Here is a 55,135-nt window from a genome sequence, read left to right as displayed (position 1 = left end):
CTCGATCCGCCAGTTCGTGCATGTAGAGGATGTCGTCGTGGGCCAGCAACGGCGCGTCCGGTTGCGAGACGATCGAGTGCGCGGCCATGTCGCGGTCGACGCCGGGGTACAGCAGCACCTGCCCGAAGATGTCCGGGCCGCCGGCATCGCGCGCCACCAACGCCACTGCGGCCGCCAGCCCGCCGCCGGCGCTGTCGCCGGCGACCACCAGCCGCGAGCGGTCCCAACCGAAGCTGTCGGACTCGGCGGCAACCCAATTGGTGACCGCCCAGGCGTCCTCGAACTGTGCCGGTGGCGGATGCTCGGGGGCCAAGCGATAGCCCACCGCCACCACCACGGCGCCGCTGGCGGCCGCCAACGCCCGTGCCATCGGTTCGAACGACCGCAGCGAGCCCATCACCAGGCCCCCACCGTGCAGATGCACGACGACCGGCGGCGGGCCGTCCGCGTCTGGCCCCGGGCGGTAGATCCGCACGGGGACCGAGGATTTCGGGCCACGCACCGTGGTTTCGAGGATCTCGGCCATGGCGGGCATGTCGGCCGGGGGTGGGGCGGATTCGAGCGTCTCCCGCACCGCGGCCAGACCGCGTTCGCGCATCGGTGCCGGTGTGCCGAAGCTCGCGATGCGAGCCGCGGCGTCGGGGTCCAGTTCGGGTCGGTGGGTGGGCGTCATCAGTGCTTCGTCGCGTCGAAGCGCGGTTTGGTCCGTAGCTGCGGCGGCACGCGGGTGGTCAGCACCTGGGCGCGCTCGACCATCGCGGAGCCCACATAGTCGGGCTGCGTCAGCAGATAGAACTCACCCCGGGCGGACTGATCGAAGACCACCTCGGCGGCCTCCACCGGGTCCATGGCGCCGGCCTTGATGTCGAGCATCGCGGCGCGTTGGGACTCGGCGGCCTCGACATCAGTTCCGGCCCGGGTGTTCTCGACCCCGCCGGCGGCCTCGAAGATGTTGGACTTCACCGCCCCGGGCAGCACGGCCTGCACCTGGATGTGGTCATGCCCGGCCAATTGCACTTCCAGGCGCAGACATTCGGTCAGCGCCAGCACCGCGTGCTTGCTGATGATGTACGGCGCCTGCAGCGGGACTGCGGCCACCCCACCGATCGACGACAGGTTCCAGACCCACGCCGGGTCCGGCTGCGCGATCATCCGGGGCAAAAACGCGCGCACGCCGTGGAACACACCGCTGACGTTGATGTCCATCACCCGGTTCCAGTTGGCCACCGGGGTGTCCCACAGATAACCGAACTGTTCGATACCGGCGTTGTTGACCAGCAGGCGAACCGGGCCCACGTCGCGGTACGTGCGTTCGGCGAGCTCCGCGACGGCGTCGGGGTCCCGAACGTCGCACACCACGTCGACCGCGGAGCCGCCGTCGGCGACCAACTGCTCGCGCAGCGTCGCGATGGCCGCGGCGTCGACGTCGGCCAGCACCAGCGACATACCCAGCCGATGCGCGTGGCGCGCCAGGCCCGCGCCGATCCCGGCACCCGCGCCGGTGATGACCGCGACGCCGCCGCCAAAGGTCTCGCGCGCGTTCACGTCAGGCGCTGGTTGCGGTCGACTTGGCGCGGTGCTCGGCGAACGGGATCGAGTCCTCCGCGTCGAGCACCACGGTCATCGAGGTCAGCACCAGCCGGTCGCCGTCGCGGCGGATGTCGACGTCGACCACACCGGAGGACACGTCGAAGGGCACGTTGTTGGTGACCTGGTTGACGTACAGGTAGAAGCGGGCGCTGGTGAGGTCACCGTCGCCCCCGGTGCGGAAGATGTTGGTGGCGTGATGGCGCAGCGGGTAGGGGTTCTCGTCGCGGTGCTGGCTCAGCCACGCCAACGTCGCGGGGCCGCCGTGCAACTCGGCGGCCAGCAGTTCCTCGAACGGGCAGTTGCCGGAGTCCGATCGGCTCAGGTACTGCATCTCGTCGGCGACGTAGGTGGCGAGCACATCGAACTGGCCTTGGTCGTAGTGGTACCAGAACCTGGCGATGAACTCCTGGATCTCGGGCAGCGTGATCGCGGTGGTCATGCTGACCGAGTCAACCGGCGATCGGCGCCCGCGGACATGACGATTACCGGTCAGTGGGAGCGATTTCGGTGCGCGTGGTTGCGATGGCCGCAACCACGCGCACCGAAATCACTGGAAACGGTCGCGCAGGACGCGCTTGAGCAGCTTGCCGCTGGGATTCTTGGGCAGTGCGTCCACGAAGAACAACTGCTTGGGGGTCTTGAACCCGGCGAGGTGCTCCCGGCAGTGGCTCAGCAGGGCGTCCTCGGTGATCTCGCATCCCTCGCGGACCACCACGACGGCCGCGACCGCTTCCACCCACACCGGGTGCGGCAACCCGAACACCGCGACTTCCTCGACGGCCGGGTGCCGGTAGAGGACTTCCTCGACCTCGCGGCTCGCGACGTTCTCGCCGCCGGTCTTGATCATGTCCTTCTTGCGGTCCACCACGTGCAGCAACCCGTGCTCGTCGTAGTAGCCGAGGTCGCCGGAGTGGAACCAGCCGCCGCGGAACGCCTCGGCGGTCTTGGCTTCGTCATCGAGGTAGCCGAGCAGCAAATGCGGGCTGCGATGGGCGATCTCGCCGACCACGCCGGCGTCGACCTCCACGTTGTCCTCGTCGAGGATCGCGGTCTGGACGTTGACCACCGGCCGGCCCGCCGCGCCCGGGTGCGAGTCCTGCTCGTCGGGGCCCAGCACCGAGGCCAGGGGCGCCATCTCGGTCTGGCCGTAGAAGTTCCACAGCCGCAGGTTGGGCAGGCGTTGGCGCATTTCGGCCAGGATCTCCACCGGCATCGCCGAGGCGCCGTAGTACCCCTTGCGCAGGCTGGACAGGTCGACCTCGTCGAACACCGGCGAACGCAGCAGCGAGATCCACACGGTCGGCGGCGCGAAATAGTTGGTGACGCTGTACTTTTCGATGGTCCGCAGCACCAACTCGGGGTCCGGGCGCGCCACGATGATGCTGGTCGCGCCGAGGTAGATGTCGGTGATCAGGAAGTTGTCGAGTTGCGCGCAGTGGTACAGCGGCAGCGAGTGGACCTCGACATCGGTGGCTTCCATGGACCCGCCGATGATGGTGCTGATGTAGTTGCCCATCAGGCTGCGGCTGGAGTGCATGGCGCCCTTGGGATGCGATTCGGTGCCGCTGGTGTACATCAGTCGGATCAACTGATCGTCGGCGACGGGCGGCGCGGGCGCCGCGGACGTGGTCTGCAACCAGTCCGCGAAGTCCGCCCAGCCCGGCGGCAGCGACTGCCCGGACAGCACGATGGCGGCCCGCTCGGTGACCACCCCGCCCAGCGTCATCGCCTTCTCGGCCGTGGCGGTCAGGTCCGCTTCGACCAGGAAGCCGCGGACCTTGCTGTGGTCGAGGATGAAGGCGATCTCCTCGGCGGTGAGCATGAAGTTGATCGGCACCAGCACGACAGCGGCGCGTGCGGTCGCGAAGGCCAGCACCGCGTACTGCCAACAGTTGTGGGCCAATAGCGCGACGCGATCGCCGGGACCCAATCCGTTGTCCTGCAACGCCGCGGCGGCACGGTCGACCAACCGGTCGAACTCCGCGAAGGTCAACGTGACCTCGCCGTCGATGATCGCCACCTTGTCGGGCTGCCGGCGCGCCGACCGGCGTGGGATCTCGCCGAGTGCGTGACTGCGCGCCGAACCGAGCAGGGCATCCAGGTCACTCATGACTGGGACTGTAGGCGGCGGGCGCCGGCCCCACTGACGCCGCGTCCCGCTGAGTAGACCGAGGCCCGCCGCGGCGCCCCGACGCGACCCATACTCGGCGCTGCGAGCAAGGAGATTCGATGACCACCGATGCGACCGTGGCCATGAACGGCACCGGCCTGGACCCCGACGAACTGCGCGCCAACCTGCGCCTGGCCGATGCCGGCGTGCTGGTGGCGGTGCTGGCCCAGATCACCGGGGACCCGGGCGTGCCCGACCGGTTCGAGGACCGCATCACCTTCGAGCCCAATCCGCCGGAACAGGTCGGCGTCACCGATCCCGCGACCCTCGAGACATTGGTCGACGCGGTGGTCGAGGCGCTGCAGCGGCGGCGCCCCGAGGACGGTGTGGCGTTCGACGACCCCGCCCTGTTCGCCCGGATCGCCCCGCTGGCCCTGGGGTCGGCGGTGGGGTCCGAGTACATCGGTCTGCTGCTGGAGCAGGGCGGGTTCCATCCGTCGCAGCCGGTGTTGCCCCGCGACGCGAAGCTGCCCGACGGCTTCAAGGTCGTCATCGTCGGCGCGGGCATGGCCGGCATGGCCGCCGCCCTGGAATGCGCGGCCGCAGGTATCGACTACGAGATCATCGACCGCAACGACGACGTGGGCGGTACCTGGTACACCACGGTCTACCCCGGCATCGGCGTGGACACCCCGTCGGCCTACTACTCGCTGTCGCGCGACATCAACGGCGGCTGGTCGAGCTACTACCCGCAGGGCGATGAGTACCAGAAGTATCTGCAGGCGGTGGCGGACAAGAACAATCTGCGTGCGCGCACCCGGTTCGGCACCGAGGTCGAGGCGCTGTGGTGGGACGACGAGCGCAGCCAGTGGCAGGTGCACACCGTCACCGGCGAGTCGCGCGAGATCAGCTACGCCAACGTGGTGATTCCGGCGGCCGGGTACCTCAACCGCCCGCGGTGGCCGGATCTGCCGGGCCGGGAGGACTTCGCCGGGGTCAGCGTCCACTCCGCCGAGTGGGACCCGAACCTGGACCTGCGCGGTAAGAAGGTGGCGATCATCGGGGCCGGGTGCACGGCCGTGCAGATCGTCGACGCCTGTGTCGACGACGTCGAACACCTGACGGTGTTCCAGCGCCAACCGCACTGGGTCGCCCCGCGGCGACGGCTGACCGACGAGGTCCCCGACCACCGCCGCTGGCTCAACACGCACGTCCCGTTCTACGCGAACTGGACGCGGCTGAAATCGTTCTGGGGCACCGCGGACAACAACTATCCGGTGATCGTCCGGGACCCGGAATGGGCCGCCGAGCACCTGTCGATCTCGCCCGCCAACGACGTGTTGCTGCAGATGTGCCTGGAGTACATCGACCGGGTCTTCGGGGCGGGTTCGGAACTGGCGCGCAAGGTCACCCCGGACTTCGCGCCCTACGGCAAGCGGATCATCCGCGATCCCGGCGGCTACTACGCGGCCCTGGCCAAACCGCATGTCGACGTCGAGGCCGACGAGCCGGCCCGGGTCAACGAGCGCGGCATCGTCACCCGCGACGGCCGGCAGATCGACCTGGACGTCATCGTCTACGCCACCGGCTACCACCTGGACTTCCTGGCGACGGTGGATATCCGGGGCCGAGATGGACTGCGGCTCAGCGACTTCTGGGGCGACAGCCCCAGCGCCTACCGGGGCGGCCTGGTACCGGGATTTCCGAACATGTTCATCTCCTCGGCCCCCAACTACAGCCCGGGCCACGGTGGCGGCCACAACTTCGGCGTCGAGGTGATGGTGCACTACGTGATGGAGTGCTTGGCGCTGATGGCCCAACGCGAGGCGACCACCCTCGAGGTCCGCCCGGCGGCCTTCGAACAGTACGTCCGTCACATCGACGAGACCATGGCGAACACCGTGTGGTGCCACACGCCCACCGCGCACACCTACTACCGCTCGGGCGGCGGCCGGATCGTCACCGCGTTCCCGTTCCGGATGATCGACGTCTGGCAGAGCCACCGCGCCCCGATCGAGGGAGATCTGAGTCTCCGATGAGCGGATTACTCACCGGCAAAACGGCATTGGTCACCGGCAGCAGCCGCGGCATCGGGCGGGCCGTCGCCCAACGCCTGGCCGCCGAGGGGGCCACCGTGGTGGTCACCGCGCGGTCGTACCAGCCGTCCGTGTCCTTGCGGGCCGGACGGGCCGAGGCGCTGCCGGGCACCATCGGGGAGACCATCAAGTTGATCGAGGCCGCGGGCGGCACGGCGATCGGCCTGGCGGCCGACCTCGAGGACGCCGAGCAGCGGTCCGCTCTGATCGCCAAGGTGGTCGAGCAAACCGGCCGCCTCGACATTCTCGTCAACAACGCCGGTTACGCCGACTACTCGGTGATCGAGGACATGTCCCCGGAGACCTTCGAACGCACCGTCGAGCACTACGTGCGCACACCATTTGTCCTGACCCAGAACGCCATTCCGCACATGCGCAGCCAGGGCGCCGGCTGGATCGTCAACATCGGCTCGGTGACGGGGCTGGCCCCGGCGCGGCCCTACCGGGAGTACAACAAGACCTCGGGCGACGTGATCTACGCCGCGATGAAGGCGGCGCTGCACAGGTTCACCCAGGGCATCGCCGCCGAACTGGTGGATTCCAACATCGCGGTCAACGTGGTCGGCCCGTCCAGCGCCGTGCGTACCCCCGGGGCGGCGAGCCTGATCCCGGATGCCTTTCCCACCGAACCGGTGGAGTACCTGGCGGAGACGGTGCTCGCGATGTGTCACCGGCCGGCCGCCGAGCGCACCGGGCTGGTGGCGTTCAGCCTGCACTATCCCTGGTCTCAGCAATTGCCGGTACACAGCCTCGACGGCGCCACGGTATTGCCGCCGCTGGAACCGCCGGCCACCGCGAACCCGAACATCCTGCCGGCCGGCCTCTAGCCCTCAGGACAGTACGGGGCGGTCCATCGCGCAGAAGCTGTGGCACACCCGATCCCGGATGATCACGTCGGTGGTTTCCGGATCGAACCAGCGGTCGACCACGGCCCAGTGGATCGGATGCATCAGGTACGGCCCCATCAGCCCCGCGGTGTCGGTGAACTCCTGCTCGAAGACGTGGGTCCAGTCCGACGTGCCGATGGCGTGCTCGACGCGACTCAGCTGCCAGGACCCAATGGTGTTGACGTACCGCGGCATTGACCGCAGTTCGGCCTCGAACCGGGCCAGCTGCTCCGCCGGCGTGTCGGGTGGTACCCGCAGCAGCAGCGTGCGGTACACCGTGGCGGGCCCGTCGGCTCGGGTCGGTTCCCCACGGTAGGTCGCCCCGTTGATCCGGGTGATCGCCGGATCCGAGAGCGTCGCGGCGATCTCCGATTCGGCCGTGCGCCAGTCGGATTGCTCGGCGAAGCGCAGGTGGAGCAGGATGTCCCCGCCGTTGCGCGACCCGGGGTCGGTGAGCTCGGCCAGCCGGCGTTGCGCGCCGCTGCGGGCGGCGGCCGCCCGCACGCTGCCCAGCACCCGCTCGCGGTCGGTCGCATCGACGTCGAGGAGGCGGGTCACGCTAAACATCTGACTCCACAGCGCAGAGGGCGTCGACGTCGGCGGCCGCCGACGCCACGGTGCGGGACCGTTCGAGGACCAGCGCGTCGACGTCCGACCACCACTGTCCGAGCGCGGGATCCGGGCGGCCCTGCCAGGTCATCTGCCACCACGCCAACGGGTTCGGCAGAGACCAGGTGATGGTGACCGTGTTCGACTGGTCCTCGAACCAGATCGGCGGGCTGACCAGGACGTTCTGCAACGTCATCCCGCGCTCGGTGGCCCCTGGGGCGTACTCGGCGAGGTAGCGGTCGACGAACGCCCGGGCCTGCCCGGGTTTGGTCAGCACCCGGTCCAGGACGAACACTTCTGCCATTCGGCGAGGTTAGGCAGCGGGCCCTCGGCGAGGTGACTGCGCTCCCGACCATCGGGAGACCGACGTTGACGGGGAACCGTGCCCGGTGAACGGTGGGGCGATGACCGATGGCAGCCCCGATCCGTTCGCGCCCGCCCAGCTCGGGCCCGTCCGGCTACGGAACCGGATCATCAAGGCCGCCACCTCCGAGGGGCGCTCCCCGCACGGGTTGGTCACCGATGACCTGATCGATTTCCATCGCAGCTTCGCCGCGGGCGGGGTCGGGATGACCACGGTCGCGTACTGCTGCGTGTCACCCGAAGGGGCCAGCGCGCCCGGCCAGATCGTGATGAACGCCGAGGCGCTGCCGGGCCTGCGTCGACTCACCGACGCGGTCCACGAGCACGGGGCGGCGATCTCCGCACAGCTGGGCCACGCCGGGGTGGTGGCCCAGAAGAAGTTGACCGGGGTCACCGCGGTCGCGCCGAGCAGGTTCGTCAATCCCACCTCGTTCGCGTACTGCCGGGAGATCCGGCGCGACGAGATCCGGGCCGTCATCGATCAGTTCGGCGCCGCGGCCCAGGTGGCCGTCGACGCCGGATTCGACGCCGTGGAACTGCATTTCGGCCATCTGTATCTGCCGAGTTCGTTCCTGAGTCCGCTGATCAACCGCCGCCGCGACGAGTACGGCGGCGACATCGACAACCGGTCGCGCTTCGTCCGCGAGATCGCGCAGCGGGTCCGCGAGGTGGTCGGCGACCGCATCGCCGTCATCGCCAAGCTGGACATGGACGACGGCCTGCCCGGCAGCATCTGGATCGACGAGGCACTGCGCACCGCGCAACTCCTTGACGCCGACGCGACCCTGGACGCTCTCGAACTGACCCAGGGGTCCTCGGTCTACAAACCGATGTACCTGTTCCGCGGCGACGTGCCGGTCCGCGAGTTTGCCAAGGTGATGCCGCCGGCGCTGCGCCCGGCGGTCCGCCTGGCGGGCAAGCGGGCGATGGGGAGCTACCCGTACGAGGATCTCTACATGCTCTCGGCGGCACGCCAATTCGTGCCGCTGATGCACAACACCGAGCTCATCCTGCTGGGTGGCATCACGAACCGCGACCACCTGGAGACGGGGATGCGGGAGGGCTTCGCCTTCGCGGCGATGGGCCGGGCCCTGCTGCGCGAGCCGGATCTGGTCAACCGGATGCTGGCCGATCCCGGCGCGCGCAGCCGCTGCAACCACAACAACAAGTGCATGGTCACGGTGTTCGGCCGCACGCACTGCGTGCTCGACCCCGACCAGCGCTACGGCGCCGCGGCGGCCATCACCGCCGCGCCGGCTACGTCGTGATGGCCTTGTCCAGGATCTCGTTCACCGCGGCGCACGCCTGAGCCCGGGCCCGCTGGCAGATGTCGAAGGCGGGCATGGTCATGAAACCGTGCACGCCGCCCTCGAAATAGTGCTGGACGGTGGGGATCCCGGCGCGCTGCAGCGCCGCCACGTAGGCGAGGCCCTCGTCGCGCAGCGGGTCGTGCCCGGCCACGATCGCGACGGTGGATGGCAGACCGGAGAGGTCCTCGGCGTGCAGGGGCGAGGCGTAGGGATGGGTCCGGTCGGCGACGTCGGGCACGTACTGATCCCAGTACCACTGCAGCGCCGGTCGCGGGTTGTAGTACCCGCGGCCGAACGCGCGGTAGGACTCCGTGTCGAAGTCGGCGCCGAGCACCGGGTACAGCAGCAGTTGGCCGGCCAGGGCGGGCCCGCCGCGGTCGCGCGCCATCAGGGCCGTGACGGCGGCCAGGTTGCCGCCGGCGCTGTCCCCGCCGACCAGCAGCGTCTCGGGATCCCCGCCGAGTTCGGTGCTGTGATCGGCCGCCCAGGAGGCGGCGGCGAACATGTCCTCGGCCGCCGCGGGCCACTGCCCCTCGTCGGGTGCGCGCCGGTAATGGACCGAAACCACCACGGCGGGAATGCGATTGGCGAAGTCCCGGCACAGGCCGTCGTGGCTGTCGAGGTCGCAGAACACCCAACCGCCGCCGTGGGCGTAGACCAGGGTCGGCACCGATCGCTCGTCGGCGGCGCTCGGGCGGTAGATGCGGACCTCGATCGGACCGTCGGGGCCGGGCACCGTGCGCCGCTGGACCTGCGTCACGAGCTCGGGGTCGGCCGGTGCGACGAACCGGGACCGGATGGCGGCCCGCGCCTGTTCACCGGTCATGGTGTGCACCGGCGGGAACCCGGCGTCGAGTGTTTCGATGATGCTAGCGATCTGCGGGTCGAGGCTCATGCGAGCTTGCGGGGGGTCGCGTGCGCGGGCCGGATGCCCGGGTGGACCGCGGGGCCGCCGCGCAAGGGCCGCATCTGCTGCAGCGTGGGCGTCACCCGCACCGGGCCGCCCTCCACGGCGCGCCAGATGTTCATCGCGGCCATCCGGACCGGTGCGACCAGCCGCTGGTCGAACATCATCCGGTTCATGGGCCCGCAGACCGAGACCGCGGCCACCGCTTCACCCGGGTCGCCGATGGCTGCGGCCACGCAACCGAAGCCCGGCAGCGACTCCTCGCGGTCGAAAGCGATCCCGTGCGAGCGGACCTTTAGCAGTTCGGCGCGCAGCTGGACGTGGGTGGAGATGGAGTACTTCGTCAGCCGGGGGATGAAGTCGGACCCCAGCACGTCGACGTCGTCCTCGTCGGCGAGGGCCAGCATGGCCTTGCCCACCGCCGTACAGTGCGCGAGCTGGCGGCCACCGACGCGGGTGGGGATGGCCGCGGCCATCCGGTTGCCGACCTTTTCCATGTAGACGACGTCGGTGCCGTCCAGCACGGCCAGGTGGACCACCAGTCCGGTGGCGGCGTGCAATTCGTGCAGCTTGGGGATGGCCGCCCGGTGCAGCCGGTCCTGATGCACGGCCAGTGACCCCAGTTCCACCAGCCGCATACCGAGTTCGTAGTCGCGTCCGTCGCGGCGCAGCCAGCGCAGCTGCACCAGCCGCTCGAGCATCCGGTGCGCCGACGAGCGCGGCAGCCCGGTGCGGCGGACCACCTGAGCCAGGGTGAGCCGGCCGGGGCCGTCGAAAGCGTCGAGGACCAGCGAGATGCGGTCGATCACCGCGCTGGGTGTCTCGGTGGCAGGTTTGTTGGCGCTGGTCACAGGCTTATCGATGGTCACGGTCATGGGGTCCTCCATGGACTGCGGGTAGTTCCTAGTCGAAATATGACTATTAGGAATATGACTATCACAAATATGTGTCGGATGCCACAACGGGCCGTGACGGTGCCGGCGGACGCACCAAAAAACCGCGCCCGTGGAGTCCACGGGCGCGGCTTCTGGAGTTGATCGATATTGCGTCAGGGGCGGGAAAATCTGCTCGCGGACCGCCGCCTGTGCAATCTCGGGGGATCAGGGGCGCATGGCCGCGAGGGATCAGGGGCGCATGGCCTCGGGGGATCAGGGGCGCATGGCCGCGGGCAGATCATCGACCCACTGATGGCCCCAGTAGCTGTCGGCGGTGATCTCCTCCGCGGTGTAGAAGCTCTCGTCCACCCGCATGCCGTCGGTGCCGAACTCGATGTCCCAGTCCCCGGGGGCGCGGACGTAGAACGACACCATCTTGTCGTTGGTGTGTCGGCCCAGGGTGGACGACAGCTGGAAACCGTCCGCGGCGACCCGGTCGAGGGCCTGGCCCACCGCATCCAGCGAATCCACCTCCACCATCAGGTGCACCAGGCCGGGATCGCGCAGCGTCGAGGCCGGACATACCGCCAGGCTGTGGTGGCGCTCGTTGATGCCGAGGAACCGCACCCGCAGCGGCCCGAACTCCGGCGGCACCGGCACCCGGAAGGCGCCGCGGGACCTGAAACCCAGCACCTCGGTGTAGAACTCGAACATCGCGTTCACGTCCAGGGCCGGCAGCACCACATGCCCCAAACCCTGGGCGCCGGTGACGAACCGCGCGCCGAACGGGGTGACGACGGGACTGTGGTCGAGCACCGCGCCGTGGAACACCTCCAGCGCGGTCCCGGCGGGATCCTCGAACGCGATGACCTCCTCGACGCGACGGGTATCGGCCTCGGCCAACGACAGTTCCTTGAACGCCACGCCGGCGCCGTCGAGGGCGCGCTTGACCTCGGCCAGGGCCGCGCGGTCGCGCACCTCCCAGCCGACGGTGACGATCTTGTCGGTCTCGCCGGGCGTGACGATGATGCGGGCGGCGCGCTCGTCCATGCGCAGGTAGAGCGCATCGGGATCGGGCCCGCTGCCCTCGGCGAAGCCGAGCACGCCGAAGGCGAACCGGCGCCAACGTTCGATGTCGGCGGTCTGAACCGAGACGTAGCCGAGGCTGCTGAACAACGGTGTCATGGCGTGCCTTTCAGATCATCGCCCGCAGCGGGCCCTGCGGGTCCACACCGAGGGAACTCAATGCCGATGCGTGGTACACGGTGCCGGGCACGTGAATCGCGTGCGCCTGGCCCACGTGCGCATCGCGCCAATAACGTTGCAGCGGCTTGTCCATCCGCGCCGCGTTGCCGCCACACCGGGCGAAGATCTCGTCGACGGCGGAGACCGCGCGCCACACCGCCCGGATCTGGGTGCGCCGGCCCGCCGCCCGGTCCTCGAAGGACACCTCCTTGCCGGCGCTGACCAGATCGAAGATGCGATCGGCGTTGGCCAGCAGTTCCTGGCGCGCCGCGTTGATGTCGGCGGCGGCCTCGCCGATGGCGTACATGACGTACGGGTCGTCCTTGATCGCCACGCCGCTGGAGTTGACCCGTTGGCGCTGGTAGTCGAGCGCGGCGGCCAGCGCCCCCTCGGCGATGCCGATGGTCGCCGAGCTGATGCCCAGCGGGAACATCGTCGACCACGGCATCAGATAGAGCGGCTCGGTCATGCCGGCCTCGCGTTGGGCGGTGCCGTCCATGACCTTCATCCCGTCCATGGTGCGGTAGTCGGGAACGAAGGCGCCGTTGACAATGACGTCCTTGGACCCGGTCCCGCGCAGGCCGACCACATCCCAGGAGTCCTCGACAATCTCGTAGTCCTTGCGGGGCAGGATCATGTGCAGCATCTGCGGCGGCATCAGCGGGGTGCCCTCGGCCCCGGGTTCGTTGCTGCCGACCATGGCGCCCAGGATGATCCAGTCGCAGTGGTCGGTGCCCGAGCTGAATTGCCAGCGCCCGGTGAAGATGTAGCCGCCGTCGGTGGGGACGGCCACCCCCTGCGGTGCGTATGGGGAGGCCACCCAGGTGTCGACGTCGTCGGCCCAGATCTCCTGTGCAACCCGCGGATCGGCGTACGCCAGCTGGTAGGGGTGCACGCCCACAACCCCGTTGATCCACCCCGCCGACGGATCCAACGCCGCGGTGGCCATGACGGTTTCGGCGAACTCGCGGGGGTGGACCTCGAGGCCGCCGTGTGCCTTGGGTTGCAGCAGCCGGATGTGGCCGAGGTGCTTCATGGCCTTGACCGTGTTGTCGGTCAGCTTGCCGATCTTCTCGGCCTCCTCGGCCTGCTCGCGGAACTGGTCGGCGCGTTCGGCGAGGCTGTCGATCACCCGTTTCGTCATGTCAATGATGGTGGCCGCACGGCGCCGGGTTCCGGGAGTCCTATCCCGTTGAGCGGACTGGCGTCAGAACTCCACCTGCAGCTGGTCGGAGCGCGGGCAGGCCTGGCAGGCCAGAAACAGCCCCTCGGCGATGTCGTCGGGCTCGAGAATGGCGGCGTTGCCCAGGTCGACCTCGCCGTCGACGACGGTGGCCGCGCACGAACCGCAGTTGCCTTCCCGACAGGAGAACGGGACGTCGATGCCGGCGGCCAGCATCACGTCCACCAGGTTGTTGTTCCGGGGCCAGCGCAGGTGGTGCACGGCGCCGTCCAGGCTGATCTGGACCTCGGCGGCATCGGCGTCGTCGGAATCCTCGACGACGACCTCGCCGAACGGGTCGCCGGTCAGGGATAGGAAGACCTCGAGATGGATGTTGTCCCGCGGGGTGCCGGCCTCGGTGAGTGCCTCCTTGACCACGGCCATGAACGGCTCGGGTCCGCAGACGAAAGACTGGTAGCCGGTGAACATGCGGGCGAAGCCGCCCAGTTGCGCGCGGGTGGGCAGGCCCTGGATGGATTCGAGCCAGTGCAACACGGTCAGGCGACCGGCGTAGCGGGCCGCCAGCGCGCGCAGTTCGGCGGCGAAGATGACCGAGTGCTCATCGCGGTTCGCGTAGCAGAGCACCACGCGTCCGGTCCCGCCGGCCAGCACGGACTTGAGGATCGACATCACCGGCGTGACCCCGCTGCCGGCCGCCCACAACAGGAAGTCCGCATCGAGGTCGGCCGGGGTGAACAACCCAGACGGCGGCAGCACCTCGATGATGCTGCCCGCGGCGACGTTGTCGCACAACCAGTTCGAGCCGTACCCACCGTCGGTGCGTTTCACGGTGACCTTCGGCGCGTCGTCGGTGTGCGGCGAACTGGCCAGCGAGTAGCAGCGCGCCACTGATCCGGTGCGCTCGCTGGGGATGCGCAGCGTGAGGAACTGGCCCGGGCGGTAGTCGAAACGTCCCCGATGCTCGTCGGGAATGGTGAACACCAGGGACTTGGCGTCGGGGCTCTCGTCGACGACGGCGGACACGGTCAAGGGCACCGTGCGCGAGGAGCCGGATGCGGCGTCGGTCATGGGCCGCATTGTGGTTGCGCGGGCGCCGCGCGACGAGGGGGCCTCACCGGTGGCCGGGAGGAATATCGCGCTGCCCGTTGACCGGGAAGCGAGCTGCCGGCGTCGTGGTGGGCGGCCTAGCCTGCTGCCGTGAGTACCGCGACCAAGAGCCATGTCGATGTCGTTGTGGTGGGAGCCGGATTCGGCGGGTTGTACGCCCTGCACAGGTTCCGCGAGCAGGGGCTGGACGTGCGGGTGTTCGAGGCGGCCCCCGAGGTCGGCGGGACCTGGTACTTCAACCGGTATCCCGGGGCGCGCTGCGACGTGGAAAGCCTCGACTACTGTTACTCGTTCTCCGATGAGCTGCAGCAGGAATGGACCTGGTCGGAGAAGTACGCCACCCAGTCGGAGATCCTCGAGTACATCAACTGGGTCGCCGACAAGCTGACGTTGCGCGACGGCATCACGTTCAACACGCGGGTCACCGCGGCCGTCCTGGACGAGGACACCCTGCGCTGGTCGGTCACCACCGACAGCGGCGAGGAGGTCACCGCACGATTCGTAGTGATGGCCACGGGGCCGCTCTCGTCGGCGCTGACGCCGGACATCCCGGGACTGGAGAGCTTCGGCGGCGAGGTGTACCACACCGCGCACTGGCCGCACGAGGGCGTGGACTTCACCGGCAAGCGGGTCGCCGTCATCGGAACCGGGTCCTCGGGGATCCAGTCCACCCCCATCATCGCCGAGCAGGCCGAGCAGCTCTACGTGTTCCAGCGGACCCCGAATTACAGTGTCCCCGCCGGTAATCGGGTGCTCACCGACGACGAGGTCGCCCAGGCCAAGGCCACCTACGACGAGCGCCGGCGGATGTCGTGGCGCAGCGGCGGCGGCTCCCCGCACGTGGCGCACCCGAAGCTGACCATGGAGGTCACGCCCGAGGAACGTCGCCAGGCCTTCGAGAAGCGGTGGGAACTCGGCGGTGTGCTGTTCTCCAAGACGTTCTCCGACCAGATGATCAACCTCGAAGCCAACGAGGAAGCCCGGAAGTTCTACGAAGAGAAGATCCGCGCCGTCATCGACGACCCCGAGGTCGCCGATCTGCTGATCCCGGATGATCATCCGATCGGCACCAAGCGAATCTGCACCGACACCAACTACTTCCAGACGTTCAACCGGCCCAACGTGAAGCTGATCAGTGTCCGCAAGACCCCGATCCAGACGATCGACGCCACCGGCATCGTGACCTCCGATGCCCGCTACGACATCGATGCCCTGGTGCTGGCCACCGGATTCGACGCGATGACGGGAACCCTGGCCAAGATCGACATCGTGGGCCGGGGCGGCCGGCGACTCGTCGACGACTGGGCCGACGGGCCCCGCACCTACCTGGGCCTGGGTGTCGACGGGTTTCCGAACCTGTTCCTGGTCTCCGGTCCGGGGGCGCCGGCGGTGCTAGCCAACATGGTGTTGCACGCCGAGGCGCACGTGAACTGGATCGCCGATGCCATCGCCCACCTCGACCAGCACGGCTACGCCGCCCTCGAGGCGACCCCGGACGCGGTCGACAACTGGATCGCCGAGTGCAACCGGCGGGCCGACGCCACGCTCTTCCCGAAGGCCAACTCCTGGTACATGGGCGCCAACGTGCCCGGAAAGCCGCGGGTGTTCATGCTTTTCATCGGCGGGTTCGCCGCCTACCTCGACATCTGCGCGGAAGTGGCCGGCGCCGGTTACAAGGGATTCAGCCTGCTGGAGCCCATCGCTGCGGAACGCTAGCCGGGCCGTCTCCGAACGGCCCCTCGATCAAAAGTCGTCACCTCCGGGTGACGGATATCCACAGGCTGACTGCCGCGGGGCTCAGGCTGTGGATGACCGTCAACGCACGGTGACGGGTTACAGCCGAGGGGCCGCGTGGACAGGAGCGAACTTCCAAAGAACGATCCCGCCATCCGGGCTCAGATACCGAGCACCTCACGCGCACGGTCGATTTCGTCGGGGTCGGCGGTGGTCGGGATGAGTCGTAACTCGTCCAGTCCCGCTTCGCGCGCACCGTTCACGGCGGCGAGCAGCCCGGCGGCCCCGCAGTTCAACGTCCCCGCGTCCGGGGCGGTCACGTAGGACGACTCCGGTCCGGCGGCGACGGCATCCTGGTCCCAGAAGTCGATGACGTGCTCGCGCAACTGCTTCTCCGGGTCCGGACCGAGTGCGAACCAGACGGGGGCGGAGAAGTGCGGGCGGTCGGTCCGTCCTGCGGCCTGCCATGCCTCGACGACGCGTTCGCGCTGAGTAGCCAACGCCTCGACGTTGAAATGCAGCGAGTGCGCCGGGTCGCTGACCCCGTGCGCCCATTGCGCGGCCCGCGCGAGCGCCTTGGGGCCGACGACCCCGGCGACCAGGGGGATGCCGTCGGCCTGCACAGGCGCGGGGCCGACGGGATGGTGTCCTTCGACGGGCGGCTCCTGGGCCCACACCGCGCGCATCGTCGCGACGGCCTGGTCCATCCGCTGCCGCTTCCGCTCGAGGGGGCTGCCGACCGCCAGGTAGTCCTCGTCCCAGGCGCCGATGCCGACCCCGAGTGTCAGCCGGCCGCCGGACAGAACATCCACGGTGGCAAGGTCTTTCGCGAACAAGACCGGGTTCCGCATCGGGAGCGCAACGATGTCGGTCCAGAGCCGCACGCGTTCGGTCACCGCGGCCGCGGCGGCGAGCTGCGGGATCACGGCCCAGCTGTCGGGGTAGAGCACCCGTTCATAGGTCGTGAGGCCGTCCCACGGCCCCTCGTCGATCTTGCGATACCACGAGAACTCGGTCTCCCGTCCGTGCGGGAAGAGCGTCGGTAGTCCCATGTTGATGTGCATGCGGGAACAGGAATCCCTTCTAGCTATCGGACAGGAACGACAGGACAGTCCGTTCGAAGGCGGCCTTGGCCTCGATCATCACCCAGTGCCCGCAGTTGGGGAACACGTGAAACTCGGCGTTGGGAATCGTGCGCATCGGGATCAGCGCCATATCCAGCGGACTCACCCGGTCGTCGCGGCCCCACGTCAGCAGGGTCGGCGCGGCGACCTTGTGCATGACCGCCCACGGCATCGGGAAGTCGGCCTTGCGCATCATGTCCATCATCGCCGTGAAGGCGGCCTTGCCGTACAGCCGCCGCGCGGACGCCAACGTCTCGGGCTCGGTGGCCAGCGCCCAGCGCTCCTCGATGAGTTCCTCGGTCACCAGGGCCGGGTCGTAGACCATCGAATGCAGCCAATCGACGAGCCGCTCCCGGGTGGGATTCTCGGTGAATTCCTGCAGCAACCGGATGCCCTCGCTGGGGCCCGGGCTGAACAGGTTGGTGCCGATCCCACCGATGGTCACCAGCTTGCCCACCCGATCGGGGTGGTGAATGGCGAAGTTGACGCCGACGCCGCCGCCCATCGAGTTGCCGATGATGTGCGCGCGCTCCAAGCCGAGGGCGTCGGTGAACTGCACCAGGGCCGTCTGGGCGTCGATCACGGGATGCCCGCCGAAGTCGTCGCTGACGCCGTAACCCGGGAACTCCAACACCAGGCAGCGGAAGTCCTCGGCGAAGACGTCGAGATTCCCGCGGAAGTTGCGCCAACCGGTCACGCCCGGACCGGAGCCGTGCAGCAACAGCAGCGGCGGTCCGTCGCCGGCCTCGTGATAGCGCAGCACCCCGCCGGGGGTGGTGACCTCGCGCAGCGTGTCGTGGTAGTCGAGTGACGTCATTGTCCCGACTCTAGGGCAGCCGTCTGCGCGGCATGGGCGCCGGCGCGGCGACCGCTGAACACGCAGTCCGAGATCGACAGCCCGCTGACGTAACTGTTGGAGCAGATGCCGACCGCGTTGCGCCCGGCCGCGTACAACCCCGGGATGGCGCCGCCGTCGCGGTGAGTCACCGCACCGGACGTCTCGTCGACGACGAGGCCGCCGAGGGTCAGTCCGGGGATCGGGTAGAACATCGACGAGTCGGCCGAGATGTTGATCGAATAGAACGGACCGTCGGTCATAGGCGGGCACAGTTCGGGCGTCTTGTGCCCGGGATCGCCTGCACCACTGGCGATCCCGGTGTTGTATGCGGCGACGGTGGCGCGCAGTCCGGCCGGGTCGATGCCGTTCTTGCGGGCGATCCCGTCGATCGTGCGGGCCTTCTTGTGGCCGAGCGTGAACAGATACAGCAGTTGCAGGCGCTGGAACACCTGGGTCTGTTCGTTGATCTGTCGGCGCACCTTCTGCCAGGTCGCCGCGTCGTAGATCGCCCACCCGGTGCCGTTGAACTCGCGCATCATGGCGTTGCCGTGTGTCGCCCCGTAGAGGTCCTCGTTGGCGATGCGGCGGCCGTCGGCGCCCACGGTCAGGCCTTCGAGGAATGCGCTCGGCGGGGCCAGGAACCGCCACGCGGTGACGTTGTCCATCTTGTCGGTTATGCCGCCGGCGGCCAGGCCCAGTGCGATGCCGGCGCCGTCGTCGCCGGGGGTGCCCAGCGGGGAGATCTTCATGAACTGCGGTGCGAACTGCTGCATCCAGTCCCGGTTGTAGATGAAGCCGCCGGCGGCGAGGATCACGGTCGGAGCGTGTGCGCTGGCTTCGGTCGCGGCCTCGGACCACAGCCGTTCGGTTCGCGCGACCGCACCGCGGACCACACCCGGCAGCCAGGTCCCCACCTTGCCGGTGACCCGGGTGAGCAGCGAATGCTGGCGCGCGTTGCGGTGTTCGAGATCCATTGCGCGATAACGGACCCCGGTGACATGCCCGTCGTCGTCCTGGATCAGGGCGTGCACGCGCGCCAGCGGGATGAACTCGATGCCCTTGGACTGCGCGGAACGGCGCAGGTGCTCGAACATCACCTTGCCGGAGCTCATCCCCGGGGCCAGCACGCGGTGGCCGCGGGGCGCCGGCCGCGCATGCCGGCTGTACGGGTGAGCCTTCTCGTTGCCGGAGTAGTAGAGGTAGAAGTCGTCGGTGGGATAGGAGGTCTTGTACGACGACACCGTCCCGCCCCGGAATTCGACGCCCTGCGCCTTGAGCCACTCGATCATCGCGGGGCTCTGCTCGCAGAACCGCGCGAGGGTCTCCTCGCTCACGGCGTCGCCGACTTCCGCCCGGAGGTAGGCGAGCATGTCGTCGACGGTGTCCTCGTAACCGCCGAGGCGTTGTTCGGGTGTGCCCGCCCCGGCGTAGACGATCCCGCCCGATAACGCGGTGGCCCCGCCGCCATGGCCGCGGTCCAGCACGAGCACCCGGGCGCCGCGGTCGGCGGCCTCGATGGCGGCGGCCGCACCGGCCGCGCCGAACCCCACGACGATGACGTCGTACTCCCCGGTCGATCCCATGGCCACTCCCTCGGTGCGCAGGCACTACTGGGGGTCCATGGTGGTCTTGGGACCGCTACCGGGCCAGGGCAGTTCCCGCTGACCGGGTGGCGAGGCTACTCCTCGACGATGACCGGATCACCGATCTTGACGTGGTCGAAATACCATTCGGCGGCGGCCGGAATCAGGCCGATACAGCCATGACTGGTGTTCTCGATGCCCATCGAGCGCACCGCCCACGGGGCCGAATGCACATAGATCCCGCGCCAGGTGATGCGGACGGCGTAATCGACGTCCATCAGGTAACCCGAGGAGTCCGTGATGGGCACGCCCACGCTGCTGGAGTCCATCAGCACCGTGCGGTCCTTCTCCAGCACCGTGTACTTGCCCGGGGGTGTCGGATACTTCTCGCGGCCCGCCGAGGCCAGTAGCACGCCCTCCTCACCCGCGTGGGGCAGGTGGTGCGGCGCGGGCAATCGCACCGGGGGCCCCGCCGGGTCCCCGTCGATGGTCACGGTGAACGTGTGCTTGGAAAGACTCGCGACACCGATGACCGCGGGCCCCGTGCTGAACTGGGCGCGCTTGGCCCCCACCGACAGCATCACCGTGCTGTTGGACGGCCAGTAGTGGTCGGGAACCCATTGCACGACATTGCTTTCCAGCCACTCGTACGTGCCGGTCATCTCCGGGTTCGAGGAGATGTTCAGGGCGCGCTCGGCGCTGCTGCGGTCGAAGATCGGTCCGGCGAAGGTCACCATCACCGGGTGCGCCACGCCGACGGGTTCGTCGCCGGTCGGCAGGATCGACTCGATCGCGGAGTCCAGCGGAAGAACCAGCGCCGTGGTTTGGACCTCAGCCGTCGGCGCGGCTATGACGGCGGCGACCACGACCGCCGCGAGAACAGAACGAATGACTGCTCGCATTGACCCGACCTCTTGAAAGGAACAGCATTAACGCAGGAACTTCGAAGGAACCGCTGGGCGGCAGGCGAAGGGGTTCGACTGCCGCGCAGCGGATTCCGTCAACAACCAGTGGGGTCAGCCCTCACCCGGCAGGGTGGGAACACCGGACTGCGGACCCTTGGTGGTCTGCGGATTGGTCGGCACCCCCTTGCCCGAGGCGGCGCCGCTCATGGTCGTGAGCGGGGCGCCGGCCGCAATGGGTGCGGCGACGGGCGGGACGACGGGAACCGGTGGCGGCGGCGCAACCGGGGGCACCGGCGGCACCAACGGGGGTGGCGGTGGCAGCGGCGGCACCAGCGGCGGCACCGGGGGCGGTGCGACCGGCGGGATCGGCGGAACCAGCGGCGGGCCGGGCGGCGGGCCGGCGACGGGCGCGGCCAGTCCGGAGGCCTCGAGCGACACGGCGGCACACGGCGCTGCGGTGCCCGACATCTTCTCGACGCAGTCCGCGCCACCCGTGATCAGCGGGGCGGCCGCAGCCTGCCCGCTCAATACCGCTGCCGCAGCAGACAATCCAACGCTGGCGACCCCCACGCAAAGGAATCGATATAGAGAAAGCCGCACGTCGACTCCTTCTGTTAGTCCTGACGAATTACAGGAGAGAAATTACGCAACTGAAATATAAGAGCTTCGTGGCGGTAAATCCGGATCGGTTGCCTGACCGAGACGCAAATGAGCCCGGACGTGACCGCACCGCTCCCATTCGGTGACCTTCGCTGGGGACCCTGCGTCCTACGCTCAGAACACCGAGGCACGATCCCTTTCAGGAAGGTTCCCGAACCATGCCCACGATCACGACCGCCGACGGTGTCGAAATCTTCTACAAGGATTGGGGATCGGGGCAGCCCATCGTGTTCAGCCACGGCTGGCCCCTGTCCTCGGACGACTGGGACACCCAGCTGTTGTACTTCCTGTCCCACGGCTATCGGGTGGTCGCGCACGATCGACGCGGACATGGCCGGTCGAGCCAGGTCTTCGACGGTCACGACATGGATCACTACGCCGACGACCTCAAGGCGGTCGTCGATCACCTGGACCTGCGCGACGCGATCCACGTCGGGCATTCGACCGGCGGGGGAGAGGTGGTCCACTACCTCGCGCGCCACGGCGAAGCAAGGGCGGCCAAGGCGGCGCTGCTGTGCGCGGTGCCACCCCTGATGGTGCAGGCCGACTCCAATCCCGAGGGCCTGCCGAAGAGCGTCTTCGACGACCTGCAGGCCCAGTTGGCGGCCAACCGTTCGGAGTTCTACCGCGCGTTGCCGTCCGGCCCCTTCTACGGCTACAACCGCGAGGGGGTGGAGCCGTCGGAGGCGGTGATCGAAAACTGGTGGCGGCAGGGCATGATGGGCGGCGCCAAGGCGCACTACGACGGCATCGTGGCATTCTCGCAGACCGACTTCACCGAGGACCTGAAGCAGATCAGCCTGCCGGTGTTGGTGGTGCACAGTGAGGACGACCAGATCGTCCCCTACGGCGCCGCCGGCCCGAAGTCCGCGGAGCTGCTGCCCAACGGCACACTGAAGACGTATAGCGATCTACCGCACGGACTGCCGACGACGCATGCCGAGGTCCTGAACCCCGAACTGCTGGCGTTCTTCCAGTCCTGACGGCGGGGCGCCGGGGCGAGTTTCGGTGATCCCTCCCCGGGCCGGTGGCAAGCCGATACCGTCCGATCATGATCGACTTCCAAAACGGCCTCTTCGTCAAGCTTGGACCAGCCGATCCGAAGCCCATCGCCGGCGAACTGGCGCCGATCCTCATCGACGACGAGCACGTCCACCTGAGCTTCAAGGGGATGCGCGACTCGGTGGTCTTCACCAACAAGCGCCTCATCGTGATCAACGTGCAGGGCTTCAGCGGCAAGAAGCGCGACTACTCCTCGTTGCCGTACAGCAAGATTCAGGCCTGGAGCATCGAGACCGCGGGCCGCTTCGACCTCGACGCGGAGCTCGAACTGTGGTTCTCCGGCCTCGGCAAGGTACGGCTGGACTTCAAGGGCCACGTCGACATCCGCACCATCGGGAAGCTGATCGGGGAGTACGTGCTCTGACGCACCCGTGCGGGGTGGGCTGCTGATCGCGGGCTACCGTACTGGGCGGATCCCAACGGTCCCGTCAGCGCGAGGAGGAAGCGGTGAGCCAACCCGCACCGGTCACCGACGACTTCACGGGTGCGCTGCGCGGCAGCGGCACCAAGTTGGAGACGGACACGCTGGCCGCGCTCGACAGCATCGAGGGCGCGCTGCGGCTCGAACCCACCGGACCGGACCGCTTCCGGGCCACCAACGAGCCCAGCCGCTTCGGCCACATCTTCGGCGGCCAACTGCTGGCCCTGGCGGTGCGCGCCGCGGGGACCACCGTCGAGGGGCAGCCGCTGAACTCGCTGCACGCCTACTTCACTCGGCCCGGCATCGTCGGCGAACCCGTCGATATCGTGGTGCACCGCACCCGCGACGGACGCGCGCTCTCGACGCGGCACGTCGAGATCCTACAGGGCCGCGGCGCCGTGTTCACCGCGGTGGCCTCCTTCCACGACAACCCGGCCACCCCGGAACCGGTGCCGGAGCCGCCGCAGGCCCCGGCACCGCTGGACCTGCCGCTGCTGCAGCATTGGGCGGCCGCCGCGCCGGTGGAGATGCAGACGATGGGACAGACCTGGATCGACGTGCCGCCGCCGCTGGAGATGCGCATTCCCGAGGCGCCGACGTTCTTCGGTGGCGCGCAGGCCCCCGGCCCGCGCGCACACTGGATGCGCCTGCCGCGCGGTATCGGCGACGATCCGGGGATGCACCACGCGATGGTCGCCTACGCCAGCGATTACCTGTTGCTGGACATGGCGTTTCGGGATCATCCGGAGCCCGTCAACTATGCGACCACCGCCGGGGTGAGCCTGGATCACGCCATCTGGCTGCACCGGCCGGCGCGCTTCGACCAGTGGCATCTCTACATCCAGGAGCCGGTGTCGATGCGCGGGCAGCGCGCGCTGGTCCGGGGCACCATCGTCGACGCCGAGGGAGCGCTGGTGGCCAGCACCGCCCAGGAGGTTCTGGTCCGGCCCAGGCCGCAGCGATGACCCTCCCGCTGTTCGAACAGCCTTGGCCCGACGGGGATTACCGCTTCGTCCAACTGGGATTCGTCGTCGACGACCTGCCGGCGGCGGCGCGGCGTTGGGCGGCGGTGTTCGGGGTCGGCCCCTTCCACATCCTGCCGCGGACCCGGAGCACCTGCCGGTACCGGGGCGCCGAGGCCGTCGTCGACCTCCAGGTCGGCGTCGCCCAGGCCGGGCCGGTACAAATCGAACTCATCGAGGACCACAGCCCCGGCCCCAGCGTGTACGCCGACATGGCGAAAGCCGCCGGGCCCAGCGGCTTCCACCAGATCGCGACGGTGACCTCCGACTACGACGGCAAGGTCGCCCAGTTGACGAGCCAGGGTTACGAACTGGCCTGCGAGCTCACCGCGGGCCGGCAGCGCATCGCGTTCGTCGACACGGTCGCGGATTTTGGATTCTTCACCGAGGTGGTGGAGGAGACGCCCACTTTCCTGGCGCACCTGACCAAGATCGCGGCCACGTGCGCGGACTGGGACGGCGTCGACCCGCTGCGCGTCCTCGGGTGATTTGGGTGCGCCCGGTTGCGCTCACCGCAACCGGGCGCACCCGAATCACGTGCCGCAGAACGTCTGATACGGGCCGAAGGAGTCCGGGGCCGGTTCGGCGTAGCGCTCCAGGCCGGGGCGCTCGACGTAGGGATCGGTGACGGCCGACAGCAGTTGCTCGACCGGCCCGAGGTCGCCGCCCGTGGCCGCGGTCAGCGCCTGCTCCACCAGGTGGTTGCGGGGGATGTAGACCGGGTTGGTCCGATCCATCAGTGCCGCATCGGGATTGAGCGCCAGCCAGCGCTGCAGCCACGCGTCGAACGCCGCGAGGTCCAGGAACAACCCGCGTGACGGTTCACGGTCGCCGCTCACCGCGCGGGCCAGCTGGCGGAAGAACGAGGTGAAGTCGACCTGGCTCTGGGCCAGCTGCGTCAGCAGATCCTCGACCAGTGCGGCGTCCGAAGAACCGGCGAGGCCCAGCTTGGCGCCCATGCCGGTCAGCCACGCCGCCTCGTACTGAGCCCGGAACCCGTCGAGGGCCTGCGTCGCGACGGCGATCGCCCGGTCGGTGTCCTCGTCGAACAGCGGCAGCAGCGTCTCGGCGAACCGCGCCAGGTTCCACATCGCGATCCCGGGCTGATTGCCGTAGGCGTAGCGGCCCCCGGAGTCGATCGAGCTGAAGACGGTGCCGGGGTGGTAGCCGTCCATGAAGGCGCAGGGCCCGTAGTCGATGGTCTCCCCGGAGATCGTCATGTTGTCGGTGTTCATCACGCCGTGGATGAACCCGACGAGCATCCACCGCGCGATCAGGTCGGCCTGGACGGCGACCGTCGCCTCGAACAGCGCCACGTACGGGTTGTCGGCCTGCGCCGCCGCGGGCGCGTGCCGGGCGATCGCATGATCGGCCAGCCGGCGCAGCAGGGCGGCGTCCCCGGTGGCCGCGGCGAACTGGAAGCTGCCGACCCGCAGGTGGCTGCTGGCCACCCGGGCCAGCACGGCACCTGGCAGCGCGGTGTCCCGGTGCACCGGCCGCCCGGTGGCCACCACCGCCAGCGAGCGGGTGGTCGGAATGCCGAGGGCGTGCATCGCCTCGCTGATGAGGTATTCGCGCAGCATCGGCCCGACGGCAGCCAGACCGTCGCCGCCGCGGGCGAACGGGGTGCGCCCGGACCCCTTCAGGTGCAGGTCACGCAGCCGGCCCTCAGTGTCGGTGAGCTCGCCGAGCAGCAGGGCTCGCCCGTCGCCGAGCCGCGGCACGAAGCCGCCGAACTGGTGCCCGGAGTAGGCCTGCGCGACGGGGGCGGCGCCGTCGCGCACCACCGTCCCGGTCAGCAGGCCGACGCCGTCGGGACCCCGCAACCAGTCGGGGTCCAGGCCGAGGTCGGCGGCCAACGGCTCGTTGAGGATCAGCAGTTTCGGATCGGGCGCGGGCTCGGCCTGCCACGTGACGGCCATGTCGGCCAGGTCGCGCGCAAACCAGCTCCCCAGGACGACGGGCTTCGCCGGTGCGGCACTCATGCCCCCACCCTACGGAGCAGGACTACTCGACCAGGTCCTCGTAGCGGTACTCGGTGTCGATGCCGGCGCCGCGCTGATGCGCCTCGTCCTCGCGCTGGCGCAGTTCCACCCGGCGGATCTTGCCGGAGATGGTCTTGGGCAGCTCGAAGAACTCCACCCGGCGCACCTTCAGATACGGGGCCAGGTTGTCCCGGGCGTACTCCATGATCGCCCGCGCCGTGTCCGCGTCGGCGCCCCAGCCGTCGGCCAGCGCCACGTAGGCCTTGGGCACGCACAGCCGGGTGTCGTCGGGTTGCGGGACGACGGCGGCCTCGACCACCGCGGGATGCTCGACGAGGACGCTCTCGAGCTCGAACGGCGACACCTTGTAGTCCGAGGACTTGAACACATCGTCGGTGCGCCCGATGTAGGTGATGTAGCCGTCGGCGTCGCGGCTGGCGACGTCGCCGGTGTGGTAGAAACCGCCGGCGGTCACGGCCGCGTTGCGTTCCGGATCGTCGAGGTAGCCGGTCATCAGGTTCAGCGGCGACCGGCCCAGGTCCAGGCAGATCTCGCCTTCGGTGTCCGAGGGCTGCCCGGTCACCGGGTCGACGAGGACCACCGGCACCCCGGGCATCGGCCGGCCCATCGACCCGGCCTTGACGGGTTGGCCGGGGGGGTTGCCCACCTGCAGGGTGGTCTCGGTCTGGCCGAACCCGTCGCGAATGGTCAGGCCCCACGCGTTCTCGACCTGGGCGATGACGTCGGGGTTGAGCGGCTCCCCGGCGCCCAGCACCTCGCGCAGGCCCTCGGGGCGGGCGCCGAGGTCGGCCTGAATCAGCATGCGCCACACCGTCGGTGGCGCGCAGAACGTGTTGACCTGCGCGCGGCGGAGTTGGTGTAGCAGGGCCGCGGCGTCGAAGCGCGGGTAGTCGTAGACGAAGATCGTCGCCTCGGCGATCCACGGCGCGAAGAAACAACTCCACGCATGTTTGGCCCATCCCGGGGAGCTGATCGCCAAATGCACGTCGCCGGGGCGCACCCCGATCCAGGACATCGTCGTGAGGTGTCCGACCGGGTAGGAGACCTGCGAATGCTCGACGAGTTTGGGCCGGCTGGTGGTGCCGGAGGTGAAGTAGATGAGCATCGGATCGGTCACGTCGGTGCACGCGGGGAACGGCCCGGCCGTGGGCACGGCGTAGGCGTCGGCGTAGCGGTGCCAGCCCTCGACGGCGTAGCCGACCGCGATGCGGCCGTAGTCGCCGGCCACGTCGGCGAACTTCGCCGTGTCGGCCGCATTGGCGACGACGTACCGCGCACCGCCGCGGGTGATCCGGTCGACCAGATCGGCCGGGCCCAGCGCCGCGGTGGTCGGCATGATGACCGCGCCCAGCTTGGCGACGCCGAGCATGGTCTCCCACAGTTCGACCTGGTTGCCGAGCATGAGGATGACGCGGTCGCCCTTGTTCACCCCGAGTTGCTGCAGCCAGGTCGCGACCAGGTCGGAGCGCCGCGCCATCTCGGCGAAGGTGACCTGCTGCTCGCTGCCGTCGTGCTCGACGATCCACAGCGCCGGCCGGTCGGCGGTGGACGGGTCCCGGGCGATGGCGTCGAACCAGTCGGTGGCCCAGTTGAACTTGCCCTCGAGCTGAGGCCAGGCGAAGGTCTCGACGGCCTTGTCGTAGTCGTCGATGGCGGCCACCAGCTGGTCGCGCGCGCTGCGATACAGATCGGCGTTGGTCGTCATGCCAGCTAGGATCTATGTCACACTCGTCCGCCCGCTACCCCCGAAAGAGGGGATTGTCCGATGTCCACCGGTTCGGCGGTGCTGCGTCCCCGCGACACCGACGTCTTGCGGGCCGAGTTGCGCCAACTCGCCACCCGCGGCGGCATCCCGGTGCTGTTCGGCGGCGAGGTGCACGGCGACGGCCTGGTGCTCAGCGAGTTCGTCGGGACCCGGACGGGGTTGTTGCGCGGGGTGGTGGTGCGCCCGAGTTCGGGTCTGGGCGGGGCCAGCATGGTCGCCGGCCGCCCGCTGTCGGTGGCCGACTACCGCAACGCCTCGACCATCACCCACGACTACGACGTCCCCGTCCTGAGCGAGGGCATCGGATCGGTGCTGGCCGTGCCCGTGGTCGTGGACGGCGTCGCGCGGGCCATGCTCTACGGGGCCTACCGGTCCAAGGCGCCCATCGGCGGCCGCGCCGTGGACCTGATGATCGACTCGGGCCGCCGGCTCGCTGACGAACTGCGGATCCGCGACGAGGTGGACCGCCGGCTGCGGCTGCGCGAGGCGCACGCCGCCAGCGCGGTGAGCCCGGAGGTGATCCGCGAGGTCTACGCCGAGCTGCGACGGCTGGCCGCCGACGCCGAGCCGGGGATGCGAAACCAGTTGCAGCGCTTGGCCGAACAACTCGCCGGCGACCCGCGCCCCGAGCAGGTGTCGCTGACTCCCCGGGAGCGCGACGTGCTGGCGCAGGTCGCCCTGGGATGCACGAATGCCGAGGCCGCCGAACGCCTTTCGCTGCGACCCGAGACGGTGAAGAGCTACCTGCGCAGCGCCGCCACCAAGCTCGGCACGGGCACGAGGTTCGAGTCGGTATCTCGAGCAAGGCTGCGTGGACTGATTCCGTAGCGCACCCGAACGGTACTGACTTTTCCACCGCTGCGGTTCAGGGCACGTCGTTATCCTGGAGTTCGGCGAGTGCTGCGTTGTACGACAAGTCGACGCCGGCTCGCAATCCTCCGCTACCGATCGGCTTTACCTGATAGCGATGCGCTCGCGGTGCGGCGTCGGCGGTGAGCCCGAGCCGAACAGCGTCCTGAAGCACTGCCGCCACCGTGCGCCCCGATTCTGCCGCCCGAGCCTTGACCTCCTCGTACAGATCATCGTCGATACGGATCGTGGCACGCATGTCCGCATCGTAGCCGCGGCAAAGGCCAATACCACGCGGTTCTTCGACCGAAACCCGTCACCTTGGGGCGACAGTCATACACAGCTGGGGCGTGTCCCTCAGTCACCCTGTGGATATCCGTCACCCGAGGATGACGCCATTCGATCGAGGGGCGGTCCGGAGACGTGGATCACCTACAGCGACGACCGCGCCGCCGCCCCTTACTGGATGGGCTCGTTCCCGAGCACCGTGGTGCGCAGCATCTCCCGCGGGGAATCGGGGTCATACGGCGCCGCGCGGTGCAGCACGCCCTGGTTGTCCCAGATGACGGTGTCGCCCACCGACCAGTTGTGGCTGTACACCCGGTCCGGCGCGGTGGCATGCGCCAGCAGCTCGTCGAGCAGCGCGCGACCCTCGTCCAGGTCCATGCCCTGGATGTAGTCCGCGGAGGCGCCCAGCACCAACGACTTTCGGCCGCTGCGGTGCGTCCACACCAACGGATGCTCGTGGATGGTGCGGCTCTTCCAGCGGGCCAGCTGTTCGTCGGTCGGGTTCGGGTAGACCCGGCGCTGGGAGGCCTCCAGGGAGTGCACCACCCGCAGGGTCTCGTAATGCTTCTGCTCGGCCGGGCTCAGCGCGTCGTAGGCCGCATACGAGTTGGCGAACTCGGTCTCCCCGCCCTGGGTCGCGACCTGCACGGCCGAGAGCACCGTCGCCTTCTGCGGGCATTCGTCGCTCAGCGGTGTGCAGCCGTCGATGTGCCAGTCGAAGGTGGCCTTGAGGTACTCGGCGGCGCTGTTCTTCTTGCGGTCCAGGGTGATCGGGTAGATGCCGGAGACCGGATGGTGGCCGTCGGCGGACCGGTCGACCTGCCCCAGCCGCTCGGAGAAGGCCACCTGCGCCTCGGGATTCAGGTGCAGGCCGCGGAAGACCAGCACGCCGTTGTCCTCCAGGGCGTCGAGCACCGCGGCGCCCAGGCCGTCGTCGGTGGCGAGTTGGTCGGGGTCGACGCCGACCACCTCGGCGCCGACGGACGAGGTCAGTTTGTTGATGGTCAACACGCTCATGCGGGGTGGCCTTTCGCAGATCGGGGAGTCGAGATCGGGGGAGTCATGGACGGGGATCGCCGGTGCGGATCATCACCGCGTCGGCGGAGTCGACGGGGGCGGGCTGGTGCATGATCTCCACCGCCATGGCCACCATCACCAGCGAATAGATGAGGTGCAGCAGGTTCAGGGCATCCTCGGGAACGTCGTCGAGCGGGAACTTGTCGCAGTACTCGATGGCCTCTTCGACGCGCGGGAAGAACGCATCGTAGAACTCCTGCAGCGCCGGCATCGGGCTCGACAGCCGCTGGTTCCACCGCTCGGTCTCCGTTGGCAGGCACCAGGTTTCGGCGAATGGCTCCAGCTCGGCGAATGCACTGGGTAGGCGGGGGCTGGTCATTGCTGCGCTCCTGCCGGGGTCTGCTCGCGCTGGTAGTCCGTCACCCAGTCGACCGCGGTCTTGTGCAGATGCCGGACCAGGATCTCCTGGTCGTTGACCGGGAACTCGTCGACGACGTCGTACTGGAGCGCGGCCTGGGTACCGCCCAGCATCCCGGCGTCCTGCAACGCGAACTCCTTGAGCACCACCGCGGCGACCTCGTGTTCGATCCGTTCGCGCACCGTCCGGGCCGGGTGGAAGTAGGTGAAGGCCTCGTAGCGGTGCGTGTTGTACGACGTGGGCCAGTACCGGTACACCAGGTACCAGCCGCCGTAGATGAGGATCTCCAGGTTCGGGAAGATCTGGAAGTTGCTGATCCCCCACGGTTCGATCCCGCCCGGGTTGAGCCCGGCGGGCAGTTCCCCGATATCCGGCGTGCGCCAGGGACCGACGAGTCCGCTGCGGGTCGCGCGCTCGATGGGGTACATGTACTCCGGTGCGAGCAGCCAGCGCCGGGTGCCCGCGGTGGAGACCACGCGGTGCGGGCCGTCGAGTTGGAAGTGTCCGCAGGTGAACCCCGCGCCGGGGTTGCGCACCTCCGGCGGGACCTGCTGGGTGTGCAGCGCCGGCACGTGGTAGTACTCCTGGAAGGCGTCGGCGAAGATCTTCCAGTTGCTGTTGTTGTGGGCCACCCAGTCGTAGCGCTCGGTGAGCTTGTCGAAGGGGTAGTCGTCGAGGCCGGTGACCATGGGGCCCAGGAACTCCCGCAGCGTCTGGCGCGGGTTCTCGTCGAAGTTGACGAACACGAAGCCGGCCCAGACGTCGCAGTGCACCGCGGCCAGGCCGAAGTCGGCGAGATCCAGATCCGCGAAGTGGTCCGGCTCCGGGATGGACCGCAGCGTCCCGTCGAGCCCGTAGCGCCAGCCGCAGTGCTGACAGGTGAATTCGTCTCCGGTGCCGCGCAGTTCGGTGGCCCGGTAGTCGACGGCCACCACCGGGTGGCCGCGCCGCCGGCAGGTGTTGTGGAAGGCGCGGATCCGGCCGTGCCCGTCCTTGACCAGGATCAGCGACGCGTCGGCGGCCTCCACCTGCCGGGTGATGTAGCTGCCGGGCTCGGGTGTCTCCTCCACGCGGCTGAGGTTCAGCCACGCCCGCTTGAAGATCGCCTCCCGCTCGTCGGCGTAGAACTCCGGCGAGATCGAGTCGCGGAACGAGATCGGACCCGTGCCGAGTTCCGGGTAGTGCTCGGTCCAGGAACCTTCGGCCGGCTTGGGCCATTGTGTCGCCATGCGAACCTCCGTGGGACTAGTGGTGGGATGACATCGGGAGAAGCAAACTCACATCACGGAACCGCCGTTGACACCGAGGGTTTGGCCGGTGATGAAGCCGGCCTCCTCCGAGCACAAGAACCCGACAGCGGCGGCGATGTCCGCGCCGGTGCCGAGTCGGCCCATCGGGATGTTGGCGGCGATGGTCTCGTTGTCGGGCAGGTAGCCGTTGGCCTGGGACTGATGCTGCATCGGGGTCTCGATGCCCGACGGCGGGATGTTGTTGACCGTGATGCCGTCCGTGGCGTACTCGCGGGCCAGTGATTTCGTCAGGGTCAGCAGCGCGCCCTTGGAGGAGGCGTAATGCGCGGCGAACGGGGTCCCGCGCTGCGCGCTCGACGACGAGATCAGCACGATGCGGCCCCATTTCGCGGCGACCATGTCGGGCAGCGCCACCTGGCAGCAGTGGAATGTGCCGGTGAGGTTGACGTCGATCATCCGCTGCCAGGCCTCGACGGTGATGTCGGCGAAGGAGGCGAAGCCGAACAGCCCGGCGCTGGTCACCAGGATCTCGACCGGGCCGAGTCCGGTGCGGATCTCGGCGAACGCATCCTCCACGCGGGCGCGGTCGGTGACGTCGGCCTGGATGGCCGAGGCCCGCACCCCGCCGCGGCGGAGATCCTCGGTGACCCGCTGCGCCGCATCGAGATTCACGTCGACGACGGCCACCGCGTGACCGCGCCGGCCCAGCTCGTGGCAGGTCGCCTCGCCCATCCCGGAACCCCCGCCGGTCACCACCGCCACCCGGGTCATCGCCGGTCCTTCCTTTCGCTGCCGGTCATTCGTAGACCACCCGCACCGTGGGACTCGTGGGCAGCGCCTGGCAGGTGACCACCCAGCCCTCGGCCACCTCGTCGTCGTCGAGGGCGTCGTTGTTGAGCATCCGCGCCGAGCCCTCGGTCACCTGCGCCATACAGGTTCCGCACGAACCGGTTTCACACGACGACGGCGCCTTCAGGCCGGCCAGCCGGGCCGTCTGGAGCAGCGTGTTGCCGGCCCGGTAGGGCTGGGTCACCGTGGTGCGCCCGAGTTCGATGGTCACCTCTTCGGTGACGGCGGCCCCGTTGGTTTCCGGGGCCGGCGCCGCGACCGGCGTGAAGCGTTCGAGGTGGATGCGCTCCTCGGGGACACCGAGGTCGAGCAGCGCCGCCTCGACGGTGTCCATGAAGGGCGTGGGCCCGCACACGTACACCTCGGCCTCGCCGCGTCCGGCCATGAAGTCGGCGACGTGGCGGGCGGTCACCACGCCGTCGGCGGCGTCGAGGTGCTGGTGCAGCGTGAACCGGTCGGCGTGCTGAGCGACCAACTGGGACAGGGATTCTCCGAAGATCACCGAGTCGCGGTCGCGGTTGGCGTAGTACAGACCGGTGCGGCGCGCGGTGGCGCTCAGCGCGGAGCGCAGCAGCGAGAACACCGGCGTGATGCCGCTGCCGCCGGCGAAGGCAACCACCTCGCGTTCGCCGGCGGTCAGCACGAAGCGGCCCTCCGGCGGCGCGGCGGTGTATTCGCTACCGACCTCTGCGGTGTCGTTGAGCCAGTTGGAGACCAGGCCGCCGCGGTCACGCTTGACGGTGATCTGCAAGTCGGGTTCCAGCGCGGGGCACGACGACATGGAGTAGCACCGCTGATGTTCCTCGCCGTCGATGCACACCCGCAGCGTGACGAACTGCCCGGCGCGGTAGGCGAATCGCCCGCGCTCACCGTCGGGCACGTCGAGGACCAGGGAGACCGCGTCGGCGGTCTCGCGCACGACGCGTTTGACCCGCAGCGGGGTGAAACCGTTCGAAGTCGACGGGGTCACCGCGGCGGCCGTATCGGCGGGTGGGGTCAGGGGTGGCATCCCGAGAAGAATATCAAGTACTTGTTATAAGTTTCAAGGGTGCGCCGCAACCGGCGACCGGCCTCTTGTTTTAGGAGTCGACGTGGTCGGTGAACAGGGTGTGTCCGGTGCCCTGTTCGACGATGCGGGCGAGCAGCGCCCGAAGCTGCTGTTGCTCGTCGGGGCTCAGCACGCCGAACACCCGTTCGTGGGCCGCGATGGCGTCGCTGACGACCGCGCCCGCCACGGCGCGGCCCTCGTCGGTGAGGAACACCTGCCGGATGCGGCCGTGCTCGGGGTCCTGCTTGCGCTCGACGAGCCCGCGCTTCTCCAGGGCGTTGAGCGCCAACTGGACGCCCTGCGGGGTGATCAACAACCGGCGCGCCAGTTCGGCACCGGACAGGCCCGGCTCGTTGGCCAGCTGCCGCAGCACACCGATCTGCGCGGTGCTCACGCCGTGCGGCTTGACCGCGTCGTTCACCGAGGTCAACGAGAAATAGAAGGCCTGCTTCAGCAGCCACAACGTGTTGTCGGTGAGTTCCATGCCCGCCTCCTGCCCGGTCTCCCGACGCTAGCGCACCTCACCCGGTGCGCTTGACCACGTCGCCATCCTTCATCACGAACCGGACGTCCAGGGTGGCCGCGATGTCGGCGCTGGGGTCCCCCGGCACGGCGATGATGTCGGCGAGGTAGCCGGCCTCGAGGTGGCCGAGGTCCTCGGCGTCGATCAGCTCGGCGCTGGTGACGGTCGCCGCCTGCAGCGCCTGCATCGGGGTCATGCCCCGTTCGACGAGCGCGACCAACTCCTTGGCGTTCTGCCCGTGCGGGATCGCGGGGGCGTCGGTGCCGCAGGCGATCTTGACGCCCGCGGCAATGGCCTTGGGCAGCATCGACTTCGCCTTGGGGAAGACGTCGAGGGCCTTCTTGCGGAGCTCCGGGGCGATCCGGTCGATGGCCATCGCATCGGTCAGGTAGGTCGTCGACACCAGGAAGGTGCCGTGGTCGACCATCATCTGCAAAGTCTCGTCGCTGGCGAGGAACCCGTGTTCGATGCAGTCGATCCCGGCCCGGATGCAGGCCTGGATCGCGGTGTCGCCGACGGCATGGGCGGCCACCCGCACCCCGGCGCGGTGGGCCTCGTCGGCAATGGCGGCGAACTCGGCGTCCGAGTACTGCTGCGCGCCGGGTGCGGTGCTGTGCGACATCACGCCGCCGGAGGCCGAGACCTTGATCAGCTTGGCGCCGTGGCGGATCTGGTAACGCACGCAGGCGATCACGTCGGGCACCCCGTTGGCGATGCCCTCGGCCACGGTCAGCGGCATGATGCCCGGCGCCAACCGCTGGAACACCGTGGGATCCAGGTGGCCGCCGTAGGGGGTGACGGCGTGGCCGGCGGGATAGATCCGCGGCCCGGCGTGCCAGCCCTGGTCGATGGCCCGCTGCAGGGCCACGTCCAGCAGATACCCGCCGGTCTTGACCATCAGGCCGAGGTTGCGCACCGTCGTGAACCCGGCATCCAGGGTGGTCCGTGCGTTCACGGCCCCGCGCAGCGTCCGGTAGGCCGGGTCGTCCTGCACGCCGTGCATCGGGGTCGGCAGACCCTCGGGGCTGCCGGGGCCGCCGATGAGCAGGTTGAGTTCCATGTCCATCAGGCCGGGCAGCAGCGTCACATCGCCGAGGTCGATCTCGGTGGCCGTATCCGGCACCGGCCCTTCGGGATTGACGGCGGTGATGCGGTTGCCCTCGATCACGATCACCGCCGGCGAGCGCACCTGCCCTGCGGCGACATCGACCCAACGGGCCGCGCGCAGAACCGTCGTCGCGGGTCCGCTCACGGGACGGGCTCGGCGACGCAGTCCAACGCGGTGGCCCCGGAATCGGGGACGCGCGGCTGCTTCCAGCATTCGACCGGGAAGGACACCGTGACCATCGAATACAGCAGGTGCATCAGGTTGAGCACGTCCTCGGGCATGTCGTCGAGGGTGAACTTGTCGCAGTAGGAGATGGCCTCCTCGGCGCGGGCGGTGACGGCGTCGTAGAAGGCCTGCATCTCGCTCATGGTGCTGCCCAGGCGTTTTGCGTAACGCTGCGGTTCCGAACCCAAGGCCCAGTCCGAGAACTGTTCCAGGTCGGCGAATTCCGGGGGGAGAATGTTGGTCATCGCGCTCCCGCTCCGGCGGTCGTGCGCTGGTAGTCCTCGATCCAGGTGGCGGTCTCCTTGTGCAGGTGCCGCAGCAGGATCTCCTGATCGCACAGGTGGAATTCCTGCACCCCGCGCGACTCGATGGCGGATTGGGTGGCCTCCAGGGTGTTCGCGTCCTGCAGGCCGTATTCCTTGAACGAGGCCGCGGCCAACTCCTGGCCGAGTCGTTCGCGCGGGGTCCGGGGTTGCGGGAAGTACAGCGTGCACTCGAAGGTGTGGGTGTTGAACGACGTCGGCCAGTAGTGGTAGGTCAGGTACCAGCCTTGGCCCCAGAACAGGATCACGAAGTTGGGGAACAGCTGGAACGAATCCAGGCCCCACGGGTCGCACTTGGCTGGGTTGAGCCCCGGCGGCATCTCGCCGAGATCCGGTGGATCCCAAGGGCCGAACAGGCCGCTCTGACAGATGTCCTCGATGGGCTTGCGCATCTCGTCGGCCATCTCCCAGACCCGCACCCCGGAGGTGCTGACCACGCGGTGCGGGCCCTCGATGCGGTAGTGCGGCGCCTCGAAGCCGGCCTCGGCGGCGGCCTTGGAATAGGCCGTCGGCGACTGGTTCGCATGCAGCACCGGGGCGTGATAGAACTCCTGGAACGCGTCCATGTAGAGCTTCCAGTTCGCGTTCACCTCGGAGCGGTAGGTGAACCGCGAGGTCAGCTTGTCGAAGGGGTAGCCCTCCAGGTCGGTGATCATCGGGCCGAGGAACTCGCGCAGCGTCTGCTCCGGAGTCTGGGCGAAGTTGACGAAGATGAACCCCTCCCAGACCTCGCAGTGGACCGGCACCAGGCCGTAGCGACTCTTGTCCAGGTCGAAGAATTCCTCTTCCTGCTGGACGTAGGTGAGGTTGCCGTCCAGGTCGTAGCGCCAGGCGTGGTACTTGCAGATGAATTGCCGGCACATGCCGCTGGTGTCCTCGAGCGGCATATCGTCCCAGACCAGCTTGTTGCCGCGGTGCCGGCACACGTTGTGGAACGCGTTGATCTCGCCGGACTTGTTGCGCACGATGATGATTGACGTGTTGGCAGCCTTCATCTCCTTGGTGAAGTAGCTGCCGGTGCGGGGCACCTGCTCGACGCGGCCCACGTTGAGCCAGGCGCGCTTGAAGATCGCCTGGCGTTCGAGTTCGTAGATCTCGGGACTGATCGAGTCCTCGTAGGACACCGGTTCGGTGCCCAGGTCGGGATAGTGCTGTGTCCAACTGCCTTCAGCCGGTTTGGGAAACCGAGCCATGCCCGCTCCTCTGCCAAGTCATTACCGCTGGAACGCCGGCGCAGGGCTGCGCACCGGCTACAGCATCAGACCGTAGCCCGCGGCCTCCAGCATGACAAGTAGTTGATACTCGAAGCGGGCGGGGGACTCAGCTACCCGGCCACTCCCCGGTGGCCTTCTCGAACAGGCGCGCACCCTGACGATCGATCACGGTCTTGACCACCGAAAAGATCGCCCCCTGCACGGCCGCGGCCAGCAGGATCTCCCGGAATGGGTACTCGGTCTCCAACGGCTTCGGCGGGTCGGAGTTGTCGCCGGGGGAGGCCCGCTTCCACACCTGCTTGAAGATGACGCCGGCAAGCAGGCCACCGATCATCGAACTGGCCAGCCCCACCGGGCGGTACAGGATCTTCGCGGACGTACTCATGGAACGCATCCCTTTCACTGTGCTCAACGGCGGCGTCGCCACCACAGGGCGCCCAGCACCGCGACGACGACGGCAACCACCGCCGCGTACGGCACGGCCGGCTTGGCCGCCTGGGCCTGGGTAACGACGCGGTCCTTGGTCTCGGCGACCTTCTCCTCGGCGCGGGCCTTCACATCGACCTTGGCCGCCAGCGCCGATACCGTCTCGCCGAGTTCGTCGCGGGTCTTCTCGATGTCGGCCTGGATCTCGTCGACGCCGGCGTCCGGACCCGGTTCGCCGTTGTGGTTCGGGGGCTTGTTCTCGGGAGTGGTCATGGGGCGCGGCCCTTCATCTCGTCCTTGACTTCGTCGATGTCCTGCTTGACGTTGGCAACGGTGCGCTCCGGCGTGGGCGAAGCCTGCTCCAGTTGTTTCTTGCTGACCATTGCCGCAATGCCGGCCACGACGAACAGGGCCGCGGCCACAATCAGGGCGGCCGCCCACACCGGCAGCACCAGCGACAGGGCGGCGATCGCGGCGGTGATCAACGCCGCGAGCCCGAACAGTGCGGCGATCCCGGCCCCGCTGAGCAGACCGGCGCCGACCCCCGCGTGCTTCGCGGATTCGGTGAATTCCTTTTGCGCCAACCGCATCTCGTCGCGCACCAACCGCGACGTCTGAGCGGACAACTGGGTGAGCAGTTCACCGATCGGCGCGTCTGCCTCGGATTTCGGTTGCATTTCGGCTCTCTTTGCTTGTGACTGCACTGGAGCAGATGGTTCCCGTTACCGTCACCGACCAAACGGGCAGTTGTCGCAGGAGACCCACACCAAGCTGACCGAGGTCGCGCAGCGGGTCATCGACAGCCGGGGCAGCTGACGACCGGCCGCGGTCAGCTTGTAGCAACGGACGCGTGCCGGTCCGCCTGTTCACAGATCCGCACCGCCCGGGCTGCGTGGGGGCCGTACAGCACCTTGAGTTCGACCGCGGCCAGCGCGCAGCGCTGTTCCAACGTCTTGATCATCGCGTACCCGTCGCAGGAGAAGAACCGGACCCGCGTGAGGTCGAGCACCAGTCGGTGGCAGAGCAACACCTTGTTCAGCACGTAGGAACTGATCTCGTCGGTGCGGCCCGCATCGATGTCACCGGAGACCAGGACCCGGGCGGTGTCGAGATCGGTCCAGTCCGTGGCGATTTCGTCGGTTGCGCGGCGAAAGGAAACGGGCGACGGACCTGCCCGTCGCCGGCTGCGCCGCCCCAACGCCTCTACCGTCAATATTCTTGTCATCTCACACCAGCCCATCGCCGCGTTCTCGAAATTACGGGCCGCGGCCTGTCGCGATCGCGACCCGGATGGCTGCTGCTGAACCGGCACCCACGGTACTCGCTGTGCAACGAAACTGCAGGCGAACGGCCGAAACGGCTAGTCCGCTGCAGCGCCCGCGCCGTGCCGCGGGGTGGCTCGCGCCACGTAGTACAACACCACGCCCACGGCCAGCAGGATGGCCCCGAACAACCACACCTTGGCGGTCTGTTGGCTCAGCAACAGCAGGCACGACGCGACGCCCAGGACGGGCACGGCAGTCCACACCCGGAAGTGGTTGTGCTCGACCGGATCCCGGCGCAGTACCAGGACCGCGACGTTGGTCGAGATGAAGACGAACAGCAGCAGCAGGACCACCGTTTCGGCCAGCGTCGACAGGTCGCCGACCAAGGTGAGCAACATCGCCACCGCGGTCGTGGAAACGATTGCCACCCAGGGTGTCCGGCGCTTGGGCAGGACGCGGCTCAGGGCGGTGGGCAGCAGGCCGTGCTCGGCCATGCCGTACGCGAGTCGGCTGGCCATGATCATGGTCAGCAGCGCCCCGTTGGCGACGGCGATCAGGGCGATCGCGCTGAAGGCCCAGTCGGGTACCCCCAGCCCCGAGGCGGACACGACATCCAGCAGGGGGCCGGAGGAATCGGCCAGGTCGGCGGGCGACAGGACCACCGAACTGGCGATCCCGACCAGCACGTAGACGACACCGGCGGCGATCAGCGCGCCGAACAGCGCGGTCGGGTACACCTTGCTCGGGTCGCGGATCTCCTCGGCGACGTTGGCGGAGGTCTCGAACCCGACGAACGAGTAGTAGGCGATGATCGCACCGGCCAGAATGGCCAGGGCCGGAACGGAGTCCGGGGGAAATTCGGTGAGCCGGCCGATGTCGCCGCGGCCGCCGCCGAGGACCACCGCACCGGCGATGATGACGATGAGCAGGCCGGTCAGTTCGATGATTGTCATGACGACGTTGCTCTTGACCGACTCGCTGATCCCGCGGGCGTTCAGGGCCGCGACCAGGGCGAGAAAGACCACGGCCGCCGCCACCGGCGGCACGTCGATGAAGGTGCGCAGGTAGTCCCCGGCGAACGCCAACGAGAGGCCGGCCGCGCTGGTCACGCCTGCGGCGAGCATGCTGAAACCGACCAGGAAGGACACCATCGGCCGTCGGAACGCGCGCTCGGCGAACACCGCGGCCCCGCCGGCCTTCGGATACTTCGTGACCAACTCGGCGTAGGAACCCGCGGTGAGCAGTGCCAACAGCAGAGCCGCCAGCAACGGCGCCCACAGCGCCCCGCCGACCTTGCCCGCCAGCACCCCATCAACGCGTAGATGCCCGCGCCGAGCACGTCACCGAGGATGAACAGGAACAGCAGTGTCCCGGTGATCTTCCGCTTGAGCTTGCCGTCGGACTGCCCGTCCTCGCGCGTCCCCGCGGCTACCTCCGACGCCATCCCGCCTCCTGCGTTCCGAATGGTCCTGCGGCGCCCGGCGGCGCCGCACAGCGATACCCCGTCGGCGCCAACGATAAGCACGTTGTTCAGCCGACGAGCGGAAATGGGCAGGCGCGCCGCAGGGCACCTGCGAAGCTGGCGTCACACCCGGTTCGTGTTTGAAATCTCGCAAAACGAGCATGCAAAGGGCCAAGTCGCGACGAACTCGGGATGAGATACGGCCCGTCCACGGACGGCGTCGTCCCCCAAAGCAACAGGAGAATGCATGAGTGAGCAGGACAAGGCCGGCCAGGCCCGGAAGGGCCTCATCGACTCGATCAAAGGCAAGGCCAAGGAGATCGCCGGCGCGGTCACCGGAAACGATTCGTTGACTGCCGAGGGGCAACTCGACCAGGTGCAGGCTCAAGAGCGCAAGCAGGCCAACACCGTAGAGGCCGTCGCCGAGGCGGAGGCCCAGGCCGCCCGCGCTCAGGAGGCCCAGGCCCATCAGCAGGGCGCGGCCGCCCGCAGCACGGTCAACTCCAGTGCCGCAGCCGCCGAGCAGGCGCTGAGCGCGCAGCAGGCCGAGCAGAAGCAGGCCGCCGAGCAGAGCGCCGCCCGCGACGCCGCCCAGCAGAAGGCCAAGGCCGAGCACGATGCGCGTCAGCAGGTGAAGGGCGCCGAGGCTCGTGAACGCGCCGATGCCCAGGTGGTCACGCGCGAGGTCATCGACGCGGCCGACGAACATCGCCGCGACGTGCAGGACGCCGCCGCGGATCAGGCCGAGGCCGAGCGGCTCCGCGAGCGCGCCGACGCCCTGTCCGACCGCACCGACCAGCCCTGATCCTCGAAACCCAGGAGTTACCAATGAGAATCCTCGAATTCCCGCGCACCGTGCTGCGATTCCAGTACCAACTTGCTCGGATGCCGCTGCAGCTGCTCGAAGATCGGGTGGTGTCCCGGCTGGACGAGGAGGCACCCGCCCGCCTGCTCTACGAACGCACCCTGGGCGCGCTGGATGCCTCCGTCGGCAACGTGCTGGGTGAACCCGAGTTGCAGAACCAGGGAGCCGCCCTGGCCGCGCGTAGCGAAGCGCGCGGGCGGGCCGCGGAACTCGACACTTCGGCGGCCGAGAAGAAACAGGAGGCCGACGGCGACCTCGAGGCGGCCCGCAGCGCGGCCGTGCAGGACAGGAAAGAGGCCCGCGCTGCCGCGGAGTCCCAGGTCGAAGACGCCCGGGCGACGGCTGCGCAGCGCAAGAAAGCGGCCGGCGCATCGGCCGGCAAGCGCGCCACCGCCGCCAAGCGTCAGGTCGACACTGCGGCCGCGCGTCGCAAGGAATCGGTGGAGTCGGCCAAGCGCGAGGAACTCGGCAGGATCAACTCCGCGGAGAAGCGCGCCACGACGGCCGCCAACGCCAAGCGTGAGGACGCCGCGACCAAGCGTCAGACCGCCGCGGGCAAGCGCGCCCAAGCCGACGCCGTGGAAAAGCTGGCCGACGCGGAGAAGCAGAAGCGGCAAGCCGAGCGCGCCTGAGGGGCACCGACCGCACAGGACGAAGTTCGATGGCAGAGAACAAGAAGAACGACGACGCGCCCAAGCTACTTTCGGGCGGTAACCCCCAAATCCCCAAGGGCGATGGCGATGGCCCGGTGCAGGATTACATCGCCGCGATGCCCGAGTGGAAACACGATGTCGGGAAACGACTGGACGCCCTGATCGTGCGCACTGTCCCCGACGTGCACAAGGCCGTGAAATGGAATCAGCCGTTCTACGGTCTGCGCGACGACGGCTGGTTCATGTCGTTTCGCTGCTACACCAAGTACGTGCAACTGCAGTTCTTCCGCGGCTCCTCGCTGGATCCCGAGCCGCCGAAGGCCTCCAAGCATCCCGAGGTGCGCTACCTCGACCTCCACGAGGACGACGAGCCGGACGAGGCCCAGCTGCGGTCCTGGATCGAACAGGCCAGCGAGTTGCCCGGGGAGAAGATGTAACCCACTGCACTTGGGTTCAGGCCAGCGCCGCCAGCGCGATCTCCGGGTCGTACCCGGTGAACTCGGAGAGATTCCCGTCGCGCAGCCGGTTCACCCAGGCCGGGTCGGCCAGCAGCGCGCGCCCGATCGCGACCAGGTCGAACTCGTCGGCGTCGAACTGCTCGACGAGGCGGTCCACCGGCGCCGGCTGGATGACCTGACCGCGTTTCTCGCTACGGAACTGCGTCTCCAAACCCACTGAGCCAACGGCGATTACCGGCGTCCCGCTGACCTTCTTCGTCCAGCCCGCCAGGCTCAATCCGGCGTCGTGGTCAGGGAACGCCGGCACGTAGTGCCGCCGCGTCGAAGGATGAAAGACGTCGACGCCGGCCGCGGCCAGCGGGGCAAGCAGTTCCTGCAGCTGGGTCGGGTCCTCGGCGATCGAGGCCGTGTAGTCGGTGCCCTTCCACTGGGAGAAGCGGAAGATGATCGGGAAATCCGGTCCGACGGCGGCGCGCACCGCGGCGACCACCTCGGCGGGGAACCGGGTCCGTCCGGCCAGTGTTCCGCCGTAGCCGTCGGTTCGCAGGTTCGTTGTCTCCCAGAGGAATTGATCCAGCAGGTAGCCGTGGGCGCCGTGCAGTTCGACGGCATCGAAGCCCAACTCGCGCGCCGTGACCGCGCCGCGGGCGTACAGGTCGGCGACCTCGGGTAGCTCGTCGCTCTCCAGTGCGCGGCCCTTGGGTTGGCCCAGCCCGTCGATGCCGGACGGGCTCACCGTGACCACGCCGTCGTCGTCTTTGCGTTCGGCGCCCTGATGCCACAGTTGGGCGGCGATGGTCGCGCCCGCGCCGTGCACGGCATCGACGACGCGCCGCCACCCGGCCAGCACGTCGTCGCCGGCCAGCGTCGGAATGCTGAACGGGTAACCGGCGGCGGGATCCGGCAAGCGGATGCCCTCGGTGATGATCAGCCCGACCCCACCCGCGGCGCGGCGCCGGTAGTATTCCGCCACGTCGGGGCCGGGCACCCCGTCGGGCGAGGCCTGCCGGGTCATCGGCGCCATTGCGAATCGGTTCGGGGCGGTCAGCGTGCCGACGGTGAACGGTTGAAACAGGCTGTGAAGCGGCATGAACCAGACCAACGCGCGCGACGCCGCGTTGATTCCGAGCGCAAATTTCCGTCCGGGACCCGGCCGCGGCCGTCGTAAGCTGAGGCATGCGTGAGCCCAGCTGTGTCGGTGCGGTTGTCGGTGCCCTCGCTCTCGTGGCCGCGGCGACCGGCTGTAGCAGTACCTCCGGCACGCCGGTGGCCGAGCGGGCCGAGGAGGCGGCCGCGACCGTGACGGCGCCGTCGTCGCCGGTGGACAGTCCGGCGCCGGTGGCCCCGACGGGGGACCCGGTCGGTACCGCGGTGATGGCGGTCCGCGGGGGCGATGCGTCGGTGACGATTCGCTACCGGATCAACGACGGCCCGGAGCACACCGAGACCGACGTGAGCTTGCCGTGGGAAAAGGAGTACCCGGTCTACGAAAAGCTCGACTCGGAAGTCACCGCCGACGGCGGGGACACCGAACTCATTTGCACGATCATTTTCAACGGCGATCAGCTGGTCTCCTTCGTCACCGAGCCGCGCCCCACCTGCAGCTTCGCCTACTGGGGATAGCCGGCGCGTTTACATCGGTGTCCCCGGGCAACCCTGTGGGCATGATCAAGCCCTTTCGTGCCGTCGCCGCCGCGGCGGCCTCGGCGGTGGCGGCCGTCGCGGTCCGCGACGTCTTCCAGCGCAAGCATTCGATCCTGCGGAACTTCCCGGTCATCGGGCACGGTCGCTACCTGATCGAGGCCGTCGGCCCCGAACTGCGGCAGTACGTCGTCGCCTCCAACAACGAGGAGCGCCCGTTCACCCGCGACCAGCGCCGGTGGGTGTACGCCTCGTCGAAGCAGGAGAACAACTACTTCGGGTTCGGCACCGACAACGACATCGAGCACACCATCGGCTACCCGGTGATCAAGCACCGCACGTTCGGCCGGGCGATCCCGCTGTCCGAGCCGATGGGCGCGCAGGAGGTGCAGCTGCCGTCGGCCAAGGTCCTGGGCGCCGCCCGCAACCGCCCGCACGCGTTTCGGCCCAGTTCGGTGGTCAACATCTCGGCCATGAGCTTCGGGTCGCTGTCCGGTAACGCGGTGGAGGCGCTGAACCGCGGGGCGGCGCTGGCGGACTGCCTGCACAACGCCGGCGAGGGCGGCATCTCGCGGTACCACCGGCACGGCGGCGAACTGGTGTTCCAGATCGGCACGGCGTACTTCGGCTGCCGCGACGACCAGGGACGTTTCGACCTGGAGAAGCTCAAGGATGTGGTGGCCGGCGCGCCGGTGCGCGCGTTGGAGATCAAGCTCAGCCAGGGCGCCAAGCCCAGCCTGGGCGGCCTCTTGCCGGCGGCCAAGGTGTCCGCGGAGATCGCGGCGGCCCGCGGCATCCCGCGGGGGCGGGATTGCGTCAGCCCGTCGCGGCACGCGGAGTTTTCCGACACCGATAGCCTGCTCGACTGGGTGGAGTTGTTGGCCGCGGAGACGGGGCTGCCGGTGGGCATCAAGTCCGCGGTCGGCCACCTCGATTTCTGGACCGAATTGACCGACCTCATGCGCGACACCGATCGCGGGGTGGATTTCGTGACCATCGACGGCGGCGAGGGCGGCACCGGCGCGGGCCCGCTGACCTTCACCGACACCGTGTCGCTGCCTTTCCAACTCGGCTTTTCGCGGGTGTACCGCGAGTTCGCCGAACGCGGCCTGCACGAGCAGGTGACGTTCATCGGCGGCGGCAAGCTGGGCCTGCCCGACAACGCGGTGGTCGGCTTCGCCCTCGGCTGCGACATGGTCAACGTGGCGCGCGAGGCGATGCTCGCCGTCGGCTGCATCCAGGCGCAGAAATGTCACGACGACTCCTGCCCGACGGGGGTGGCCACCCAGAACGCGTGGCTGAGCCGCGGGTTGGTGCCCGACGAGAAGGCCGTCCGGGTGGCCAACTACATCAAGACGCTGCGCCGCGACCTGGTCAAGGTGGCCGAGGCCTGCGGCGTGGAGCATCCCGGGCTGATCAGCACCGATTCCGTCGACATCCTCGACGGCCGGACCGAGTCGACCCCGCTGCACGAGGTCTACGGGTATCAGCGGGGGATGGGGATGCCGTCGGTCGCCGATCGCGAGAAGATCGCCCGACTGATGGTGGCGCGGGAACCCCAGGGCGGGTCGGCGCCGCCGTCGAAGTCCGCGGTCGGGTGAGGGGCTAGAAACGATGCCGCGCAGTTGATGTCTGCGGCCTGTTGTCAACCGTCGAGGATTTCCATCTTCCACCAGGGTTCGCCGCTCTCCACGCGGCTCTTCGATTGAAACCCGTCACCCGGTGTTTGACAGTTGTGCACAGCCTGGGATGGGTGCGGACGCACGCCAGTCAATCCCTGTGGATGACCGTCACCCGGAGGTGACGGCATTTGATCGAGGGGCCGCCCAGAGACCGCCCCAACCCGGCGATCACGCTCAAGTGGGGCTAGAGAGCGGTCGAACAGAGCTTTGTCGGCCGCCCTCCAACCTTGCCTCAGTCCTACACTGAAGCCCATGTCGACGAAGAGCATCACCCTGTCGATGCCCGAGGAGTTGATTCGCCGCGCGAAGGTGCTGGCGGCGGAACGCGACATGACGGTGTCAAGCCTCGTGGCTCGCTTGTTGCAGCAATTCGACGGCGACGGGCGCGATTACGACGAGGTGTGGGACGCGGAGCGCCGGTTGATGGATCAGGGAATTGGCCTGCGAGTGGGGCCAATTACGTGGTCTGGTCATGAACTGCACGAGCTCTGACTACGAACGTCCTGCTTGATGGTCCCGGTCGTATCCGACGATGGTCACCTGGGTTTGGGTGGATTTGCCAGCGCCTCGGCGACGCGTTCCGCCACTTCGGTGACCACCTGCCGGGTGTTGGGATCGGCACTCGGCTCGTAGCGGTCTTCGGCTGAGTTGTACTGCGCCCCTGCGATATTGCCGTGATCGGCGTCCAGTTCGATGACCCGGACCGGCCAACCGGCCCGCTCGAGTTCGACGGCGAAGTCCCGACTGGCCTGTAGCGGCACCACGTCATCGCCCGCGCCGTGTAGCAGCGTGAACGGCGCGCGCCGCTGGTCGGCGGACAGTCGCGGCCCGAGCATCTCGCCGGTCAGCGGATCGCGCACCATGAAGGCGCCACCCAGGCCGACGACGTGGCGCACGCTCACGTCGTACTGGGCGGCCCCGATCGCGAGACCCGCCGCGGCCACCGCCCCCAGGGACCACCCGATCACGGCCAGCGGTTGGGCCGTTCCGGCCCGGGCGAACCGCACCGAGGCCAGCAGATCGGAGCGACCGTGATCGTCGGCGTGCGAGTTCCAATCGGGCACCACCACCCGCAGATCGTGGCCGGCGAGCAGTTCGGCCAGCGAACCGACGGTGTGTCGGGCGTCGGTCTGCGTGCCGTGCCACAGCAGCACCGTGGGATGGGCGGGGTCGCCGAACACGTCGACGCTGCGGCCGGGGGCGTACTCGTGAGTCTCCATGGATGCAGTGTGCCCACAAAGCGCCCGGGCACACCGGGTCAGTCGCACCGTTCCTACTTAAAGGCCAACAGTAACGGCTACAGTGATGCTGCCTGCACAGCTTGTGTCGCGAGAAGGGGCAACCGTGCCGAAGTTCGATATCGCCACCGCTGGGATCGTTCCGACGGTGACCCTGTCCGACGCCGCCGACCAGGACCATTCCACCCGGGATGCGCAGTTCGCCGGCCTGCACAACGACCTGATGTTCCTGTGGGCCATGGCGGACACCGCCAACGGCAAGCGCTACCAATTGGTGCGGACCTTGTCGGCCAGCGCGGCGTTCGACTTCACCCTGCACGAGTGCCCGCCGGATCTGTGGGCGTATCCGAGGACGGTCCGCGTGCCCGGCGAGCAGGACCTGTACTGGGGTCCGATCGTGTGGACCAAGGTCGACGGGGAACACACGGTCTTGTCGGGCAACGTCACTATGGCGGCCAAACACGCGATGACCGTCTCGCTCGGGCCCTCGCGGTACGTGTGGAAGGAGGACGACGTCATCGACGTCACCCTGACGCCGTTGCCGTCCAACGTGACCCGGATCAGCGTTCCCGGGCCGCCCGATGACGTCGGCTACACGAGCTCTGGTTGCACCGTGACCGGGACCATCGAGGGCTCGCCCGTCGTCGGGGGCTACGGCGGTCTCGACCGGATGTACTGTCTGCCCGGGCTCAGCGCCCACGTTTCGAAAATCGCGCAGCTCGAGCATTATTGGTTCGTGTGGGGCGCATTGTTCGATGACGGCCACTGGGAGACCGGCAACGCGATGCTGGGCGCCGGCGGTTACGCGACGGCCACCTACCACCGGCAGGGGGAGCCGGCGGTGATCGCGGCCAACGAGGACGTCGATTCTCAGGTGGCCTGGCAGACCCGGGACGGGGTGTCGCTGCCGCACCGGGCGACGTTGTCGTTCGGCGGGCGCACCTTCGATTTCGAGGGCACCCACAACGCAGCGGCGTGTGCCGCGGCCCTGGGGATCGCCTGGCTGCACGGCACCGTGCAGGAACGCGGCGGGCCCACGCCGGTGAAAACCTGGGCCACAATGGAAGTCATCCAGCGCAGCTGGAACCGGGCGCGCACCGAGGGAACCCGGGCCCGGCCCCGCGACTAGAACCCGGAACGCTGGGAGGAGCAGCGGCGCTGCGGTATCGCAGCCTGGGCCGGCGGGCCCCGGCGAAGGGGCTAAGAGCTAAGATGCCGGGTGCAGCTGGTTTGCCTTTCGTGCATCCGCACGGAAGGCATCGACCGGTTCACCCACCCGGGTGGACCGATAGAGGGAACCCGGTGAGAATCCGGGACTGTCCCGCAGCGGTATGCAGGAACGACCGCCGTCATCAGCACTGGTAGCAGCGCATAGCTACCGGGAAGCGACGGCCATTAGGAGCACCGACCACGGTGCGCGCCTGCGAGTCCGAAGACCTGCCAGCTGTGTCGGACGCGCCGCGTCCGACGGTGCATCGCCTCGAGGAATGGGCGGATGGCCGAGGGCTGCTGGTTGCTCTCGTTACCCGTCCATGGGCGATGTGCTTTCCGTCGTACCGAAGGACGTTCCATGGCAACACCATTCACCGCGACCATTCTGGGTGCACCCCGCATCGGGCCGAATCGGGAACTCAAGCGCGCCGCCGAGGGCTACTGGGCCGGCCGGGTCGAGCGCGCCCGACTCGAGGAGGTCGCCGCCGAGTTGCGTCGCCAGACGCTGACGTCGCTGACCCGGTCCGGATTGGATTCCGTGCCGGTGAACACGTTCTCCTACTACGACCAGATGCTCGATACCGCCGTGCTGCTGGGCGCACTGCCGCCGCGCGTGCAGGGGATCGACGACGAACTGGACCGCTACTTCGCGGCGGCGCGAGGCACCGCCGAGGTCGCCCCGCTGGAGATGACCAAATGGTTCGACACCAACTACCACTACATCGTCCCCGAGATCGGCCCGGACACCACGTTCTCGCTGCATCCGGAGAAGGTGCTGGCCGAACTTGCCGAGGCGCGTGAGCTCGGGGTGCCGGCCAGGCCGGTCGTGATCGGACCGCTGACCTTCCTCGCGCTGAGCAAAGCCGTGGACGGCGCCGCCGCCCCGATCGAACGCATCGATGAGCTGCTGCCGCTCTATGTGCAACTGCTGGCCCAGCTCGCCGACGCGGGCGCGGAGTGGGTCCAGCTGGACGAGCCGGTACTGGTCACCGATGAACTCGACAACGCGGCCAAGCTCGCGCACCGGGTGTACACCGAGCTTGCGGCGGCCCCTCGACGCCCGGACATCCTGGTCGCAACCTACTTCGGTGCGCTGAACGGCGCGCTGGCAGCGTTGGCGCGCAGCCCGATCGAGGCGATCGGCGTCGACCTGGTCGCCGGCGGGGTGCAGGCGGTGGCCGCGGTGCCCGAACTGGCCGACAAGCTGGTCGTTGCCGGTGTGGTCGACGGACGCAACATCTGGCGCACCGACCTGGCATCGGCGCTGGATACCTTGGACTCGTTGTCGGGATCTGTTGGTTCACTCGCGGTTTCGACATCGTGTTCGACCCTGCACGTGCCCTACTCGCTGGATGCCGAGGATGATCTGGACGACACCCTGCGCACCTGGCTCGCCTTCGGCGACGAGAAGGTGTTCGAGGTCGCGACCCTGGCGGTGGCGCTGCGCAAGGGCCGCGACGCCGTCGCCGCCGAGATAGAGGCCTCCAACGCGGCGGGGGCCAACCGGGCCGCGGATCCGCGGTTGCACGTCGGCGCGACCCGGGCGCGGCTGACGTCGGTGCTGGCCACCGGTGCCCAGCGCGGCCCGGCCGACCAACGGCGCGCGGCGCAGAACGCGCGGCTGGGACTGCCGCTGCTGCCCACCACCACGATCGGCTCGTATCCGCAAACCATCGCAATCCGTAAGGCGCGTGCGGCGTTGCGGGCCGGGGAGATCGATCAGACCGGCTACGAGCAGCAGATGCGCTCGGAGATCGCCGACGTCGTTCGGCTGCAAGAAGACCTCGGGCTGGACGTGCTGGTGCACGGCGAGCCCGAACGCAATGACATGGTGCAGTACTTCGCCGAGAAACTCGACGGGTTCGTCGCCACCCAGAACGGATGGGTGCAGTCCTACGGATCCCGTTGTGTGCGGCCACCGATCCTGTATGGCGATGTGGTGCGCCCGGAGCCGATGACGGTCGAGTGGATCACCTATGCGCAGTCGCTGACGGACAAGCCGGTCAAGGGGATGCTCACCGGTCCGGTGACCATATTGGCCTGGTCCTTCGTGCGCGATGATCAGCCGTTGGCAGACAGCGCCAACCAGATTGCCCTGGCGATCCGGGACGAGACCGTCGATCTGCAGGCCGCCGGGGTGTCCATCATCCAGGTCGACGAGCCGGCGTTACGGGAGTTGTTGCCGTTGCGCGGCAAGGACCAGCAGGAGTACCTGGCGTGGGCGGTGGCAGCGTTCCGGCTGTCGACCTCCGGCGTCGATGACACCATCCAGATCCACACCCACCTGTGCTATTCGGAGTTCGGCGAGGTGATCGGGGCGATCGCCGATCTGGACGCCGACGTGACGTCGATCGAGGCCGCACGCTCGCACATGGAGGTGCTCGGCGATCTGAACGCCGTCGGTTTCACCAACGGCGTGGGCCCTGGTGTGTACGACATTCACTCGCCGCGAGTGCCGTCCACCGAGGAGATGGTGGCTTCTTTACGGGAGGCCCTCGAAGCCGTTCCGGCCGAGCGGCTCTGGGTCAACCCTGACTGCGGTTTGAAAACCCGTAAGACCGACGAGGTGACCGCCTCCCTGCGCAACATGGTGGCCGCTGCCAAGGCTGTCCGCGCCCAACGCTATCCGTCGACCGGGACCAGCTGACCATCGATCAGCGCGGCACGGGCCAGGACTTCTTCGGCCTTCTTGACGTGCGCGGCATCCACCAGCACGCCGTCGACGCCGGTGGCGCCGCGCCCCGCGGCCTCGGCCGCGCGGTAGGCCTCGATGTTGCGTTGCGCCAACGCAATCTCCTCGGGCGTCGGTGCGAAGACCTCGTTGGCGATCGGTACCTGGCTGGGATGGATGGCCCACTTGCCGGTGTAGCCGTAGAGCGAGGATCGGCGTGCCTCGGCCTCGTATCCGGCCACGTCGGCGTAATCCGGGTAGGGCGAGTCGATGGCATCGATGCCGGCGATGCGCGCGGCAACCATGATCTTGTTGCGGGCATACGCCCAGAAGTCACCGGGGTAGTCCGTGATGGGCACAAAGTTGGTGTCCACCCGCGCACCCTGGGACAACGAGAAGTCGCCGACCCCGAAGATCACCGCGTCCAGGCGCGAACTGGACCGCACGATCTCCTCGGCGTTGGCCAAGCCCTCGACTTCCTCGATCAGTACCTCCAGGCGGATTCTGCGGCTCAGGCCCAGTTTCTCCTCCAACTGGGTGAGCAACACATCCACCCACCAGAGTTCCCGGGCGGTACGGACTTTCGGTATCACGAGGGTGTCGAGTTGGGCGCCGGCGTGCGTGACCACCTCGATGATGTCGTCGTGGCACCACGGGGTGTCCAGGGCGTTGATCCGCACTGCCCGAGCGGTGCGGCCCCAGTCGAGTTCGGTCAACGCGCGGATCGCCTTGGCGCGAGACTCGACCTTAAGCCCCACCGGGGTGGCGTCCTCGAGATCGAGGAACACCAGGTCTGCCCCGCAGCTGACGCCTTTGGCGAACATGTGGTCATTGCAGGCCGGCAGGGCCAGTTCGGAGCGACGGAGCAGTTCAGTCATCGGGTGAATTCCTTTGTGTCATAGATGAAGATGTCAGAGTCAAAGGGGTCAGAGCACGCCGTCGGCGCGCAACTGATCCAGATCCGCGGGCGTCAAACCGAGAAGTTGGCCGTAGACCTCGGTGTTGTGCTGCCCCAGCCGCGGCCCCAGGGCCTCGACCCGGGGCTCGGCGCCGGAGAACCTGGGGACGGGGGCCTGCACCGTCATGGCGCCGAGTTCGTCGTCGTCCACCGAGACGAAAACCTCGCGGTGCGCGAGTTGTTCGTCTTCGCGGAGCCCGCGCACGTCGTACACCGGTGCGGCGGCCACCTCGTGGTCGTCGAACACCGCCATGGCATCCGAAAGCGTCTGCCCGGACACCCATTCGGCCACCACCGCGTCGACCTCGGCCGCCCGCGCCAAGCGGCGCTGCGGATCGGAGAAGTCGGCATCGGAGACCAGGTCCTCGCGCCCAATCGCGCGAAAGACCCGCAGCGCCAGCGCCGGCGAGCTGCCCGACATTGCCAGCCAACGCCCGTCGGCGGTCCGGTAGGTGTTGCGCGGCGCCGAGATGTCCCAGCGGTTACCGGCCCGCTGCCCGACGATGCCCAACTGGTCGTAGCCGAGCAGGCTTTGTTCCAGCAGTCGGGCCAGCGGATCGATCAGGTTGACGTCGATGAGTTGGCCCGGCGCGCCGTGCACGTCGCGGTGGTAGAGCGCCATCATCACCGCGTAGGCCGCGTTGAGTGAGGCCACGCCGTCGGCCAGCATGAACGGGGGCAGTGTCGGCGGCCCGTCGGCCTCACCTGTCAGGTGCGCGAATCCGCTCATCGCTTCACCGAGGGTGCCGAACCCGGGCCGTTCACTCTTGGGCCCCGTCAGGCCGAAACCGGTGATGTGCAACATGATGATGCGTTCGTTGACAGTGCGCAGGGCGTCATGGTCCAAGCCCCACTTGCGCAACGTCTGCGGTCGGGTATTCACGATCACCACGTCGGCATGCTCGGTGAGCCGGCGCACCAGCTGCTGGCCCTCCTCGCGGCGTAGATCCAGGGTGATCGATTTCTTGTTGCGCGACAGTGACTTCCACATCAGCCCGACACCGTCGCGCTGGTGGCCCCAGGTGCGGATCGGGTCGCCATGTCGGGGTTGCTCGACCTTGATCACGTCGGCGCCGAACTCACCGAGATAGGTGGCGACCAGTGGTGCGGCGGCCAGCGTGGCCAGGTCGAGCACTCGGATCCCGTCGAGCATTCCCGCGGTGGTCGCACTCGCCATCAGACGGCCACCTCGGTGCCGCGGTGGGTGGACTCCGGACGCGGCAAGCCGAGATGGTCGCGCAGCGTCGAGCCCCGGTAGGCGGTGCGGGACAGTCCGCGGCGCTGCAACTCGGGCACCACCATTCGTACGAAGTCCTCGAACGAACCCGGCATGTGGGTGGCGGCCAGCACGAACCCGTCGCACGCACCGTCTTCGAACCAGGCGGCCATCTGATCGGCCACCTGCTCTCCGGTGCCGACGAACCGCGGGCCCTGCAGCAGCGTGGCACGGTGAGCGGCGAGGTCGCGCACCCGGACCGTTCCGCCGATGTGCTCACGCAGCCCCTGCACCAGCCCGCGGATACCCGAGGCCTGAGCCATCAGCTCATCGGTGATGGGATCGTCCAGATCGTGCTGGGCGAAGTCGTAGTTCATCAGCTCCGAGAGCAGCGTCAGCGACGCCATCGGGTGCACCAGGTCCTCAAGGAACATCGCCTCGCGTTCCTTGGCGTGGGATTCGGATTCGCCGATCACGGCGTAAGCCATCGGGCAGATCCGCACCGTCTGCGGATCTCGTCCGGACTCGGCGATGCGCTGCTTCTGATCGGCGTAGTGCGCACGCGCGACGTCGAAGCCGGGATCGCCGGTGAAGATCAAATCAGCCCAGCGCGAGGCGAAGTCGCGGCCTCTGCCCGAAGAGCCGGCTTGCAGGATGAGGGGGCGACCCTGTGGGGTGCGCGGCACGGTCAGCGGGCCGCGCGCCGAGAAGTACTGTCCGACATGGCCCAGTTCGTGCACCTTGGTCGGGTCGGCGTACTGGCCGGACCCGCGGTCGGCGACGATGGCTTCGTCCTCCCAGCTTTCCCATAGCCCGGAGACCACTTCCAGAAACTCGTCGGCGCGGTCATAACGCTCGTCGTGCCCGAGGTGGCTTTGCACCCCGAAGTTCTGCGCCTCGCTGTCGTTGACCGAGGTGACCACGTTCCACGCGGCGCGGCCACGGGACAGGTGGTCGAGCGTGGCGAAAGTACGGGCCACGTGGAACGGCGCGTAATAGGTAGTGGAGTAGGTGGCACCCAGACCGATGTGCGAGGTCGCTTCCGCCAGCACGCCGAGCACCACCGACAGGTCGAGCTTGACCGGCCGCGCGCCGTAGCGCACCGCCTCGGCCACGGACCGGCCGTAGATGCCCGGCATCGCCAACCGGTCGTCGAAGAACATCAGATCGAAGCAGCCCTCCTCGAGCTGTCGACCCACCTTGGCGTAGTACGCCGCATCCAGATAGCCATGCTCGGTCGCCGGATGGCGCCACGATCCCGAGTACACCGAGGCATTGCCCGCCTGCATGAATGCGACCAAGGACATCTGGTCGGTTCGCTTCTGACCCATAGCTGGAACCTAACATCTGATACATCAGATTTCAAATGCTTGATCTGGTGGGCGGTAGAGTGCGTCCATGGCGATGGACATCTCCGGGACGGTGCGAGAACGCGCCGCCCGCGAGCTCAGGGACCGAATCCTGACCGGTGCGATGGCAGCCGGTACGCGGATCGACCTCGACTCGATCACCGAGGAATTCGCCACCAGTCGCACCCCGGTGCGCGAGGCACTGCTGGAACTGTCCTTCGAGGGCCTGGTCAAGATCGCGCCGCGCAGCGGTATCACCGTGATCGGCGCCAACGTCGACGACGTGATGGACTCGTTCACCATCCTGGGCGTCCTCACCGGCCAGGCGGCAGCGTGGGCGGCCGAACGAATCACCGCAGACGAATTGGCCGAACTGCGCTCTCTGGCCGCCGATGTGGCGTCGCGCGCCGGCGACGACACCATCGGCGAAGCGAATTGGCGCTTCCACCAAGAGATCCACCGCGCTGCGCACTCACCGCGCCTGCTCACCCAGATCCGTCAAGCCGCCCGCGTTGTGCCGTCGAACTTCCTCACGCTGTTTCCCGAGCACGAGAACCATTCGCTGGACGAGCACGAGGAACTCCTCGACGCGCTGGCCGACAAGGATGCCGAACGGGCCCGAGTGATCGCCGAACGGCACGTGCTGGAGGCGGGGCGTTCCTTGGCCGGCTGGCTCGAGCAGCGGGCCGCCCCCCGCCCGGAGGAGCAGTAGCGCAGGTATGCGGCTACGGCACCTGCGGCTTGATCTCCTCGATCACCCACTGCGCGTAATCCAGATACTCGTCGACGCCGCGCACCGGCGGGATGGGCACCGCGCTGACGGTGACTCCCTGCTCGCCGAGCCAACTGAGCCGGTCGACGATCTCCGCCGCGCTCATACCGGGACGCCCGTGCGGATCGTCTTGCACCGCATGACCTTCCCCGACCCGGGTGGTGCCCAGCCCGTGCACGACGTCGAAGGGCCGACCGTCGTACTCGGGTTGGGACTTGATGAAGTCGAGCCGCTCGGCGAGCTGATCCGGCGGGGTCAGGAACGACCACCAGCCGGAGGCGTACTTCGCCGCCCGGCGCAACGCGGCGTCGGCGTCGCCGCCGATCCAGATCGGCAGATGCGGCTGCTGAACCGGTTTCGGCTCGAACGCCACGTCGTCGAAGGACACGTACTTGCCCTCGAAGCGCGGGGTCTCGCTGGTCCACAGCTCCACGATGGCGGCCAGGTACTCGTCGGCGATGCGGCCGCGTTCGTGAAACGGCACCCCGAGCAGGTCGAACTCGCCCTTGAGCCAACCGACCCCGAAGGTGACCATCATGCGGCCGCTGCTCATCCAGTCGGCCGTGGCCAGGGTCTTGGCCAGGACGATCGGATGTTGCAGCGGCAGCACGGTGATGCAGGAGTTGAGCATGATCCGGCTGGTCGCCCCGGCAAGGTAGGCCTGCGCGACGGTGGACTGCAGATAATGCGGACCGGACAGCTCGAGGTGCTCGGTCGGGATGATGAAGTGTTCCGGCACCGCGATCATGTCGT

56 protein-coding genes, 1 pseudogene and 1 riboswitch (2 of these 58 running past the window's edge) are annotated in these 55,135 nt (G+C 68.5%); of the genes and pseudogenes, 18 read left to right on the top strand and 39 right to left on the bottom strand.

Going from position 1 to position 55,135, the window contains the following annotated elements; all coding sequences use genetic code 11:
• The 4 genes from EL338_RS24900 to EL338_RS24885 all read right to left on the bottom strand — a co-directional run.
• Positions 1–673: the 5' portion of an alpha/beta hydrolase gene (locus EL338_RS24900; protein ID WP_126336225.1), read on the bottom strand. Its footprint begins 287 nt before the window's first position; 673 of the gene's 960 nt are visible here — the first part of the coding sequence; it begins with the start codon at positions 671–673; its stop codon lies off the left edge, out of view.
• Positions 673–1,545: an SDR family NAD(P)-dependent oxidoreductase gene (locus EL338_RS24895; RefSeq protein ID WP_126336224.1), complete on the bottom strand. Its 873-nt coding sequence runs from the start codon at positions 1,543–1,545 to the stop codon at positions 673–675. The genes EL338_RS24900 and EL338_RS24895 overlap by 1 nt, the downstream gene beginning before the upstream one ends.
• 1 nt (position 1,546) lies before the next feature.
• Positions 1,547–2,029 carry a nuclear transport factor 2 family protein gene (locus EL338_RS24890; protein ID WP_126336222.1) on the bottom strand — a complete coding sequence of 161 codons (483 nt, stop codon included), beginning with the start codon at positions 2,027–2,029 and terminating at the stop codon, positions 1,547–1,549.
• Positions 2,030–2,137: 108 nt separating this feature from the next.
• Entirely contained in the window at positions 2,138–3,700 is a 1,563-nt protein-coding gene (locus EL338_RS24885; RefSeq protein ID WP_163791933.1) for an acyl-CoA synthetase, read from the bottom strand.
• A 119-nt stretch (positions 3,701–3,819) separates the two neighbouring features.
• Here EL338_RS24885 and EL338_RS24880 point away from each other — a divergent pair, with 119 nt between their 5' ends.
• Together EL338_RS24880 and EL338_RS24875 are read left to right on the top strand one after the other, a co-directional pair.
• Positions 3,820–5,739, top strand: coding sequence for a flavin-containing monooxygenase (locus tag EL338_RS24880; RefSeq protein ID WP_126336220.1), 1,920 nt, complete (start codon positions 3,820–3,822; stop codon positions 5,737–5,739).
• Complete coding sequence (locus tag EL338_RS24875; protein WP_126336219.1) at positions 5,736–6,623, top strand: SDR family NAD(P)-dependent oxidoreductase; 888 nt, start codon at positions 5,736–5,738, stop codon at positions 6,621–6,623. Before EL338_RS24880 ends, EL338_RS24875 begins: the two co-directional genes overlap by 4 nt.
• Before the next feature lie 3 nt (positions 6,624–6,626).
• Here the strand turns inward: EL338_RS24875 and EL338_RS24870 are convergent, their stop codons facing one another.
• Positions 6,627–7,250 carry a Dabb family protein gene (locus tag EL338_RS24870; RefSeq protein WP_126336217.1) on the bottom strand — a complete coding sequence of 208 codons (624 nt, stop codon included), beginning with the start codon at positions 7,248–7,250 and terminating at the stop codon, positions 6,627–6,629.
• Positions 7,243–7,596 carry a hypothetical protein gene (locus EL338_RS24865; protein WP_126336216.1) on the bottom strand — a complete coding sequence of 118 codons (354 nt, stop codon included), beginning with the start codon at positions 7,594–7,596 and terminating at the stop codon, positions 7,243–7,245. Before EL338_RS24865 ends, EL338_RS24870 begins: the two co-directional genes overlap by 8 nt.
• Positions 7,597–7,696: 100 nt before the next feature.
• Between EL338_RS24865 and EL338_RS24860 the strand changes: the two genes are divergently transcribed.
• A complete protein-coding gene (locus tag EL338_RS24860) occupies positions 7,697–8,923 on the top strand; it encodes an NADH:flavin oxidoreductase (RefSeq protein WP_126336215.1) in 1,227 nt (408 codons plus the stop codon).
• Here the strand turns inward: EL338_RS24860 and lipP1 are convergent.
• From lipP1 to EL338_RS24835, 5 genes are all read right to left on the bottom strand, one after another.
• A complete protein-coding gene (gene lipP1 / locus EL338_RS24855) occupies positions 8,913–9,860 on the bottom strand; it encodes a LipP1 family hormone-sensitive lipase (protein ID WP_126336213.1) in 948 nt (315 codons plus the stop codon). The two genes, EL338_RS24860 and lipP1, sit on opposite strands and share 11 nt — an antisense overlap.
• Positions 9,857–10,747 (bottom strand): IclR family transcriptional regulator, encoded by an 891-nt coding sequence (locus EL338_RS24850; RefSeq protein WP_163791931.1) that lies wholly within the window; start codon positions 10,745–10,747, stop codon positions 9,857–9,859. The genes lipP1 and EL338_RS24850 overlap by 4 nt, the downstream gene beginning before the upstream one ends.
• Before the next feature lie 273 nt (positions 10,748–11,020).
• Positions 11,021–11,932 (bottom strand): biphenyl-2,3-diol 1,2-dioxygenase, encoded by a 912-nt coding sequence (gene bphC, locus EL338_RS24845; protein ID WP_163791929.1) that lies wholly within the window; start codon positions 11,930–11,932, stop codon positions 11,021–11,023.
• Between the two features lie 10 nt (positions 11,933–11,942).
• Positions 11,943–13,136 (bottom strand): acyl-CoA dehydrogenase family protein, encoded by a 1,194-nt coding sequence (locus EL338_RS24840; RefSeq protein WP_126336210.1) that lies wholly within the window; start codon positions 13,134–13,136, stop codon positions 11,943–11,945.
• A 63-nt stretch (positions 13,137–13,199) separates the two neighbouring features.
• Positions 13,200–14,243, bottom strand: a complete 1,044-nt coding sequence (locus EL338_RS24835; RefSeq protein WP_126336208.1) for a ferredoxin--NADP reductase — start codon at positions 14,241–14,243, stop codon at positions 13,200–13,202.
• A 168-nt stretch (positions 14,244–14,411) separates the two neighbouring features.
• Here EL338_RS24835 and EL338_RS24830 point away from each other — a divergent pair, with 168 nt between their 5' ends.
• Positions 14,412–15,998 (top strand): flavin-containing monooxygenase, encoded by a 1,587-nt coding sequence (locus EL338_RS24830; RefSeq protein ID WP_163792277.1) that lies wholly within the window; start codon positions 14,412–14,414, stop codon positions 15,996–15,998.
• 179 nt (positions 15,999–16,177) lie between these two features.
• On the opposite strand, the gene EL338_RS24825 is transcribed toward EL338_RS24830, so the two are convergent.
• From EL338_RS24825 to EL338_RS26240, 5 genes are all read right to left on the bottom strand, one after another.
• Positions 16,178–17,080 (bottom strand): LLM class flavin-dependent oxidoreductase, encoded by a 903-nt coding sequence (locus tag EL338_RS24825; protein WP_126336205.1) that lies wholly within the window; start codon positions 17,078–17,080, stop codon positions 16,178–16,180.
• 19 nt (positions 17,081–17,099) lie between these two features.
• On the bottom strand, positions 17,100–17,957 hold the full coding sequence (locus tag EL338_RS24820; RefSeq protein WP_126336203.1) for an alpha/beta fold hydrolase: 858 nt from the start codon (positions 17,955–17,957) through the stop codon (positions 17,100–17,102).
• Positions 17,954–19,561, bottom strand: coding sequence for an FAD-binding protein (locus tag EL338_RS24815; protein WP_126336202.1), 1,608 nt, complete (start codon positions 19,559–19,561; stop codon positions 17,954–17,956). Before EL338_RS24815 ends, EL338_RS24820 begins: the two co-directional genes overlap by 4 nt.
• 95 nt (positions 19,562–19,656) lie before the next feature.
• Positions 19,657–20,463 (bottom strand): L,D-transpeptidase, encoded by an 807-nt coding sequence (locus EL338_RS24810; protein WP_126336201.1) that lies wholly within the window; start codon positions 20,461–20,463, stop codon positions 19,657–19,659.
• A gap of 114 nt (positions 20,464–20,577) precedes the next feature.
• On the bottom strand, positions 20,578–20,994 hold the full coding sequence (locus tag EL338_RS26240) for a hypothetical protein (protein WP_163791926.1): 417 nt from the start codon (positions 20,992–20,994) through the stop codon (positions 20,578–20,580).
• 290 nt (positions 20,995–21,284) lie between these two features.
• Between EL338_RS26240 and EL338_RS24800 the strand changes: the two genes are divergently transcribed.
• From EL338_RS24800 to EL338_RS24785, 4 genes are all read left to right on the top strand, one after another.
• On the top strand, positions 21,285–22,109 hold the full coding sequence (locus EL338_RS24800) for an alpha/beta fold hydrolase (RefSeq protein ID WP_126336199.1): 825 nt from the start codon (positions 21,285–21,287) through the stop codon (positions 22,107–22,109).
• Between the two features lie 68 nt (positions 22,110–22,177).
• On the top strand, positions 22,178–22,552 hold the full coding sequence (locus tag EL338_RS24795; protein ID WP_126336198.1) for a PH domain-containing protein: 375 nt from the start codon (positions 22,178–22,180) through the stop codon (positions 22,550–22,552).
• An 83-nt stretch (positions 22,553–22,635) separates the two neighbouring features.
• Positions 22,636–23,574, top strand: coding sequence for an acyl-CoA thioesterase (locus EL338_RS24790; RefSeq protein WP_179967132.1), 939 nt, complete (start codon positions 22,636–22,638; stop codon positions 23,572–23,574).
• Positions 23,571–24,119: a VOC family protein gene (locus EL338_RS24785; RefSeq protein ID WP_126336195.1), complete on the top strand. Its 549-nt coding sequence runs from the start codon at positions 23,571–23,573 to the stop codon at positions 24,117–24,119. Before EL338_RS24790 ends, EL338_RS24785 begins: the two co-directional genes overlap by 4 nt.
• Positions 24,120–24,164: 45 nt before the next feature.
• Here EL338_RS24785 and EL338_RS24780 read toward each other — a convergent pair whose 3' ends face one another.
• The gene (locus EL338_RS24780; protein ID WP_126336193.1) at positions 24,165–25,616 is read right to left on the bottom strand and encodes a protein adenylyltransferase SelO; all 1,452 of its coding nucleotides are present in this window, start codon (positions 25,614–25,616) and stop codon (positions 24,165–24,167) included.
• 22 nt (positions 25,617–25,638) lie between these two features.
• A complete protein-coding gene (locus EL338_RS24775; RefSeq protein WP_126336191.1) occupies positions 25,639–27,342 on the bottom strand; it encodes an AMP-binding protein in 1,704 nt (567 codons plus the stop codon).
• A gap of 60 nt (positions 27,343–27,402) precedes the next feature.
• Here EL338_RS24775 and EL338_RS24770 point away from each other — a divergent pair, with 60 nt between their 5' ends.
• On the top strand, positions 27,403–28,230 hold the full coding sequence (locus EL338_RS24770) for a helix-turn-helix transcriptional regulator (RefSeq protein ID WP_126336189.1): 828 nt from the start codon (positions 27,403–27,405) through the stop codon (positions 28,228–28,230).
• A gap of 37 nt (positions 28,231–28,267) precedes the next feature.
• Here the strand turns inward: EL338_RS24770 and EL338_RS24765 are convergent, their stop codons facing one another.
• From EL338_RS24765 to EL338_RS24695, 15 genes and pseudogenes are all read right to left on the bottom strand, one after another.
• Positions 28,268–28,510, bottom strand: coding sequence for a ribbon-helix-helix protein, CopG family (locus EL338_RS24765; protein WP_126336187.1), 243 nt, complete (start codon positions 28,508–28,510; stop codon positions 28,268–28,270).
• Positions 28,511–28,710: 200 nt separating this feature from the next.
• The gene (locus EL338_RS24760) at positions 28,711–29,556 is read right to left on the bottom strand and encodes a TauD/TfdA dioxygenase family protein (protein ID WP_126336186.1); all 846 of its coding nucleotides are present in this window, start codon (positions 29,554–29,556) and stop codon (positions 28,711–28,713) included.
• 43 nt (positions 29,557–29,599) lie between these two features.
• Entirely contained in the window at positions 29,600–29,935 is a 336-nt protein-coding gene (locus EL338_RS24755) for a hypothetical protein (RefSeq protein ID WP_126336185.1), read from the bottom strand.
• A complete protein-coding gene (locus EL338_RS24750; RefSeq protein WP_126336183.1) occupies positions 29,932–31,203 on the bottom strand; it encodes an aromatic ring-hydroxylating oxygenase subunit alpha in 1,272 nt (423 codons plus the stop codon). The genes EL338_RS24755 and EL338_RS24750 overlap by 4 nt, the downstream gene beginning before the upstream one ends.
• 48 nt (positions 31,204–31,251) lie before the next feature.
• On the bottom strand, positions 31,252–31,995 hold the full coding sequence (locus EL338_RS24745) for an SDR family NAD(P)-dependent oxidoreductase (protein ID WP_126336181.1): 744 nt from the start codon (positions 31,993–31,995) through the stop codon (positions 31,252–31,254).
• Positions 31,996–32,020: 25 nt separating this feature from the next.
• Positions 32,021–33,082 (bottom strand): ferredoxin--NADP reductase, encoded by a 1,062-nt coding sequence (locus tag EL338_RS24740; RefSeq protein WP_126336179.1) that lies wholly within the window; start codon positions 33,080–33,082, stop codon positions 32,021–32,023.
• Between the two features lie 70 nt (positions 33,083–33,152).
• Positions 33,153–33,605, bottom strand: a complete 453-nt coding sequence (locus tag EL338_RS24735) for a MarR family winged helix-turn-helix transcriptional regulator (RefSeq protein ID WP_126336177.1) — start codon at positions 33,603–33,605, stop codon at positions 33,153–33,155.
• A 37-nt stretch (positions 33,606–33,642) separates the two neighbouring features.
• On the bottom strand, positions 33,643–34,896 hold the full coding sequence (locus EL338_RS24730; RefSeq protein ID WP_126336175.1) for a metal-dependent hydrolase family protein: 1,254 nt from the start codon (positions 34,894–34,896) through the stop codon (positions 33,643–33,645).
• Complete coding sequence (locus tag EL338_RS24725; RefSeq protein WP_126336173.1) at positions 34,893–35,222, bottom strand: hypothetical protein; 330 nt, start codon at positions 35,220–35,222, stop codon at positions 34,893–34,895. Before EL338_RS24725 ends, EL338_RS24730 begins: the two co-directional genes overlap by 4 nt.
• Positions 35,219–36,493, bottom strand: a complete 1,275-nt coding sequence (locus EL338_RS24720) for an aromatic ring-hydroxylating oxygenase subunit alpha (RefSeq protein ID WP_126336171.1) — start codon at positions 36,491–36,493, stop codon at positions 35,219–35,221. Before EL338_RS24720 ends, EL338_RS24725 begins: the two co-directional genes overlap by 4 nt.
• Before the next feature lie 127 nt (positions 36,494–36,620).
• A complete protein-coding gene (locus tag EL338_RS24715; RefSeq protein ID WP_235666289.1) occupies positions 36,621–36,899 on the bottom strand; it encodes a DUF4235 domain-containing protein in 279 nt (92 codons plus the stop codon).
• Positions 36,900–36,922: 23 nt separating this feature from the next.
• Positions 36,923–37,213 (bottom strand): DUF3618 domain-containing protein, encoded by a 291-nt coding sequence (locus EL338_RS24710; RefSeq protein WP_126336169.1) that lies wholly within the window; start codon positions 37,211–37,213, stop codon positions 36,923–36,925.
• Positions 37,210–37,617: a phage holin family protein gene (locus EL338_RS24705; RefSeq protein WP_126336167.1), complete on the bottom strand. Its 408-nt coding sequence runs from the start codon at positions 37,615–37,617 to the stop codon at positions 37,210–37,212. Before EL338_RS24705 ends, EL338_RS24710 begins: the two co-directional genes overlap by 4 nt.
• 152 nt (positions 37,618–37,769) lie before the next feature.
• Positions 37,770–38,252, bottom strand: a complete 483-nt coding sequence (locus tag EL338_RS24700) for an STAS domain-containing protein (RefSeq protein ID WP_126336165.1) — start codon at positions 38,250–38,252, stop codon at positions 37,770–37,772.
• Positions 38,253–38,300: 48 nt separating this feature from the next.
• A pseudogene (locus EL338_RS24695) lies at positions 38,301–39,649 on the bottom strand (APC family permease).
• Positions 39,650–39,914: 265 nt separating this feature from the next.
• Between EL338_RS24695 and EL338_RS24690 the strand changes: the two are divergent.
• The 3 genes from EL338_RS24690 to EL338_RS24680 are packed head-to-tail and all read left to right on the top strand — an operon-like array spanning position 39,915 to position 41,622.
• Complete coding sequence (locus EL338_RS24690) at positions 39,915–40,472, top strand: CsbD family protein (protein WP_126336164.1); 558 nt, start codon at positions 39,915–39,917, stop codon at positions 40,470–40,472.
• Between the two features lie 23 nt (positions 40,473–40,495).
• Complete coding sequence (locus tag EL338_RS24685) at positions 40,496–41,164, top strand: IF2 family translation initiation factor (protein WP_126336162.1); 669 nt, start codon at positions 40,496–40,498, stop codon at positions 41,162–41,164.
• A 29-nt stretch (positions 41,165–41,193) separates the two neighbouring features.
• On the top strand, positions 41,194–41,622 hold the full coding sequence (locus EL338_RS24680) for a DUF1801 domain-containing protein (RefSeq protein WP_126336160.1): 429 nt from the start codon (positions 41,194–41,196) through the stop codon (positions 41,620–41,622).
• 16 nt (positions 41,623–41,638) lie between these two features.
• Here EL338_RS24680 and EL338_RS24675 read toward each other — a convergent pair whose 3' ends face one another.
• Positions 41,639–42,733, bottom strand: a complete 1,095-nt coding sequence (locus EL338_RS24675; protein WP_126336158.1) for an NADH:flavin oxidoreductase — start codon at positions 42,731–42,733, stop codon at positions 41,639–41,641.
• 134 nt (positions 42,734–42,867) lie between these two features.
• Here EL338_RS24675 and EL338_RS24670 point away from each other — a divergent pair, with 134 nt between their 5' ends.
• The 3 genes from EL338_RS24670 (at position 42,868) to EL338_RS24660 (ending at position 45,458) form a co-directional block, all read left to right on the top strand.
• On the top strand, positions 42,868–43,266 hold the full coding sequence (locus EL338_RS24670; protein WP_235666288.1) for a hypothetical protein: 399 nt from the start codon (positions 42,868–42,870) through the stop codon (positions 43,264–43,266).
• A gap of 41 nt (positions 43,267–43,307) precedes the next feature.
• A complete protein-coding gene (locus tag EL338_RS24665; protein WP_126336155.1) occupies positions 43,308–44,885 on the top strand; it encodes an FMN-binding glutamate synthase family protein in 1,578 nt (525 codons plus the stop codon).
• Positions 44,886–45,218: 333 nt separating this feature from the next.
• Entirely contained in the window at positions 45,219–45,458 is a 240-nt protein-coding gene (locus tag EL338_RS24660) for a DUF6364 family protein (protein WP_126336153.1), read from the top strand.
• A gap of 44 nt (positions 45,459–45,502) precedes the next feature.
• Here the strand turns inward: EL338_RS24660 and EL338_RS24655 are convergent, their stop codons facing one another.
• The gene (locus tag EL338_RS24655; protein ID WP_126336151.1) at positions 45,503–46,186 is read right to left on the bottom strand and encodes an alpha/beta hydrolase; all 684 of its coding nucleotides are present in this window, start codon (positions 46,184–46,186) and stop codon (positions 45,503–45,505) included.
• 124 nt (positions 46,187–46,310) lie between these two features.
• Here EL338_RS24655 and EL338_RS24650 point away from each other — a divergent pair, with 124 nt between their 5' ends.
• The gene (locus EL338_RS24650) at positions 46,311–47,333 is read left to right on the top strand and encodes a hypothetical protein (RefSeq protein WP_126336149.1); all 1,023 of its coding nucleotides are present in this window, start codon (positions 46,311–46,313) and stop codon (positions 47,331–47,333) included.
• 118 nt (positions 47,334–47,451) lie between these two features.
• Positions 47,452–47,663, top strand: a riboswitch (cobalamin riboswitch).
• Between the two features lie 111 nt (positions 47,664–47,774).
• A complete protein-coding gene (gene metE / locus EL338_RS24645; RefSeq protein ID WP_126336148.1) occupies positions 47,775–50,063 on the top strand; it encodes a 5-methyltetrahydropteroyltriglutamate--homocysteine S-methyltransferase in 2,289 nt (762 codons plus the stop codon).
• Here metE and EL338_RS24640 read toward each other — a convergent pair.
• Genes EL338_RS24640 through EL338_RS24630 form a run of 3 tightly spaced genes read right to left on the bottom strand, consistent with a single transcriptional unit; the run spans position 50,039 to position 53,592 of the window.
• Positions 50,039–50,965 (bottom strand): HpcH/HpaI aldolase/citrate lyase family protein, encoded by a 927-nt coding sequence (locus tag EL338_RS24640; protein WP_126336147.1) that lies wholly within the window; start codon positions 50,963–50,965, stop codon positions 50,039–50,041. The two genes, metE and EL338_RS24640, sit on opposite strands and share 25 nt — an antisense overlap.
• A 48-nt stretch (positions 50,966–51,013) precedes the next feature.
• A complete protein-coding gene (locus EL338_RS24635) occupies positions 51,014–52,198 on the bottom strand; it encodes a CaiB/BaiF CoA transferase family protein (RefSeq protein WP_126337121.1) in 1,185 nt (394 codons plus the stop codon).
• A 23-nt stretch (positions 52,199–52,221) separates the two neighbouring features.
• Entirely contained in the window at positions 52,222–53,592 is a 1,371-nt protein-coding gene (locus EL338_RS24630; RefSeq protein ID WP_126336145.1) for an LLM class flavin-dependent oxidoreductase, read from the bottom strand.
• Positions 53,593–53,659: 67 nt separating this feature from the next.
• Here EL338_RS24630 and EL338_RS24625 point away from each other — a divergent pair, with 67 nt between their 5' ends.
• Positions 53,660–54,322: a GntR family transcriptional regulator gene (locus tag EL338_RS24625; RefSeq protein WP_126336143.1), complete on the top strand. Its 663-nt coding sequence runs from the start codon at positions 53,660–53,662 to the stop codon at positions 54,320–54,322.
• A 13-nt stretch (positions 54,323–54,335) separates the two neighbouring features.
• On the opposite strand, the gene EL338_RS24620 is transcribed toward EL338_RS24625, so the two are convergent.
• Positions 54,336–55,135, bottom strand: the 3' portion of a protein-coding gene (locus EL338_RS24620; protein WP_163791924.1) for a TIGR03619 family F420-dependent LLM class oxidoreductase. It continues 121 nt past the right edge of the window; only the last 800 of its 921 coding nucleotides appear in the window; its start codon lies beyond the right edge, outside the window; it ends in the stop codon at positions 54,336–54,338.

The organism is Mycolicibacterium chitae, from assembly GCF_900637205.1.
In the GTDB taxonomy this organism is placed as follows: domain Bacteria; phylum Actinomycetota; class Actinomycetes; order Mycobacteriales; family Mycobacteriaceae; genus Mycobacterium; species Mycobacterium chitae.
Note: the sequence above shows the minus strand (reverse complement) of the source record. Positions and strands in the feature narration are given on the sequence as shown.

Coding starts and splice junctions, on each gene's coding strand:
- EL338_RS24890 (WP_126336222.1), bottom strand. CDS start 2,029: ATGACCACCGCGATCACGCTGCCCGAGATCCAGGAGTTCATCGCCAGG.
- EL338_RS24885 (WP_163791933.1), bottom strand. CDS start 3,700: ATGAGTGACCTGGATGCCCTGCTCGGTTCGGCGCGCAGTCACGCACTC.
- EL338_RS24880 (WP_126336220.1), top strand. CDS start 3,820: ATGACCACCGATGCGACCGTGGCCATGAACGGCACCGGCCTGGACCCC.
- EL338_RS24875 (WP_126336219.1), top strand. CDS start 5,736: ATGAGCGGATTACTCACCGGCAAAACGGCATTGGTCACCGGCAGCAGC.
- EL338_RS24870 (WP_126336217.1), bottom strand. CDS start 7,250: ATGTTTAGCGTGACCCGCCTCCTCGACGTCGATGCGACCGACCGCGAG.
- EL338_RS24865 (WP_126336216.1), bottom strand. CDS start 7,596: ATGGCAGAAGTGTTCGTCCTGGACCGGGTGCTGACCAAACCCGGGCAG.
- EL338_RS24860 (WP_126336215.1), top strand. CDS start 7,697: ATGACCGATGGCAGCCCCGATCCGTTCGCGCCCGCCCAGCTCGGGCCC.
- lipP1 (WP_126336213.1), bottom strand. CDS start 9,860: ATGAGCCTCGACCCGCAGATCGCTAGCATCATCGAAACACTCGACGCC.
- EL338_RS24850 (WP_163791931.1), bottom strand. CDS start 10,747: ATGACCGTGACCATCGATAAGCCTGTGACCAGCGCCAACAAACCTGCC.
- bphC (WP_163791929.1), bottom strand. CDS start 11,932: ATGACACCGTTGTTCAGCAGCCTCGGCTACGTCTCGGTTCAGACCGCC.
- EL338_RS24840 (WP_126336210.1), bottom strand. CDS start 13,136: ATGACGAAACGGGTGATCGACAGCCTCGCCGAACGCGCCGACCAGTTC.
- EL338_RS24835 (WP_126336208.1), bottom strand. CDS start 14,243: ATGACCGACGCCGCATCCGGCTCCTCGCGCACGGTGCCCTTGACCGTG.
- EL338_RS24825 (WP_126336205.1), bottom strand. CDS start 17,080: ATGCACATCAACATGGGACTACCGACGCTCTTCCCGCACGGACGGGAG.
- EL338_RS24820 (WP_126336203.1), bottom strand. CDS start 17,957: ATGACGTCACTCGACTACCACGACACGCTGCGCGAGGTCACCACCCCC.
- EL338_RS24815 (WP_126336202.1), bottom strand. CDS start 19,561: ATGGGATCGACCGGGGAGTACGACGTCATCGTCGTGGGGTTCGGCGCG.
- EL338_RS24810 (WP_126336201.1), bottom strand. CDS start 20,463: ATGCGAGCAGTCATTCGTTCTGTTCTCGCGGCGGTCGTGGTCGCCGCC.
- EL338_RS24800 (WP_126336199.1), top strand. CDS start 21,285: ATGCCCACGATCACGACCGCCGACGGTGTCGAAATCTTCTACAAGGAT.
- EL338_RS24795 (WP_126336198.1), top strand. CDS start 22,178: ATGATCGACTTCCAAAACGGCCTCTTCGTCAAGCTTGGACCAGCCGAT.
- EL338_RS24785 (WP_126336195.1), top strand. CDS start 23,571: ATGACCCTCCCGCTGTTCGAACAGCCTTGGCCCGACGGGGATTACCGC.
- EL338_RS24780 (WP_126336193.1), bottom strand. CDS start 25,616: ATGAGTGCCGCACCGGCGAAGCCCGTCGTCCTGGGGAGCTGGTTTGCG.
- EL338_RS24775 (WP_126336191.1), bottom strand. CDS start 27,342: ATGACGACCAACGCCGATCTGTATCGCAGCGCGCGCGACCAGCTGGTG.
- EL338_RS24770 (WP_126336189.1), top strand. CDS start 27,403: ATGTCCACCGGTTCGGCGGTGCTGCGTCCCCGCGACACCGACGTCTTG.
- EL338_RS24765 (WP_126336187.1), bottom strand. CDS start 28,510: ATGCGTGCCACGATCCGTATCGACGATGATCTGTACGAGGAGGTCAAG.
- EL338_RS24760 (WP_126336186.1), bottom strand. CDS start 29,556: ATGAGCGTGTTGACCATCAACAAACTGACCTCGTCCGTCGGCGCCGAG.
- EL338_RS24755 (WP_126336185.1), bottom strand. CDS start 29,935: ATGACCAGCCCCCGCCTACCCAGTGCATTCGCCGAGCTGGAGCCATTC.
- EL338_RS24750 (WP_126336183.1), bottom strand. CDS start 31,203: ATGGCGACACAATGGCCCAAGCCGGCCGAAGGTTCCTGGACCGAGCAC.
- EL338_RS24745 (WP_126336181.1), bottom strand. CDS start 31,995: ATGACCCGGGTGGCGGTGGTGACCGGCGGGGGTTCCGGGATGGGCGAG.
- EL338_RS24740 (WP_126336179.1), bottom strand. CDS start 33,082: ATGCCACCCCTGACCCCACCCGCCGATACGGCCGCCGCGGTGACCCCG.
- EL338_RS24735 (WP_126336177.1), bottom strand. CDS start 33,605: ATGGAACTCACCGACAACACGTTGTGGCTGCTGAAGCAGGCCTTCTAT.
- EL338_RS24725 (WP_126336173.1), bottom strand. CDS start 35,222: ATGACCAACATTCTCCCCCCGGAATTCGCCGACCTGGAACAGTTCTCG.
- EL338_RS24720 (WP_126336171.1), bottom strand. CDS start 36,493: ATGGCTCGGTTTCCCAAACCGGCTGAAGGCAGTTGGACACAGCACTAT.
- EL338_RS24715 (WP_235666289.1), bottom strand. CDS start 36,899: ATGAGTACGTCCGCGAAGATCCTGTACCGCCCGGTGGGGCTGGCCAGT.
- EL338_RS24710 (WP_126336169.1), bottom strand. CDS start 37,213: ATGACCACTCCCGAGAACAAGCCCCCGAACCACAACGGCGAACCGGGT.
- EL338_RS24705 (WP_126336167.1), bottom strand. CDS start 37,617: ATGCAACCGAAATCCGAGGCAGACGCGCCGATCGGTGAACTGCTCACC.
- EL338_RS24690 (WP_126336164.1), top strand. CDS start 39,915: ATGAGTGAGCAGGACAAGGCCGGCCAGGCCCGGAAGGGCCTCATCGAC.
- EL338_RS24685 (WP_126336162.1), top strand. CDS start 40,496: ATGAGAATCCTCGAATTCCCGCGCACCGTGCTGCGATTCCAGTACCAA.
- EL338_RS24680 (WP_126336160.1), top strand. CDS start 41,194: ATGGCAGAGAACAAGAAGAACGACGACGCGCCCAAGCTACTTTCGGGC.
- EL338_RS24675 (WP_126336158.1), bottom strand. CDS start 42,733: ATGCCGCTTCACAGCCTGTTTCAACCGTTCACCGTCGGCACGCTGACC.
- EL338_RS24665 (WP_126336155.1), top strand. CDS start 43,308: ATGATCAAGCCCTTTCGTGCCGTCGCCGCCGCGGCGGCCTCGGCGGTG.
- EL338_RS24660 (WP_126336153.1), top strand. CDS start 45,219: ATGTCGACGAAGAGCATCACCCTGTCGATGCCCGAGGAGTTGATTCGC.
- EL338_RS24655 (WP_126336151.1), bottom strand. CDS start 46,186: ATGGAGACTCACGAGTACGCCCCCGGCCGCAGCGTCGACGTGTTCGGC.
- metE (WP_126336148.1), top strand. CDS start 47,775: ATGGCAACACCATTCACCGCGACCATTCTGGGTGCACCCCGCATCGGG.
- EL338_RS24640 (WP_126336147.1), bottom strand. CDS start 50,965: ATGACTGAACTGCTCCGTCGCTCCGAACTGGCCCTGCCGGCCTGCAAT.
- EL338_RS24635 (WP_126337121.1), bottom strand. CDS start 52,198: ATGCTCGACGGGATCCGAGTGCTCGACCTGGCCACGCTGGCCGCCGCA.
- EL338_RS24630 (WP_126336145.1), bottom strand. CDS start 53,592: ATGGGTCAGAAGCGAACCGACCAGATGTCCTTGGTCGCATTCATGCAG.
- EL338_RS24625 (WP_126336143.1), top strand. CDS start 53,660: ATGGCGATGGACATCTCCGGGACGGTGCGAGAACGCGCCGCCCGCGAG.